Annotated in this window: 51 protein-coding genes and 1 riboswitch (2 of these 52 running past the window's edge); of the genes, 38 read left to right on the top strand and 13 right to left on the bottom strand. The window is 63.4% G+C overall.

Annotated features, from left to right (window positions below; all coding sequences use genetic code 11):
- The 9 genes from KI609_RS19870 to KI609_RS19830 all read left to right on the top strand — a co-directional run.
- Positions 1-851: the 3' portion of an isovaleryl-CoA dehydrogenase gene (locus KI609_RS19870; RefSeq protein WP_226445265.1), read on the top strand. The gene continues 340 nt to the left of window position 1, outside the view; only the last 851 of its 1191 coding nucleotides appear in the window; its start codon lies beyond the left edge, outside the window; the stop codon is at positions 849-851.
- A gap of 33 nt (positions 852-884) precedes the next feature.
- The gene (can, locus tag KI609_RS19865) at positions 885-1544 is read left to right on the top strand and encodes a carbonate dehydratase (protein ID WP_226445264.1); all 660 of its coding nucleotides are present in this window, start codon (positions 885-887) and stop codon (positions 1542-1544) included.
- A 26-nt stretch (positions 1545-1570) separates the two neighbouring features.
- Positions 1571-3376 (top strand): bifunctional isocitrate dehydrogenase kinase/phosphatase, encoded by a 1806-nt coding sequence (aceK, locus tag KI609_RS19860; protein ID WP_226445263.1) that lies wholly within the window; start codon positions 1571-1573, stop codon positions 3374-3376.
- 68 nt (positions 3377-3444) lie between these two features.
- Positions 3445-4638 (top strand): acetyl-CoA C-acyltransferase, encoded by a 1194-nt coding sequence (locus tag KI609_RS19855; protein WP_226445262.1) that lies wholly within the window; start codon positions 3445-3447, stop codon positions 4636-4638.
- A gap of 46 nt (positions 4639-4684) precedes the next feature.
- Positions 4685-5743 carry a DUF695 domain-containing protein gene (locus tag KI609_RS19850; protein WP_226445261.1) on the top strand — a complete coding sequence of 353 codons (1059 nt, stop codon included), beginning with the start codon at positions 4685-4687 and terminating at the stop codon, positions 5741-5743.
- A 13-nt stretch (positions 5744-5756) separates the two neighbouring features.
- Positions 5757-6389 carry a pyridoxamine 5'-phosphate oxidase family protein gene (locus KI609_RS19845; protein WP_226445260.1) on the top strand — a complete coding sequence of 211 codons (633 nt, stop codon included), beginning with the start codon at positions 5757-5759 and terminating at the stop codon, positions 6387-6389.
- Positions 6390-6483: 94 nt separating this feature from the next.
- Positions 6484-7152, top strand: coding sequence for an SDR family oxidoreductase (locus KI609_RS19840; protein ID WP_226445259.1), 669 nt, complete (start codon positions 6484-6486; stop codon positions 7150-7152).
- 40 nt (positions 7153-7192) lie between these two features.
- Positions 7193-8323, top strand: a complete 1131-nt coding sequence (locus KI609_RS19835; RefSeq protein ID WP_226445258.1) for an acyl-CoA dehydrogenase family protein — start codon at positions 7193-7195, stop codon at positions 8321-8323.
- 295 nt (positions 8324-8618) lie between these two features.
- Positions 8619-9410 carry an alpha/beta fold hydrolase gene (locus KI609_RS19830; protein ID WP_226445257.1) on the top strand — a complete coding sequence of 264 codons (792 nt, stop codon included), beginning with the start codon at positions 8619-8621 and terminating at the stop codon, positions 9408-9410.
- A 97-nt stretch (positions 9411-9507) separates the two neighbouring features.
- Here the strand turns inward: KI609_RS19830 and KI609_RS19825 are convergent, their stop codons facing one another.
- Entirely contained in the window at positions 9508-9996 is a 489-nt protein-coding gene (locus tag KI609_RS19825; protein ID WP_226445256.1) for a DUF421 domain-containing protein, read from the bottom strand.
- A 118-nt stretch (positions 9997-10114) separates the two neighbouring features.
- Here KI609_RS19825 and KI609_RS19820 point away from each other — a divergent pair, with 118 nt between their 5' ends.
- The 3 genes from KI609_RS19820 to KI609_RS19810 all read left to right on the top strand — a co-directional run bounded on the left by KI609_RS19820 (position 10115) and on the right by KI609_RS19810 (position 12010).
- The gene (locus KI609_RS19820) at positions 10115-10813 is read left to right on the top strand and encodes a DUF4197 domain-containing protein (RefSeq protein WP_226445255.1); all 699 of its coding nucleotides are present in this window, start codon (positions 10115-10117) and stop codon (positions 10811-10813) included.
- A gap of 12 nt (positions 10814-10825) precedes the next feature.
- Positions 10826-11272 (top strand): YchJ family protein, encoded by a 447-nt coding sequence (locus tag KI609_RS19815; protein WP_413463343.1) that lies wholly within the window; start codon positions 10826-10828, stop codon positions 11270-11272.
- A 75-nt stretch (positions 11273-11347) separates the two neighbouring features.
- Positions 11348-12010 carry an HAD family hydrolase gene (locus KI609_RS19810; RefSeq protein ID WP_226445254.1) on the top strand — a complete coding sequence of 221 codons (663 nt, stop codon included), beginning with the start codon at positions 11348-11350 and terminating at the stop codon, positions 12008-12010.
- A 24-nt stretch (positions 12011-12034) separates the two neighbouring features.
- Here the strand turns inward: KI609_RS19810 and KI609_RS19805 are convergent, their stop codons facing one another.
- The 4 genes from KI609_RS19805 to KI609_RS19790 all read right to left on the bottom strand — a co-directional run bounded on the left by KI609_RS19805 (position 12035) and on the right by KI609_RS19790 (position 15598).
- On the bottom strand, positions 12035-12823 hold the full coding sequence (locus KI609_RS19805; RefSeq protein ID WP_226445253.1) for an alpha/beta hydrolase: 789 nt from the start codon (positions 12821-12823) through the stop codon (positions 12035-12037).
- 42 nt (positions 12824-12865) lie between these two features.
- The gene (locus tag KI609_RS19800; RefSeq protein ID WP_226445252.1) at positions 12866-13552 is read right to left on the bottom strand and encodes a glutathione S-transferase family protein; all 687 of its coding nucleotides are present in this window, start codon (positions 13550-13552) and stop codon (positions 12866-12868) included.
- An 8-nt stretch (positions 13553-13560) separates the two neighbouring features.
- Positions 13561-14340 (bottom strand): hypothetical protein, encoded by a 780-nt coding sequence (locus KI609_RS19795; protein ID WP_226445251.1) that lies wholly within the window; start codon positions 14338-14340, stop codon positions 13561-13563.
- Between the two features lie 127 nt (positions 14341-14467).
- Positions 14468-15598, bottom strand: a complete 1131-nt coding sequence (locus KI609_RS19790) for an AraC family transcriptional regulator (RefSeq protein WP_226445250.1) — start codon at positions 15596-15598, stop codon at positions 14468-14470.
- Positions 15599-15693: 95 nt separating this feature from the next.
- On the opposite strand from KI609_RS19790, the gene KI609_RS19785 reads away from it, so the two are divergent.
- The 14 genes from KI609_RS19785 (at position 15694) to KI609_RS19720 (ending at position 30216) form a co-directional block, all read left to right on the top strand.
- Positions 15694-17424 (top strand): AMP-binding protein, encoded by a 1731-nt coding sequence (locus KI609_RS19785; protein WP_226445249.1) that lies wholly within the window; start codon positions 15694-15696, stop codon positions 17422-17424.
- Between the two features lie 14 nt (positions 17425-17438).
- Positions 17439-19046: a carboxyl transferase domain-containing protein gene (locus KI609_RS19780; protein ID WP_226445248.1), complete on the top strand. Its 1608-nt coding sequence runs from the start codon at positions 17439-17441 to the stop codon at positions 19044-19046.
- Between the two features lie 17 nt (positions 19047-19063).
- Positions 19064-19573 carry a DinB family protein gene (locus tag KI609_RS19775; RefSeq protein WP_226445247.1) on the top strand — a complete coding sequence of 170 codons (510 nt, stop codon included), beginning with the start codon at positions 19064-19066 and terminating at the stop codon, positions 19571-19573.
- Positions 19570-20352, top strand: a complete 783-nt coding sequence (locus tag KI609_RS19770; protein ID WP_226445246.1) for an enoyl-CoA hydratase/isomerase family protein — start codon at positions 19570-19572, stop codon at positions 20350-20352. Before KI609_RS19775 ends, KI609_RS19770 begins: the two co-directional genes overlap by 4 nt.
- A gap of 12 nt (positions 20353-20364) precedes the next feature.
- Positions 20365-21084 (top strand): DUF4126 domain-containing protein, encoded by a 720-nt coding sequence (locus KI609_RS19765; protein WP_226445245.1) that lies wholly within the window; start codon positions 20365-20367, stop codon positions 21082-21084.
- A complete protein-coding gene (locus tag KI609_RS19760; RefSeq protein ID WP_226445244.1) occupies positions 21085-23124 on the top strand; it encodes an acetyl/propionyl/methylcrotonyl-CoA carboxylase subunit alpha in 2040 nt (679 codons plus the stop codon). It abuts the gene before it with no gap.
- 37 nt (positions 23125-23161) lie between these two features.
- Complete coding sequence (locus KI609_RS19755; RefSeq protein ID WP_226445243.1) at positions 23162-24082, top strand: 2-hydroxyacid dehydrogenase; 921 nt, start codon at positions 23162-23164, stop codon at positions 24080-24082.
- A gap of 38 nt (positions 24083-24120) precedes the next feature.
- Positions 24121-25035 (top strand): hydroxymethylglutaryl-CoA lyase, encoded by a 915-nt coding sequence (locus KI609_RS19750; protein ID WP_226445242.1) that lies wholly within the window; start codon positions 24121-24123, stop codon positions 25033-25035.
- Between the two features lie 347 nt (positions 25036-25382).
- On the top strand, positions 25383-26342 hold the full coding sequence (locus KI609_RS19745; protein ID WP_226445241.1) for a porin: 960 nt from the start codon (positions 25383-25385) through the stop codon (positions 26340-26342).
- Between the two features lie 227 nt (positions 26343-26569).
- A complete protein-coding gene (locus tag KI609_RS19740; protein ID WP_226445240.1) occupies positions 26570-27073 on the top strand; it encodes a YbaK/EbsC family protein in 504 nt (167 codons plus the stop codon).
- Positions 27070-27339, top strand: coding sequence for a DUF1289 domain-containing protein (locus tag KI609_RS19735; RefSeq protein ID WP_226445239.1), 270 nt, complete (start codon positions 27070-27072; stop codon positions 27337-27339). The genes KI609_RS19740 and KI609_RS19735 overlap by 4 nt, the downstream gene beginning before the upstream one ends.
- 2 nt (positions 27340-27341) lie before the next feature.
- A complete protein-coding gene (locus tag KI609_RS19730; RefSeq protein ID WP_226445238.1) occupies positions 27342-28013 on the top strand; it encodes a 2-hydroxychromene-2-carboxylate isomerase in 672 nt (223 codons plus the stop codon).
- Between the two features lie 155 nt (positions 28014-28168).
- On the top strand, positions 28169-29830 hold the full coding sequence (locus tag KI609_RS19725) for an MFS transporter (RefSeq protein WP_226445237.1): 1662 nt from the start codon (positions 28169-28171) through the stop codon (positions 29828-29830).
- A 200-nt stretch (positions 29831-30030) separates the two neighbouring features.
- Entirely contained in the window at positions 30031-30216 is a 186-nt protein-coding gene (locus KI609_RS19720; protein ID WP_226445236.1) for a hypothetical protein, read from the top strand.
- Positions 30217-30443: 227 nt separating this feature from the next.
- On the opposite strand, the gene KI609_RS19715 is transcribed toward KI609_RS19720, so the two are convergent.
- The gene (locus KI609_RS19715; protein WP_226445235.1) at positions 30444-31559 is read right to left on the bottom strand and encodes an ABC transporter substrate-binding protein; all 1116 of its coding nucleotides are present in this window, start codon (positions 31557-31559) and stop codon (positions 30444-30446) included.
- Between the two features lie 212 nt (positions 31560-31771).
- On the opposite strand from KI609_RS19715, the gene uvrA reads away from it, so the two are divergent.
- From uvrA to KI609_RS19685, 6 genes are all read left to right on the top strand, one after another.
- On the top strand, positions 31772-37735 hold the full coding sequence (gene uvrA / locus KI609_RS19710) for an excinuclease ABC subunit UvrA (protein WP_226445234.1): 5964 nt from the start codon (positions 31772-31774) through the stop codon (positions 37733-37735).
- Positions 37736-38007: 272 nt separating this feature from the next.
- Complete coding sequence (locus KI609_RS19705) at positions 38008-38508, top strand: hypothetical protein (RefSeq protein ID WP_226445233.1); 501 nt, start codon at positions 38008-38010, stop codon at positions 38506-38508.
- A gap of 372 nt (positions 38509-38880) precedes the next feature.
- A complete protein-coding gene (locus tag KI609_RS19700) occupies positions 38881-39237 on the top strand; it encodes a hypothetical protein (protein WP_226445232.1) in 357 nt (118 codons plus the stop codon).
- Positions 39238-39418: 181 nt separating this feature from the next.
- Positions 39419-39850 (top strand): Lrp/AsnC family transcriptional regulator, encoded by a 432-nt coding sequence (locus KI609_RS19695; RefSeq protein WP_226445231.1) that lies wholly within the window; start codon positions 39419-39421, stop codon positions 39848-39850.
- A gap of 138 nt (positions 39851-39988) precedes the next feature.
- Positions 39989-40951, top strand: a complete 963-nt coding sequence (locus KI609_RS19690) for a Bug family tripartite tricarboxylate transporter substrate binding protein (RefSeq protein ID WP_226445230.1) — start codon at positions 39989-39991, stop codon at positions 40949-40951.
- A gap of 82 nt (positions 40952-41033) precedes the next feature.
- Positions 41034-42518, top strand: a complete 1485-nt coding sequence (locus KI609_RS19685) for an NYN domain-containing protein (protein WP_226445229.1) — start codon at positions 41034-41036, stop codon at positions 42516-42518.
- 24 nt (positions 42519-42542) lie between these two features.
- Here the strand turns inward: KI609_RS19685 and KI609_RS19680 are convergent, their stop codons facing one another.
- Positions 42543-43580, bottom strand: a complete 1038-nt coding sequence (locus KI609_RS19680) for a PfkB family carbohydrate kinase (RefSeq protein WP_226445228.1) — start codon at positions 43578-43580, stop codon at positions 42543-42545.
- 136 nt (positions 43581-43716) lie between these two features.
- On the opposite strand from KI609_RS19680, the gene KI609_RS19675 reads away from it, so the two are divergent.
- The 5 genes from KI609_RS19675 (at position 43717) to KI609_RS19655 (ending at position 48298) form a co-directional block, all read left to right on the top strand.
- Positions 43717-44730, top strand: a complete 1014-nt coding sequence (locus KI609_RS19675; protein WP_226445227.1) for a sugar ABC transporter substrate-binding protein — start codon at positions 43717-43719, stop codon at positions 44728-44730.
- 81 nt (positions 44731-44811) lie between these two features.
- Positions 44812-45771 (top strand): ABC transporter permease, encoded by a 960-nt coding sequence (locus KI609_RS19670; RefSeq protein WP_226445226.1) that lies wholly within the window; start codon positions 44812-44814, stop codon positions 45769-45771.
- Positions 45772-45773: 2 nt separating this feature from the next.
- Positions 45774-46580: an ATP-binding cassette domain-containing protein gene (locus KI609_RS19665; RefSeq protein ID WP_192429695.1), complete on the top strand. Its 807-nt coding sequence runs from the start codon at positions 45774-45776 to the stop codon at positions 46578-46580.
- A 10-nt stretch (positions 46581-46590) separates the two neighbouring features.
- Positions 46591-47043: an RbsD/FucU family protein gene (locus tag KI609_RS19660; protein ID WP_226445225.1), complete on the top strand. Its 453-nt coding sequence runs from the start codon at positions 46591-46593 to the stop codon at positions 47041-47043.
- A 13-nt stretch (positions 47044-47056) separates the two neighbouring features.
- Positions 47057-48298, top strand: a complete 1242-nt coding sequence (locus KI609_RS19655) for an ROK family transcriptional regulator (protein WP_226445224.1) — start codon at positions 47057-47059, stop codon at positions 48296-48298.
- A 214-nt stretch (positions 48299-48512) separates the two neighbouring features.
- Here KI609_RS19655 and KI609_RS19650 read toward each other — a convergent pair whose 3' ends face one another.
- The 6 genes from KI609_RS19650 to KI609_RS19625 are packed head-to-tail and all read right to left on the bottom strand — an operon-like array spanning position 48513 to position 56422.
- Entirely contained in the window at positions 48513-49301 is a 789-nt protein-coding gene (locus tag KI609_RS19650) for an HAD-IIB family hydrolase (protein WP_226445223.1), read from the bottom strand.
- Complete coding sequence (locus tag KI609_RS19645; RefSeq protein ID WP_226445222.1) at positions 49298-50356, bottom strand: acyltransferase family protein; 1059 nt, start codon at positions 50354-50356, stop codon at positions 49298-49300. Before KI609_RS19645 ends, KI609_RS19650 begins: the two co-directional genes overlap by 4 nt.
- 59 nt (positions 50357-50415) lie before the next feature.
- On the bottom strand, positions 50416-50811 hold the full coding sequence (locus tag KI609_RS19640; RefSeq protein WP_226445221.1) for a GtrA family protein: 396 nt from the start codon (positions 50809-50811) through the stop codon (positions 50416-50418).
- Positions 50808-51773, bottom strand: coding sequence for a glycosyltransferase family 2 protein (locus KI609_RS19635; protein WP_226445220.1), 966 nt, complete (start codon positions 51771-51773; stop codon positions 50808-50810). Before KI609_RS19635 ends, KI609_RS19640 begins: the two co-directional genes overlap by 4 nt.
- Complete coding sequence (locus KI609_RS19630; RefSeq protein ID WP_226445219.1) at positions 51770-54781, bottom strand: acyltransferase family protein; 3012 nt, start codon at positions 54779-54781, stop codon at positions 51770-51772. Before KI609_RS19630 ends, KI609_RS19635 begins: the two co-directional genes overlap by 4 nt.
- Positions 54782-54793: 12 nt before the next feature.
- A complete protein-coding gene (locus KI609_RS19625) occupies positions 54794-56422 on the bottom strand; it encodes a peptide chain release factor 3 (RefSeq protein ID WP_226445218.1) in 1629 nt (542 codons plus the stop codon).
- A 264-nt stretch (positions 56423-56686) separates the two neighbouring features.
- A riboswitch (S-adenosyl-L-homocysteine riboswitch) is annotated at positions 56687-56766 on the top strand.
- A gap of 66 nt (positions 56767-56832) precedes the next feature.
- Here KI609_RS19625 and ahcY point away from each other — a divergent pair.
- Positions 56833-57325 carry the start of an adenosylhomocysteinase gene (gene ahcY / locus KI609_RS19620; RefSeq protein WP_226445217.1) on the top strand. It continues 941 nt past the right edge of the window, so 493 of the gene's 1434 nt are visible here — the first part of the coding sequence; its start codon is at positions 56833-56835; the stop codon falls past the right edge of the window.

The raw sequence follows: 57325 nt of genomic DNA, 5'->3' as shown, positions 1-57325 counted from the left end.
CGCAAAAAACCAAGTACCTGCCCAAGCTCATCAGTGGCGAGCATGTGGGCGCGCTGGCCATGAGCGAACCCGGTGCGGGATCGGACGTGATCAGCATGAAGCTCAAGGCCGAGGACAAGGGTGGCTACTACTTGCTCAATGGCAGCAAGATGTGGATCACCAACGGCCCCGATGCCGACACGTTGGTGGTGTACGCCAAGACCGAACCCGAGCTGGGTGCGCGTGGCGTCACGGCGTTCCTGATCGAAAAAGGCATGGCGGGTTTCAGCGTTGCACAAAAGCTCGACAAATTGGGTATGCGTGGCAGCCACACGGGCGAGTTGGTGTTCAACAACGTCGAAGTATCTGAGGCCAACATATTGGGCGGCCTCAACCAAGGGGCCAAAGTGCTGATGAGCGGGCTGGACTATGAGCGTGCTGTGCTCACCGGCGGCCCGCTGGGCATCATGCAGTCCGTCATGGACAACGTGATCCCATACATTCACGACCGCAAACAGTTCGGCCAGAGTATTGGTGAGTTCCAGCTCATCCAGGGCAAGGTAGCCGATATGTACACCGTGCTGCAGGCCGGCCGCTCGTTTGCCTACACGGTGGCCAAGAACCTCGACATGCTCGGCACCGACCACGTGCGCCAAGTGCGCAAAGATTGCGCCAGCGTGATTCTGTGGTGCGCCGAGAAGGCCACATGGATGGCGGGCGAAGGCGTGCAGATCTTCGGTGGCAACGGGTACATCAACGAATACCCCCTCGGCCGCCTGTGGCGCGACGCAAAGCTCTATGAAATTGGGGCAGGCACCAGCGAGATCCGCCGCATGCTGATTGGCCGCGAGCTGTTCGCCGAGACCTGCTGACCCCATCCACCCAACCCTGATTTCGAGGACAACATGCCTTCATCCATCGACGACCTGTTTGTTCACAACCGCGCCTGGGCTGCCCGAATGGAGCAAGAGCGGCCCGGATTCTTCACGGCGTTGCTTGCGCAACAAAAGCCCAAATACATGTGGATCGGGTGTTCCGACAGCCGGGTGCCGGCCAACCAGATCACCGGCCTGGAGCCTGGCGAAGTTTTCGTACACCGCAACATCGCCAATGTCGTGGTGCCCACGGACCTGAACTGCCTCTCCACAGTCCAGTATGCGGTCGACCAGTTGCGCATCGAGCACTTGATGGTCGTGGGGCACTATGGTTGTGGCGGGGTGCTTGCGGCACTTGAGGGCATACGCGTGGGCCTTGCGGACAACTGGATTCGCCATGTGCAGGATGTGCGTGATCGCCACCGCGACCTATTGGCAACCATTGCCCCGCAGTGGCGCCACGACGTGCTGTGCGAGCTCAATGCGATTGAGCAGGTGGTCAATCTTGCACAGACCACCGTCATGCTGGACGCCTGGGGCCGCGGCCAGAAGGTCCGGCTGCATGGCTGGTGCTACGGCCTGAAGGATGGCCACATCAACAATCTGCACATGACCGTGGACAGCACCGATGGGCTGGATTCACTGTACAAGGCGGCCGTCGCGGGGGTCGCCGCCGTCAAGCGGGATTGAGCCCCCGGGCGCGTCCGCTCACCAGCATGTTTCCGCAGCGGCTTGACGCTCCCCAGGCTTACGGCATTGCCAAGGCCATGATGGACGGCTTCAACCGGCACTACCGGTTGTTCCGAACCGAGTCGTCGCGGGCAAAACACCGCTTTGAAACCGCTGACTGGCACGGCCAGCAGCGGGCGCAGCGCGAGCGCATCGAGTTCTACGACCTGCGCGTGAAAGAGTGTGTGCGCCGGCTCGAAAAGGAATTCAGCGCGGGCGCGCAGCCCATGGACGTGTGGCACCAGGTCAAGCTGCACTACATCGGCCTGCTGGTCAACCACCACCGGCCCGAACTGGCCGAAACCTTCTTCAATTCGGTCACCACCAAGATCCTGCACCGCACGCATTTCCACAACGATTTCATCTTCGTGCGGCCTGCGGTCAGCACGGAGTACATCGAGAACGACGAGCCCGCCGCGCGCCCCACCTACCGGGCCTACTACCCCTCGCGCGACAACCTGCACGAGACGTTCCAGACCATCATCGAGAACTTTCAGCTGCAGCGCGAGTTCACGGACCTGCCGCGCGACACCGCCTGCGTGGTGGCGGCCATGCGTGGCAGGCTCGACAAGGTGCGGCTGCGCGCCAACTTCCAGATCCAGGTGCTCACCAGCCTGTTCTTTCGCAACAAGGGCGCCTACGTGGTGGGCAAGATCATCAACGGCTTCCACGAGGTGCCGTTTGCGCTGCCCATCCTGCATGACGACAGCGGCAGGCTCTACATCGACGCCGCACTGTTCGGCGAAGACGACCTGCAGATGCTGTTCAGCTTTGCACGCGCCTACTTCATGGTGGACATGGAGGTGCCCAGCGCCTGCGTGCAGTTTTTGCGCAGCCTCATGCCGCGCAAGCCCCGGGCCGAGATCTACAACGCCCTGGGCCTGGCCAAGCAGGGCAAGACGCTGTTCTACCGCGACTTTCTCTACCACCTGAAGCACTCCAGCGACCGGTTTCGCATCGCGCCCGGCATCAAGGGCATGGTGATGCTGGTGTTTGACCTACCGAGCTTTCCTTTCGTCTTCAAGCTCATCAAGGACTACTTTCCGCACCAGAAGGAAACCACGCGCGAGCAGGTCAAGGCCAAGTACCAGCTCGTCAAACAGCACGACCGCGTGGGCCGCATGGCCGACACGCTGGAGTACAGCGAGGTCGCCTTCCCGCGCGACCGCTTTGACGATGCCCTCATTGCCGAGATCGAAAAATTCGCCCCCAGCCAGCTCGAAATCAGTGACCGCGATGGTGACGGCCAGACCGAGGTCATCATCAAGCACCTGTACATCGAGCGGCGCATGATCCCGCTCAACATCTATTTGCAGGAAGCCTTCGACACCGGCCTGTCAGACCCGCGCGCGCGCCAGCAGATGGAGCACAGCGTCATCGAATACGGCAACGCCATCAAGGACCTCGTGGCCGCCAACATCTTTCCCGGCGACATGCTCTGGAAGAACTTCGGCGTCACGCGCAACGGCAAGGTGGTGTTCTACGACTACGACGAGATCGAATACCTCACCGACTGCAACTTCCGCCGCGTGCCCACGCCGCGCAACGAAGAAGAAGAGATGAGCGGCGAGGTCTGGTACAGCGTGGGCCCGCGCGATGTGTTCCCCGAAACCTTTGGCCCCTTCCTGCTCGGCAACGATGCCGTGCGCGAGGTGTTCATGCAGCACCACGCCGATCTGCTCGACGCTGCGTTCTGGCAGTCGCACAAAGAGCGCATCCAGGCTGGCCAGATGCTCGATGTGTTCCCCTACGACGCGGAGCGGCGCTTTGCGCAGGGCACTGCGGCTGGCTGACCGCCCGCCAAGCCCCGGTTTTCCGCCCTCCCATTTTTCCTCTGACCATTACCCAGGAGACCTTCACCATGTCCACGACCATTCAAGACCCCATCGTCATCGTCGGCGCCGCGCGTACCCCCATGGGCTCGCTGCAGGGCGACTTTTCCAGCCTGGCCGCGCACGACCTGGGCGGTGCCGCCATCAAGGCCGCCATCGAGCGCGCCGGTGTGTCGCCTGACGCCGTGGGTGAAGTGCTGTTCGGCAACTGCCTGATGGCCGGCCAGGGCCAGGCGCCCGCGCGCCAGGCCGCGTTCAAGGGCGGCCTGCCCAAGGGCGCGGGCGCCGTCACGCTCAGCAAGATGTGCGGCTCGGGCATGAAGGCCGCCATGTTTGCGCACGACATGCTGCTGGCCGGCACACACGACGTGATGGTGGCAGGTGGCATGGAGAGCATGACCAACGCCCCCTACCTGCTGCAAAAGGGCCGTGGCGGCTACCGCCTGGGTCATGACCGCATCTTCGACCACATGATGCTCGACGGCCTGGAAGACGCCTACGAAGCGGGCCGCAGCATGGGCACCTTTGGTGAAGACTGCGCGGCCACGTACCAGTTCACCCGCGAGCAGCAGGACGCGTTTGCCACCGCCAGCGTGCAGCGCGCCAAGGCGGCCACCGAGTCCGGCGCTTTCGCAGCCGAGATCGTGCCCGTCACCGTCAAGACCCGCGCGGGCGAGGCGGTGGTGTCGGTGGACGAAGGCCCCGGCAAGGTCAAGCTCGAAAAGATCGCCAGCCTGAAACCCGCCTTCAAGAAGGACGGCACCATCACCGCCGCCTCCAGCTCCAGCATCAACGACGGTGCCGCCGCGCTGGTGATGATGCGCGAGTCCACCGCCAAAAAGCTGGGCTGCAAGCCCCTGGCCCGCATCGTGAGCCACGCCACGCACGCGCAAGAGCCCGAGTGGTTTGCCACCGCCCCACTGGGCGCTACGCAGAAAGCGCTGGCCAAGGCCGGATGGGCTGTGGGCGATGTGCAGTTGTGGGAGATCAACGAGGCCTTCGCCGTGGTGCCCATGGCGCTCATGAAAGAGCTGGATCTGCCGCACGACAAGGTCAATGTGAACGGCGGCGCCTGCGCACTGGGCCACCCCATCGGTGCCAGCGGTGCGCGCATCATGGTCACGCTGATGTATGCACTCAAGGCACGCGGCTTGACCAAGGGCCTGGCCACGTTGTGCATCGGCGGCGGCGAGGCCACGGCGGTGGCGCTGGAACTCGTTTGATGCGCTAGGGAGATGGGATGATTTGGCTCTTTTCACAAGGACAGTGATGACTGCACCATCTCCCGAGATCACCGCCTTCTGGCGCGACTTTTCTGATGCCCAGGCATCGCTGCAGGCCCAGCCGCTGCGCGAGCGGGTGGAGGCGGCCAACGCGCTCATCGAGCGCCACCTCAGCGGCCTGGCGCTGGAGATGTCCGGCGACGACGACGATGTGGTGGTGGACCTCATCGTCACCGCCCATGGCCTGACAGAGAACTTTCCGCTGCTGATGCAGGTGGTGGCGGCAGCGCCTGCGCTGCAGCACTACCGCGTGCGCGCGTTTCGCGAGCGCACCACGCAGCCCGACTTTCCCATCGGCATGGAAGGTTTCGAGCTGGCCACGTCCGAGGTGCTGGTCGCGCTGGAGCAGGATGGCGGGCAGGCCGCGCTGGAGATCCGCTTCGACCGCGACATACCCGGCGACTACGCGGACCACGCGCGCAACATGGCGTTCATCATGCTCGACCATGTGCTGGGCGAATACGACTTTGCCGTGAAGGTGGGGGCGGTCGATTTTCTGGACGAGCCTGGCGACCCGCAGGCGCAGTGGATAGGGCTGCATCAGTTGCCACCGGTGTTTGATCGCTACTGGATCGAGACCCTGGGTCGCACCAGCGACTTCCCCGGCAGCGAGCAAGACTGGGCGGTCATGACGCTGGCATTTGGCGGACAGGGCGACCAAGAAGGCGATGGGCATGATGGCGCTGGCGTGCCAGAGGACATCGCCATCGTCTCGATCAACCGCAGCGCCAATGCCGTGGCCATGCGCGCCGACTTGACCTATGCGCTGACGCTGGATCTGGCAATGGGTAACCGCGACGAAAGTGCAGCCGTGCAGGCCCTGCACGACCAGGCGGCCACGTTGCTGGAGCTGCCGCAGCTGGGCATCATGGCCTACACCATGACCCGCGCAGGCCGTCGCAAGGCGGTGTACTACGTGGGTGACGAGCAACTCGCCAAACAGGCGCTGGCGCCCTTGCTGCTGCGCGACGAGGCCGAGTCGCTGGCGTTGAGCATCACCTACGACCCGGCATGGTCCGGCTATTTCGAATTCGCAGCCCATTGACCTGAAAGCCACCATGATCGAAACCCTCGAACAATTGCGTGCCCTGTATGCCGCCCCCGGCGAGCGGGCCCTGCGCAAGCAGCAACCGCAGCTGGATGTGCACTGTCAGCGCTTCATTGCCCTGTCGCCGTTCTGTGTGGTGGCCAGTGGTGGAGCCGGTGGTGCGTTGCTCGATGCCTCGCCACGCGGCGGCGCGCCGGGGTTCGTGAAGTCGCCCGACCCGCACACCCTGCTGCTGCCCGATGCGGGCGGCAACAACCGGCTCGACACCCTGACCAATCTGCTCGACGACCCGCGCATCGGTTTGCTGTTCATGATTCCGGGTGTCGATGAAACCTTGCGGGTGAACGGCACGGCGCGCCTGCGCGACGAGGCGCTGTACACCGATTTCTTCACCGCCGAGCGCCAGCGCCCAAAAATAGTGATCGAAGTGCGCGTGGCCGAGGCGTATCTGCACTGCTCCAAGGCCTTCATGCGCTCGCGGCTGTGGTCGGCTGATGCGCAGGTGGACCGCGCTGCACTGCCCACCATGGGCCAGATGATTCACGACCAGATGGGCCTCGCCACCGAGCCGGAGTCGCAGGTCGCCATGCTGCAGCGCTATCGCGCCCAACTGGCGCAGGAGCAGCAGCTCGGTGACGCCTGACGGTGTTGATGTCGATGTTGGATACTTCTATTTTGATAGCTGCTTGCGCTTGATGGATAAGCGCTAGAGCCCTATTTCATCTAAATTTTTACCCATGAAATCCATACTTGTTATCGGCGCGTCGCGCGGCATCGGGCTGGAGCTGGTGCGCCAGTACACCGAGGCGGGCCACCGCGTGATTGCCACTGTGCGCGACGATTCGGGCCGCGAGCGGGTACAGGCCCTGGGGGCCGAGGCGCTGGCCGTGGACGTGGCCAACCCTGCCAGCGTCAGCGGGCTGGCCTGGCAGCTGGACGGCGAGAAGATCGAGACTGCCTGGTATGTGGCGGGTGTCATCCGCCGCCCCAACGCGCTCACGCCGCCCACACAGCAAGACTTTGATGCCGTCATGCACACCAACGTGCTGGGCGCCATGCAGACGCTGCCGCAGGTCGCGCCCATGGTGGCCGATGCGCAGGGCGTGTTCGCGTTCCTGTCCTCGTCCATGTCGCAGATCGGCAGCGTGCCGAACAGCGGCTCGTGGCTGTACCGCACCAGCAAAGCCGCGTTGAACATGGCGGTGGCTGCAGCCCAGCATGACTACCCCAACGCCACGCTCATCACCATCGACCCCGGCTGGGTGCAGACCGACATGGGCGGCGAAGGCGCTGCGCTGACCGTGCAAGACAGCGTGCGCGGCTTGCGCGCCACCGTGGCGGGGGTGACTGCCGCCGACAAGGGCCGTTTGCTGCACCACGACGGCCGCCGCGCGGCGCACTGGTGAATTTTTTGACGAACAACGAAGACAAGCCGGAGACAACACGATGCTGCTGACCCAAGACCAGGAAATGATCCGCGACGCGGTGCGCGACTTTGCGCAAGAGCAAATCGCGCCCCACGCCGCGCGGTGGGACAAGGAACACCACTTCCCCAAAGACGTGCACCAGGGCCTGGCGGCGCTCGGCGCCTACGGCATCTGCGTGCCCGAAGAATTTGGCGGTGCCAACCTCGACTACCTCACGCTTGCGCTGGTGCTCGAAGAAATCGCGGCCGGAGACGGCGGCACCAGCACCTCCATCAGCGTGACCAACTGCCCCGTCAACGCCATCCTCATGCGCTACGGCAACGCCCAGCAAAAGCGCGACTGGCTCACGCCGCTGGCCCAAGGTCAGATGCTGGGTGCTTTCTGTTTGACCGAGCCGCATGTGGGCTCGGACGCCTCGGCGCTGCGCACCACGGCGGTGAAGCAAGGCGATGAATACGTGATCAACGGCGTCAAGCAGTTCATCACCAGCGGCAAAAATGGCCACGTGGCCATCGTCATTGCCGTCACCGACAAAGGCGCAGGCAAGAAGGGCATGAGCGCCTTCCTGGTGCCCACCAGCAGCCCGGGCTATGTGGTGGCGCGGCTCGAAGACAAGCTGGGCCAGCACAGCAGCGACACGGCGCAGATCAACTTCGACAACTGCCGCATCCCGGCCGAGAACCTGATCGGCGCCGAGGGCGAGGGCTACAAAATCGCCCTGGGCGCGCTCGAAGGCGGGCGCATCGGCATCGCCGCGCAAAGCGTGGGCATGGCGCGCAGCGCGTTCGATGCGGCGCTGGCGTATTCCAAAGAGCGCGAAAGCTTCGGCACCGCCATCTTCAACCACCAGGCAGTGGGCTTTCGCCTGGCCGACTGCGCCACGCAGATCGAAGCCGCGCGCCAGCTCATCTGGCACGCCGCCGCGCTGCGCGATGCAGGGCGCCCGTGCCTGAAGGAAGCCGCCATGGCCAAGCTGTTTGCCAGCGAGATGGCCGAGCGCGTGTGCAGCGCCGCCATCCAGACGCTGGGCGGGTATGGCGTGGTGAGCGACTTCCCGGTGGAGCGCATCTACCGCGACGTGCGTGTGTGCCAGATTTACGAAGGCACCAGCGACGTGCAGAAGATCATCATTCAGCGCGCGTTGGCCTGATGTGCTCTTGTTTTGGTAGCTGCTGGCGCTTGTGGAATAAGCGCTAGGGGCCAAAAACGCTGAATTCGATACATCCCCCGGCAAAACCCTTCGCCGTGAGCCCCAGCCCCTGATCTGGCGAAGGTGTCGTTGATGGGATGCCTGGGGTGCCGCGCTGACGCATGGCAGGCACCGGTTGCCATGGCGCCGCTTGACGCCAAGGCGACTATCCGGCGGCACCGGTGCGGGTCGCGCCGGTTGCGTGGGGCGGCGGATGGCGTCCAAGATGGTGCCTTCATCTGAACAGGAGCACCGCATGCCTTTCGCGCAAGTCAATGGCCAGAAGCTGTATTACGAAGACACTGGTGGCAACGGCCGGGTGATCATCTTCTCGCACGGCCTCTTGATGGACAGCAGCATGTTTGCCCCGCAGGTGCAGGCCCTGCGCGGCACGTGGCGCTGCATCACCTGGGACGAGCGCGGCCACGGCCAGACGGCCGACCCCGCGCGCTGCGACCCGTTCAGCTATTACGACTCGGCCAATGACCTGGCCGCACTGCTGGCGCACCTGGGTGTGCAAAAGGCGGTGCTGGCGGGCATGTCGCAGGGCGGGTATCTGTCGCTGCGTTGCGCGCTGACGCACCCTGAGATCGTGCGCGCGTTGGTGCTGATGGACACGCAGGCCCTGCCCGAAGACCCCGCAAAGATGGTGGGCCATGAGGCACTCATCAAAGCCTGGCTGGAAGGGGGGCTGTCGGACGAGATCGCCGCCGTGGTGGCCCACATCATTCTGGGCGACAACTGGCCCGGCACAGCCGCCTGGCAGGCCAAGTGGCGCCAGTCCACGCCGCCCAATCTGCTGCAGTGCTTCACCACGCTCGGTAGCCGTGACGACATCAGCGACCAGTTGGGCGCCATCACCATGCCTGCGCTGGTGGTGCACGGCACGCTCGACCACGCCATTGATCTTGCGCGCGCCCAGGCCATGGCCGACGCCTTGCCCCATGCCCAGATGGTGCCGGTGCCCGGCGGCGGGCATGCCAGCAACCTCACCCACCCAGCGCCTGTCAATGCGGCATTGGCGGCGTTTTTGGGCACGCTGCCGTAGGGCCGGTGTCCGCCCTACGGTGTTGTTGAGCGGGCACTGCCGGGGTGACGGGCCGACAGGTCGATGGACTGCTGGACCGATAGGCCGGGTTGCTGGTTTATGTCTGATCGGAGGGAAGGCGGGTGGGCCGCAGCACCACCGTGATTTGCCCGTTGACCTCGATGGTGGCGCGCGCCACCTCGTGCGCGTGCAGGCAACCGCCCGCCCGCAGCGCGGCGGCCAGGTCGCTGGGTGATATCCGCTCGTTTTGCATCAGCATTTCGTCCACCTTGCCGTCCTGCACCAGCACACGGGGGCGCCCGTCGATCAGGCGCTCGAGCCGGCGAAAGCGGTAGGTGAGGTGCGACAGCGCCACGTGGCAACCGATCAGCGTGCTGGCCGAGATCAGCCCGCCAATGAGCGAGTTGTCGCCCGCATTCATCGAGTTCTGCACGGCGTTCGACAAGATCAGCAGCAGCACCAGATCAAACGGTGCGTACTGCCCCGTCTGCCGCTTGCCCGTCAGCCGCAGGAAGATCAGCAAAAACAGATATACCACCACGCCGCGCAGCACAAACTCCCACCACGGCACACTCATTTCCCACATTGAAGACTCCTGGGTTGGCTGGGGGACAATACACGCGAGAAGCCGCTGTAGCCCTCATCGACACGGGTCGCCCGTGCCAGGCGCGGCCCTTGTTCCATCAAAGAAAGACAGGTTTTCCATGCAACGCCGCCATTTTCACCAAGCCAGTGTAATGAGTGCCCTGCTATGCGCCACATGGCAGCAAGCCTGGGCGTTGTCGCTCGGCGATCTCTCCAATGCCGATGCCTCCAGCGGCCTCAAGGCCGCATTGACGCAGGGCGCGCAGGCGGCGGTGTCGCTGCTGGGCCGCAACGATGGCTTTCTGGGTAACCCCAAGGTGCGCATCGGCCTGCCGGGCTATCTGGACGACGCCGCCAAGGTGATGAAGTCGCTGGGGCAGGGCAAGCGCATCGACGAACTGGTGGTGTCCATCAACCGCGCTGCCGAGGCGGCCGTGCCCATGGGCAAGGACCTGCTGGTGGGCGCTGTGCAGAAGATGACCGTCACCGATGCCAAGAACATCTTGTCGGGCGGCAACACGTCAGTCACCACCTTTTTTGCCGAGAAGACCCGCGTGCCCCTGGGCGAGCGGTTTTTGCCCGTGGTGAACGAGGCCACCGAGAAGGTCGGCCTCACGCAAAAGTACAACAGCTTTGCATCCAAGGCGGCAGGCTTCGGGCTGCTCAAGAAGGAAGACGCGAACCTGGCCCAGTATGTGACGGGCAAAACGCTCGATGGCCTGTACCTCATGATTGGTGAAGAGGAGCAGAAGATTCGTCAAGACCCCGCCGCTGCGGGCAGCGCCATCGCCAAGAAGGTGTTTGGCGCGCTGCGTTGAGTGGTGGCCGCCATGATGCCACGGCCCACCGACCCGTGCCCCTGCGGGCGCCTGGCGCCTGCGGGCCCGGGCGGCAGCAAGGGCAAAGCCGCCCCCGTGCTGCCCTATGCCGACTGCTGCGGCCGTTTTATCGACCACTGGGACACCCAGCCCGCGCCCGATGCCGAATGCCTCATGCGTTCGCGCTACACCGCCTTTGTGCGCGAGCGGGCCGACTACCTGCTGGCCACCTGGCACCCCAGCCACCGCCCGCCTGCGCTGGACTTTGACGCCGCCGCCCAATGGCTGGGCCTGGAGGTGCGCGGCCACTGGGTGCAGGACGCCGACCACGCCGAGGTCGAATTCGTCGCCCGCCACCGCTTGGGCGGCCGCGCCGTGCGCCTGCACGAACGCAGCCGCTTCGTGCGCGAAGGCGGGCGCTGGTACTACGTCGATGGCGACATGCCTCCCGTGCGTTGACCGGCCCCATCCATCATTCCCTATCGGTTTTAATGAAATTGGCCTCCAGCGCTTGCTGGGTAAGCGCTACCAGCTATGAAATTTGAAGCAATCTTGTTCGACTGCGATGGTGTGCTGGTGGACAGCGAACCCATCACCAACGGCGTGCTGTGCACCATGCTCAACGAGGCGGGCTGGGCCATCAGCGCGCAAGAGTGCATGGAGATCTTCATCGGCAAAACCGTGCGCAGCGAGGCCGCCCGCATCGAGGCGCACACCGGCCAGCCGCTGACCGACGCCTGGATGGCCCAGTTCTACGCCCGCCGCAATGCCGAACTGCAAGCGCGCCTGCAGCCCATCGTCGGTGCGGTGGATGCCGTGCGCGCTGTGCACACGCTGCTGGGTGGCCGCATCGCCTGTGCCTCGGGCGCAGACCGGCAGAAGGTAGAGATGCAACTCGCCCAGGTGGGCCTGGCCCCTTACTTTGGCGACCGCGTTTTCAGCGGCCACGAAATGCCCCGCACCAAGCCCGCGCCCGACGTGTACTTGGCCGCCGCCGCGGCGCTGAAGGTAGACCCCTCGCGCTGCCTGGTGGTGGAAGACACGGTGACCGGCGTCACCGCCGGCGTGGCCGCCGGGGCCACGGTGGTCGGCTACAGCCCGTCATCGGTAGGCCACGGCGCGCCCGAAGCCCTGCGCGCCGCAGGGGCAGTGCAGGTGATTGCCGACATGGCCTTGCTGCCTGCGTTGCTGGCATAGCGGCCGATGATCTGAGAACAGCGCCTAGCGGGCCGGGGCCAGAATCCAGTCGGCAATTTGCCCGACCACGTCGGCCTCCAGGCCGTTGAAGCCGTGGTGGGCAAATGCCGCGCAGGCATCCCCCTGGTTCTTGCCGCCGGTGGTGGTGATGAGCTGACTGCGGCGTGCGTGGGTCAGCTTGCCCATCAAGCCCGGAACTTCGGTGTACGCGCAATGCGCGCACCCATCTTGCTGGTGGTGCACCACCAACACCGGCACCTGGATTTTTTCCAGTGCCATGGCCGTCACCGGGCGCTGCTTGTCATCCGTGAGGATGGTCGCCGTCAACACCACGCCATCGGGGGCGTCTGCGCCCTGCAGTACCGTGGCCGCATAAGCCGCCGACTGCGTGCCACGGCTGGTGCCCACCAGCCACACGGGCACTTTGGCCGTGGCTTTCGCCCAGGCAATGGTCGCTTTCAAATCAGCCGCATGCTCCTCCGTTTGGCGAAAGCCGTTGAGAAACGGGGGGCGTTGCCGATCTGATGGAGCGTCCACCACCACCGCCATCAAGCCCTTGTCGGCGAATAGCTGCCGCGACCTGACGAGGAAGTTACCTTCCCCCCACTTGAACGCTCCGTTCTGAAATATCTGCAGCCCCCCATGCCCGCCCGCCAGCAGGATGACGGCGGCTTTGGGCTCTGGCGGAGTGATCACCAGCATGCGCTGCGTGACGCCGGGGCGGGTGGGCAGGTCCACCACCGTGGGTTGCTGCTGGGCCATAGCCGTGAATGACAGGGCCAGTGCTGCGATACAGATGAGTTGCTTGAACATGATGCTGCGCACTCCATAGAAACGGGGAGATGGGGAGAAAGCTCAAGGCTGCGTATCTGGCGCGGGCGTGGTGGGCACGCCTTGTTCTTCGGCCGCCCGCAGTTGCGCCACCATGGCCCGCTGGTAACCGGGCCGGGCCTGCAAACGCTGCCAATAGGCCTGGGTGGCTGGGCCAAATTGCGGAGCCAGCCCCAGGTGCTGCGCCAGCAGCAAGGCATAGCCCACCGCCACATCCGCTGCCGTAAAGCGGCCTGCGCACAGATAGTCACTGGCGCTGTGGGCCAGTGCCGTCTCTACGGCGCGCAACCGGGCCAGAAACCAGCGGCTGTAGTCCTCCACCACCTGCGGCTGCTGGCGCTCTGCAGGCTCAAAGCGCCCGTAGCGCAGCACCAGCGTCTGCGGGAAGGTCAGCGTGGCATCGCTCATGTGCAGCCAGTTCAGGTACGCGCCATACGCCGGGTGCGTGGGCGCCACATCCAGCCCTGCATCGGGGTGCGTGGCCGCCAGGTATTGGCACATGGCGGCGGATTCGGTCATGCGCACCTCGTTCGGCGCCTCGCCCTGCACCAACAGCGGCACCGTGCCCAATGGGTTCTCGTCCAGAAACCACCGCGCCTTGGCGCGGGGTGGGAAGGGCAGCATGTGGAGCTGGTAGGGCAGTTGCAGCTCTTCGAGCATCCACAGGGGGCGGAAGGAGCGGGCGCTGATGCAGTGGTGGAGGTGGAGCATGGGATGAATTAGGCGGTTCTGTGCCAGTGTGCAAAAAAGAGCTTGGCACACTCAACTGCGGTAATGCTGTCTGTCAGCAACTGCGGGTGGAGAAGGATCGGGCGAGGGGCTTCGTCCTCCTGAAATGAATGCATGAATCCAAAACACGGTCGGCCGAGTGCCGCTTGTTCCTCGGATATTTCTTGCATGCGATCCCAGCGCATCTGTCGGATGCATTGAAGCTTTTCGTGCTCTAGTTCTTGAAACCTGTGACTCTCTTGTTCTGTGAATTCGGATGGGGGCACATATGGCGGAATTCGGTGGGCAAGAGCATCACGAAATGACTTGGCGTATTCACCGTGCCAACGCGTCATGGCCTCTGAAGTGAGGTGCTCGCGCAGTTCCGCAGGAAGAAATTTCTGCGTGCTTTGCAGGAACAACCCTACGCGACGGCGATCACCGAGTCTGGATAGCAAATCGTGACGTAAAACAAAAGCCCATGCCCAGTTGTCATACAGGCCATAGAGGTTCATTACGAACGCATGCAAGTTAGTCTGTACATCTGAGAGCGCGTCGTTCGCCAGAGGGAGAGCGCTGTCTAACGGGAACAACTCGAAGACGCGTTCAAGTGCACGCTTCACTGTCTGCAGGCGACGTGCAGCGCCATGAAGCAAATGTTCTCGGACCGGAGACGCTGGTTCGAGTGCTTTGCCTTCAATCACTGTGTTCAAGATTAATGTTTGTAGATCCTGCAGAACTGCGCGCAGGCTCACGTGCATCTTCTCAATATTGGCTGGGGAATAGGACATAGGGTGTTTAGTTTGTTCGCTTCATTGCAGCTTGCATTGAGCAAATTCAGACTGTTTTCCTTTGCGCTGAGCCTGTTGCGCAGATAAAGGTTGTAAACGCGGGCATATTTTTTTTGTGTATGGCCGTCTATACCCTAACCACCCTCCGAAACTCCGCCGGCGACTGCCCCGTCCACCCCCGGAACGCCCGGATAAAACTCTTCTCGTTCTCAAACCCCGCCGCCTCCGCCACCTGCTTGATCGGCCGCTGCGTGCGGTGCAGCAGCTCCACTGCGCGGGTGCGGCGCACCTCGTCTTTCAACCCCTGCAGCGTGGCGCCTTCTTCCTTCAACTGCCGGTGCAGCGTGCGTGGCGACACATGCAGCAGCGCGGCCAGGGATTCGGCGCTGTGCTGGGGCAGGGCGTGCGTAGGCTGACCGGGCAGGGGCGCGGCCAGCAGCTGGCGCACGCGCTGCACCAGCAGGCGGTCGCGGCGGTAGTGCAGCACGGTCAGGGGCAGGGCGTGTTGCAGCATCTGGCGCAGGGCCTGCTCGTCGCGGCGCAGGGGCAGGTGCAGGTAGCGGGCGTCAAAGTGCAGGGCGGTGCGCGGCGCATTGAAGGTGACGGGGCCGCGGAACAGCACGGCGTAGGCATCGGCATGCGGCGGGGCATCAAACGCAAACTCGGCGGCCATTAGCGGGATGCGCGAGTCCACCATCCAGCAGGCCAGTCCGTGGGCATTGCGCAGTACCGACACCAGGCAGAACTCGCGCAGCGGGCCCAGGTCGCGCGCCTCGGTGATGGCCAGGGTGGCGGTGTCGCCTGCGGTGGTGAGGTGCAGGGCAATGTCGTCCGCCAGCAGGCCATGGTGGCGGCACCAGCGGGCCAGGGCCACCTGCAGCGTGGGCGAGCTGATGGATGCGCGCGCCAGCATGCCGTAGCTACCCCAGGGCAGGCGGCGGCTGAACCAGCCCAGGGCTTCGTCGTCCAGCTCCTGCATGGCGGCGTCGGAGATCTGCTCCATCTGCCAGGCGGTGATGCGGGCGCTGTCGTCGGGCAGCAGCTGCGGCGCAATCTGTGCCTGGGCCAGGGCGCGTTCGGGGCTCAGGCCGCGCCGCTCGTACGCCAGAACAATGGCGCGCACGAATGCGATGGGCGTGGCCGCAGGTGCGATGGGCGTGGCGGCGGGGGCTGCGGCGGGCGGGGGTAAACGGTTGGCGGGTGGGGTGAGCGGCTTCACGCCGCAGAGTGTGCCAGCCGTGGCACGATTTGCAACCATTGTGTCAACCCGCAGGGGGCGCAGGCTTCTATGCTTGCGAATCGCCCGCCCGCGTGTTCTTGAGGCTTGGGCCGCATGACAGAGGAGACAAACCCATGACGATTGCCGCCGCAACGAACTCCGCACCGCTGGTGGACAGCTACGCCCGTGGCGCCACCGAGGTTCCCCTGATCGAGCAGACCATCGGCGCCTTCTTTGCCGACATGGTGGCCCGCCAGCCCGACCGCGAGGCGCTGGTGAGCGTGCACCAGGGCCGCCGCTACACCTATGCCCAGTTGCAGGCCGAGGCGCAACGCCTGGCCAGTGCGCTGCTGGGGATGGGGCTGGTGCCGGGCGACCGCGTGGGCATCTGGTCGCACAACAACGCCGAATGGGTGCTGATGCAGCTGGCCACCGCACAGGTGGGGCTGGTGCTGGTCAACATCAACCCGGCCTACCGCACGTCTGAGGTGGAATACGCGCTGAACAAAGTGGGCTGCAAGCTGCTGGTGACCATGGCGCGCTTCAAGACCAGCGACTACCTGGGCATGCTGCGCGAGCTGGCGCCCGAGTGGGCGCATGGCACACCCGGTGCGCTGGAGGCGCAGCAGTTGCCCCACCTGAACACGGTGGTGTGGATCGACGTGGCCGGGCAGGGTGCCGACGAACCGGGCCTGCTGCGCTTTTCCGACCTGCTGGCGCGCGGCAACGCGGCCGACCCGCGCCTGGCGCAGATCGCAGCCACGTTGAAGGCCACCGACCCCATCAACATCCAGTTCACCAGCGGCACCACCGGCTTCCCCAAGGGCGCCACGCTCACGCACCGCAACATCCTGAACAACGGTTTCTTCATTGGCGAGTGCATGAAGCTCACGCCCGACGACCGCCTGTGCATCCCCGTGCCGCTGTACCACTGCTTTGGCATGGTGCTGGGCAACCTGGCCTGCCTGACGCACGGTGCCACCATCGTGTACCCCAACGACGGGTTTGACCCGCTGACCGTGCTGCAGACGGTGCAGGACGAGTGCTGCACCGGCCTGCACGGCGTGCCCACCATGTTCATCGCGGAGCTGGACCACCCGCGTTTTGCCGAGTTCAACCTCTGCACCCTGCGCACCGGCATCATGGCGGGTTCGCCCTGCCCCACCGAGGTGATGAAGCGCGTGGTGGAGCAGATGAACCTGCGCGAGATCACCATTGCCTACGGCATGACCGAGACCAGCCCCGTGAGCTGCCAGAGCAGCACCGACACGCCGCTGGACAAGCGCGTCTCCACCGTGGGCCAGGTGCAGCCGCACCTGGAGGTGAAGATCGTGGACCCCTACACCGGGGCCGTGGTGCCCATCGGCCAGCGCGGCGAGTTCTGCACCAAGGGCTATTCCGTCATGCACGGCTACTGGGGCGACGAGGCCAAGACCCGCGAGGCGATTGACGAAGGCGGCTGGATGCACACCGGCGACCTGGCCACCATGGATGCCGAGGGCTATGTGAACATCGTCGGCCGCATCAAGGACATGGTGATCCGTGGCGGCGAGAACATCTACCCGCGCGAGATTGAAGAATTCTTGTACCGCCATCCGCAGGTGCAGGACGTGCAGGTGGTGGGTGTGCCCGACCAGAAATACGGCGAGGAACTCTGCGCCTGGATCATCGCCAAGCCCGGCACCCAGCCCACCGAGGACGACATCCGCGCCTTCTGCAAGGGCCAGATTGCGCACTACAAGGTGCCGCGCTACATCCGCTTTGTGACGAGCTTCCCGATGACGGTGACGGGCAAGATCCAGAAGTTCAAGATCCGCGATGAGATGAAGGATCAGCTGGGCCTGGAAGAACAGAAAACCGCTTGAAAGAGCAAGAACATATGACCATTCTCGACACCCAACTCAACGCCCGCTCGGCGGACTTTCTGGCCAACGCCGCGGCCATGCGCACGCTGGTGGATGACCTGCGCGCCCAGCTTGACAAGGTCGCCCAGGGCGGCGGCGAGGCGGCCCGCGCCAAGCACACCGCACGCGGCAAGCTGCTGCCGCGCGAGCGCGTGCAAATGCTGCTGGACCCGGGCACGCCGTTCCTCGAACTCGCACCGCTGGCCGCGCTGAACATGTACAACAACGATGCGCCTTGCTCGGGCCTCATCGCCGGCATCGGCCGCGTGAGCGGTGTGGACTGCATGATCGTGTGCAACGACGCCACGGTGAAGGGAGGCACCTATTACCCGCTCACCGTCAAGAAGCACCTGCGCGCGCAGGAAGTGGCGCAGCAGAACCACCTGCCTTGCATTTACCTGGTGGATTCGGGCGGCGCCAACCTGCCCAATCAGGACGAGGTCTTCCCCGACCGCGACCACTTTGGCCGCATCTTCTTCAACCAGGCCAACATGAGCGCCATGGGCATCTCGCAGATCGCCGTGGTCATGGGCAGTTGCACGGCGGGTGGCGCCTATGTGCCGGCCATGAGCGATGAATCCATCATCGTCAAGAACCAGGGCACCATCTTTTTGGGTGGCCCGCCGCTGGTCAAAGCCGCCACGGGCGAGGTCGTCACGGCCGAAGACCTGGGCGGCGGTGACGTGCACACGCGCCAGTCGGGCGTGGCCGACCACCTGGCGCAGAACGACCTGCATGCGCTGCAGCTGGCACGCAATGCGGTGCACAATTTGAATAAAAATAAGCCTCTAGCGCCCGCAGATCAAGCGCCAGTAGCTCCTAAATTTGCAGCAGAAGAACTCTACGGCGTGATCCCCGTGGACACGCGCAAGCCCTTTGACGTGCGCGAGATCATCGCCCGCATCGTCGATGGCAGCGAGTTCGACGAGTTCAAGGCACGCTACGGCACCACGCTGGTCTGCGGCTTTGCGCGCATTGAAGGGATGATGGTCGGCATCATCGCCAACAACGGCATCCTGTTCAGCGAGTCGGCCCTGAAGGGCGCGCACTTCATCGAGCTGTGCTGCCAGCGCAAGGTGCCGCTGGTGTTCCTGCAGAACATCACCGGCTTCATGGTGGGCCGCAAGTACGAGAACGAGGGCATCGCCCGCAACGGCGCCAAGATGGTCACGGCCGTGGCCACGGCCAGTGTTCCGAAGTTCACCATCATCATCGGCGGCAGCTTTGGCGCGGGCAACTACGGCATGTGCGGCCGGGCGTACTCGCCGCGCTTCCTGTGGATGTGGCCCAACGCGCGCATCAGCGTGATGGGCGGCGAGCAGGCGGCTGGCGTGCTGGCGACCGTGAAGCGCGATGGCATCGAGGGCAAAGGCGGGCAGTGGAGCATGGAGGAAGAAGAAGCCTTCAAGGCCCCCATCCGCCGCCAATACGAAGACCAGGGCCACCCCTACTACGCCACGGCCCGCCTGTGGGACGACGGCGTGATCGACCCCGCCGACACCCGCCGCGTGCTGGCCCTGGGCCTGGCCGCCACGCGCAACGCGCCGATCGAAGACACCAAGTTCGGCCTGTTCCGCATGTAACCGCGCCGGGAGCTGCCATGGACGCTGTTGCCCACTTCACCCAGCTTGCGCGCTACAACGTGTGGGCCACGGCGCGCGTGCTCGATGCCGTGCGGGCGCTGCCCGAGGATGACTACCGGCGCGATGCGGGCCTGTTCTTCCACAGCATTCACGGCACGCTAAACCACCTGCTGGTGGGTGAGCACCATCTGTGGTTTGTGCGCTTTGCCGAAGGCATCTCGCCCAAGGTGGCGCTGGATTCCGAGGTGGAGACCGACCGCGCGCAGCTCGATGCCCGGCTGCGTGAAGGCGCTGCCCGTTGGGCGCCGCTGATCGCCTCGTTCAAGCCCGACCGCTGGAGCGGCACGCTCGACTACACCACCATGCGCGGCACGGCGGCATCGCTGCCGTTTGCGGCCACGCTGGCGCATGTGTTCAACCACGGCACGCACCACCGGGGCCAGATCACTGCGGCATTGACCGCGCTGGGCCAGCCCTGCCCCGAGCTGGACTTCGTCTACTTCTTGCAAAACCCGTCCAAGCCATGAGCCAGAACCTGTCCATCACCCAAACCGGCGCGGTGGCGCGCATCACGCTCACGCAGCCCGAGATTCGCAACGCCTTCAGCGACGAAGTCATTGCCGAGATTACCGCGGCCTTCACCGACGTGGGCAGCCGCGCCGATGTGCGCGCCGTGGTGCTGGCGGCCGAGGGGCCCGCGTTCTGTGCAGGCGCCAACCTGAACTGGATGCGCCGCATGGCCGACTACACGCGTGACGAGAACATCGCCGACGCAGGCAAGCTGGCCGAGATGCTGCGTGTGATCTACGAATGCCCCAAGCCCACGGTGGCACGCGTGCAGGGCGATGTGTATGCGGGCGGCATGGGCCTGGTGGCCGCGTGCGATATGGCCGTGGCGGTGGACACGACGGGTTTTTGCCTCAGCGAAGTGAAGCTGGGCCTCATCCCCGCCACCATCAGCCCCTATGTGATCCGCGCCATGGGCGCACGCGCGGCGCACCGGTATTTCCTCACCGCCGAGCGCTTTGATGCCGCCGAGGCGCTGCGCATCGGCTTCGTGCATGAAGTGGTGGCCGCAGACCAGCTCGATGCCAAGGTCGATGAGCTGCTCAAAGCCCTGACCACCGCCAGCCCCAACGCCGTGCGCGTGTGCAAGAAGCTGGTGATGGATGTGGCAGAGCGCGAGATCAACGCAGGCCTGATCGCCGCCACCGTGCAGGGCATTGCCGACATCCGCGCCAGTGACGAGGGCAAGGAAGGCGTGCAGTCTTTCTTGAACAAGCGCAAGCCGAACTGGTTGGGCTGATCGGTACCGGCCATGGACACCCTCTGGTTCAACATCGTGCAGTGGCTCCACACGCTGGGGCTGCATGTGGATGGCGGCACTGCGCGCGCCGTGGGCGACGCGGCGGCCACAGCAACTGCAAAACTCGACATGCCCAGCCTGCTGGCGCTGGCCGCCGCACTGGGCTGGGCCAGCGGCTTTCGGCTGTACGCCGTGGTGTTCCTCGTCGGCATGATGGGCGTGCTGGGCTGGATGCCCCTGCCCCCCGGCCTGGCCATGCTGCAGCACCCGCTGGTGCTGCTGGTCAGCGGCTGCATGCTGATGGTGGAGTTTTTTGCCGACAAGGTGCCCTGGGTGGACAGCGCCTGGGACGCCATCCACGCCTTCATCCGCGTACCCGCTGGCGCTGCCTTGGCGTACGGCGTGTTCGGCGCCGACAACGCCACCATGGCCGTCGTCGCGGGGCTGCTGGGCGGCTCGCTGTCGGCCACGGCGCTGGCCACCAAGATGACCACGCGCGCGGCGATCAACACCTCGCCCGAGCCGTTTTCTAACTGGGGTATGTCGTTCTTTGAAGACGGCCTGGTGGTGGCCGTGTTGTGGCTGGCCACGCAGCACCCGGTGGCGTTTGGTATCGCGCTGGTCGTGATGGTGGTCGTGTCGGTGCTGCTGCTGGTGGTGCTGTTCAAGTTTTTGCGCGCCGTGGTGCGGCGCTTGTCCTCACTCTTTTCTGGTTCTGCCAAGGTGGCTTAAATGTTTACAAAAATTTTGATTGCAAACCGGGGTGAGATCGCTTGCCGTGTGGCCGCGACCGCCAAGCGCCTGGGCGTGAAAACCGTCGCCGTGTACTCCGATGCCGACGCCCAGGCCAAGCACGTGGCCGTCTGCGACGAAGCCGTGCACATCGGCGGCAGCGCGCCCAAGGACAGCTACCTGCGCTGGGAGCGCATCATTGCCGCTGCCAAAGCGACGGGCGCGCAAGCCATCCACCCGGGCTACGGCTTCCTGAGCGAGAACGAAGACTTCGCCAAGGCCTGTGCCGACGCAGGCCTGGTCTTCATCGGCCCCCCCGCCAGCGCCATCAATGCGATGGGCCTGAAGGCCGAGTCCAAGCGCCTTATGGAGCAGGCCCAGGTGCCCCTGGTGCCGGGCTACCACGGCGCTGACCAGGACCCGGCGCTGCTGCAACGCGAGGCCGACCGCATTGGCTACCCGGTGCTCATCAAGGCCAGCGCGGGCGGCGGTGGCAAGGGCATGCGCGCGGTGGACAAGGCCGAGGACTTTGCGGCGGCGCTCGAGTCGTGCAAGCGCGAGGCCATCAACAGCTTTGGTGACGACGCGGTGCTGGTGGAGAAATACGTGCAGCGCCCGCGCCACATTGAGATCCAGGTGTTTGGCGACACGCACGGCAACTGCGTGTACCTGTTCGAGCGCGACTGCTCCGTGCAGCGCCGCCACCAGAAGGTGCTGGAGGAAGCGCCTGCGCCAGGCATGACGGCCGAGCTGCGCGCCCGCATGGGCGAGGCTGCGGTGGCTGCCGCGCGGGCGGTGAACTACGTGGGCGCGGGCACGGTGGAGTTCATCGTCGAGCAGCCCGGCGGCTACGACGCGCCCGAGCAGATGAAGTTCTACTTCATGGAAATGAACACGCGCCTGCAAGTGGAGCACCCCGTGACCGAGGCTATCACCGGCCTGGACCTGGTGGAGTGGCAGTTGCGTGTGGCCTCTGGCGAACCGCTGCCACTGAAGCAGGAAGATCTGCGCATCCACGGCCACGCCATCGAGGCGCGCATTTGCGCCGAGAACCCCGACAACAACTTTCTGCCCGCCACCGGCGCGCTCAATGTGTATTCGCTGCCCGAGTGTGTGACCTTCGAACGCGCGAATGGGAGCGACACGGGTGTCGCGGTGCGCGTCGACTCCGGCGTGCGCCAGGGCGATGCGATCAGCCCGTTCTACGACTCCATGGTGGCCAAGCTCATCGTGCACGGCGACACGCGCGAGCAGGCGCTGGCGCGTCTGGATGAAGCGCTGGCGCAGACCCACATCGTGGGCCTGGCAACCAATGTGCAGTTTTTGCGCCGCGTGGCGCGCACCGATGCGTTTGCCAAGGCGCAACTGGACACCGCGCTCATCCCGCGCGAGCAGGCCGTGCTGTTCCACCAGGAGCCCGTGGGCCTGCCGCTGGCCGCTGCCGCTGCCGTGGCGCAGACCCTGCTGCACGAGCGCGCCAGCGAAGGCGTGGACCCGTTCAGCCGCCGCGACGGGTTCCACACGCATGGCGTGGTGCAGCGCCGCTTTGAATTCGAATTTGGTGGCGAGCACGCCAAGGCGCTGCTGACTTATGAGCGTGGCGGCAATCTGCACTTGGCCGTGGGCGAAGGCGATGCTGCCGCGGCCGGGCCGCTGGTGTTTTCTGCGCGGGCCGACGGCATTGAGCTGCAGTTTGCCGGCCAGCGCACCCGCGCTGCCGTGTATGCGCAGGGCGAGGTGGACCACATATTCACCCCGCTGGGCGCCACGCAGATCACCGCCATCGACCTGCTGGCCCATGCGGGCGAGGCAGCGGCCGAAGGCGGGCGCCTCACGGCCCCCATGCCCGGCAAGGTCGTGTCGTTTGCCGTGAAGGCGGGCGACGCCGTGACCAAGGGCCAACCGCTGGCGGTGATGGAAGCCATGAAGATGGAGCACACCATTGCCGCCCCGGCCGACGGTGTGGTGCAGGAGCTGCTGTACGCGCCCGGCGACCAGGTGACCGAAGGGGCAGAGCTGCTCAAGCTTTCCGCTGCGTGACAGCACGTAGCGGCAGGGCGCTGTACGCTCGGCAGCCATGAAGATCACTTTTTGCTGTACCGACACCAAGGCCGAGCCCTGGCTGCAAGGCCTGTCCGCCGCATTACCCGGCGCTGATATTTCCGTGTGGCAACCGGGCGCGCCGCAGGCCGACCACGCCGTGGTCTGGGCGCCGCCCCAGCAGTTCATGGACGAGCAAGCGGGCCTCAAGGCGCTGTTCAACATCGGCGCGGGTGTGGATGCGCTGCTCAAGCTGCGCCTACCGCCCCAAGCCCTGGTGGTGCGCCTGGACGATGCAGGCATGGCCGTGCAAATGGCCGAATATGTGTGCCACGCCGTGATCCGCCATTTCCGCGAGTTCGACGGTTACGAGGCCGACATGGCGGCCGGGCGTTGGGGCTACCGCAAGCCCCGCATGCGCAGCGATTACCCCATCGGCGTGATGGGCCTGGGCGTGCTGGGCGAGCGCGTGGCCAAGGCGCTGGCGCAGTTTGACTTCCCCATCAACGGCTGGAGCCGCAGCCCTAAGGCGATCGATGGCGTGCGCGCCTTCACGGGTGCGGACCAGTTCAACGACTTTCTTGCCGCCAGCCGCGTGCTGGTCAACCTGCTGCCCCTCACACCTGACACTGTCGACGTCATCAACAAGGACACACTGGGCCGCCTGTTGCCCGGCGCCTACGTGATCAACGTGGCGCGCGGTGCGCACCTGGTGGATGAAGACCTGCTTGCCGCCATAGCCAGCGGCCATGTGGCCGGCGCCACGCTCGACGTATTCCGCACCGAGCCGCTGCCCGCAGGCCACGCGTTCTGGAACCACCCCCGCATCACCATCACCCCGCACACCTCGGCGCGCACGCTGCGCGACGAGAGCATTGCGCAGATCGCACGCAAGATGGCGGCACTGCAGCGGGGCGAGGTGGTGGCGGGCATCGTCAACCCTGCACGCGGCTACTGAGACTGCTTTCGCGTGCTTTCAACCCTTTGAGGCTTTCCATGATTTCCTCCATTCCCTCTCGCGTGCGGCTCATTGATGTGGGCCCCCGCGACGGCCTGCAGAACGAGAAAACCCCCGTGCCCGCCGCCGTCAAGGTGGAGCTGGTGCACCGCCTGCAAGCGGCGGGGCTGCAGGAGATTGAGGTCACCAGCTACGTGTCGCCCAAATGGGTGCCGCAGATGGGCGACAACCACGAGGTGATGAGCGGCATCGCGCGCCAGCCGGGTGTGGCGTACTCGGTGCTCACGCCCAACCTCAAGGGTTTTGAGGCAGCCGTGCTTGATAAGCCCGACGAGATCGTGGTGTTCGGCTCGGCCAGCGAGGCCTTCAGCCAGCGCAACATCAACTGCAGCATTGCCGAGAGCATCGAGCGCTTTGCTCCCGTGGTGCAGGCCGCGCTGGCAGCAGGCATCCGTGTGCGCGGCGCCATGAGCTGCACCGTGGGCTGCCCGTACGAAGGCGATATTGCCCCTGAGCGCGTGGCGTACCTGGCGGGCCTGCTCAAGGGCATTGGCGTGCAGCGCGTGGACGTGGCCGACACCATCGGCGTGGGCACGCCGCGCAAGGTGCAGAAGGCGCTGGAGGCGACGCTGCAGCATTTCGGTATCGACGACGTGTCGGGCCACTTTCATGACACCTACGGGCAGGCGCTGTCCAACACGCTGGCCGCGCTGGAGCTGGGCGTGTGGAACTTCCAGTCGTCCGTGGCCGGGCTGGGCGGCTGCCCCTATGCCAAGGGAGCCACCGGCAATGTGGCCACCGAAGACGTGGTGTACATGCTGCAGGGCATGGGCATCGAGACGGGCATCGACCTCGACAAGCTCATCGACGTGGGCGCGTACATCAGCGATTTCCTGGGCCGCAAGCCCAACTCCCGCGCTGCCAATGCCTTGCTGACCAAACGCGCGGGCTGAACGTTCGGGTTGTTCAGTGCGTGATTTCAGCTGCTGCCGGCGATGCGGCCTGAGTGGATGAGCTACCGCTCGGTTAAGCAGGGCATGTCGTGCTTGCGGAGATTTGCGTAAAAGAAGACGCCTCGTTGTCGTTGGTTTCGCATTTCCATAAGAGCGGCGCTTCGGGTAGAAGGGCTGCTGATGGTGTTGCTTTTGTGCATAAATTGTAAAAGGTGGAGCGATTCAACTGGCGTGAGCCAGTCACGGTTACATAAAATTCAGGTAGGTTTGTATCGGCCGTGGCGGACACCCCGACCAAGCCGAGACATCACCACCCCTTGATAGATAAAAGCATAAAAGGAAATCTCATGCAAAAGACGAATCGTTTGGCACTGGCTGTGCTGGCTCTCCTGGGCAGCACTGCTGCTTTCGCTCAAAGCAGCGTCACGCTGTATGGCCGCGTGAACACCACGGTGGAACGCCAAGAAGTGGGCGACGTCAAGACCACCGGTCTGTACAACAACTCTTCGCGTTTCGGCTTCAAGGGCACGGAAGATTTGGGTGGTGGTCTGAAGGCTGGTTTCCAACTGGAAAGCGGTTTCAACTCTGACACCGGTGCTTCGGCAGCGACCTTCTTCGGTCGTCAAAGCGAAGTGAACCTGTCGGGCAATTTTGGTGCTGTGCGCCTGGGTCGTTTCACTGCCGAGTCCTACTACGCAACCGCTGACTACGTCAGCATGCACAACCATGATACCGGCTCGTCGTCCGATGCGTTCTACGCCTATGTGATGCCCGATGCCAACAAGATCGCTTACCGCACGCCCACGTTCGGTGGCCTGACGGTTGACGCTGCCGTGGCTCTGCACGAGCAAGCGGTGGGCGGCAAGAACGCGTTTGACCTGGCTGCCAACTACAACATGGGCCCTCTGGCTCTGGGCGCTGGCTACTCCAAGCAAGGCGACGTGAACCAGTTCGCAGTGCGCGCTCTGTACACCTTCGGCGCTTTTGCTGTGGGTGGTTACATCCAGCGTGACGAAGATGCTTACGTGCTGAATGGAGGCAAGCGCAACACGTTCCGTCTGGCTGGTGCCTATAACCTGGGCGCTTCGGAATTCCACGTGAACGTCGGCCGTGCTGGCGAGTACAAGAACGTGAACGACAGCGATGCAACGCAGTACACCTTGGGCTACAACTACAACCTGAGCAAGCGCACCAAGGTTTATGGTTACTATACCCACGTGAACAACAGCCGCAATGCGGCTTACATGTCCAACGTTGCTGGTGCTGATTTCAGCTCCGTGGCAGTGGGCATTCGCCACAACTTCTAATGGAAGTTTGATCTCAGCAACCTGGTGGGCTGAGAGTTAAGTTCAAAAGAAAAAGGCCTCGCATCCCCTCCAAGGGGAGCGAGGCTTTTTGCGTTTTTGCGCCCGTTTTTTTCGGCGTTTGGCCAGCCGTCGGAAAATCCGGTAAAAGGGGGCGACGAAAGCGGGTGGGTGCGCTCAGCGCTGCACCGTCCGCCAGCCTATAAACCCCTGTATCTCTTCCGCACCTCATGAAGCCCTTGCCAGACACCGTGCAGCGCGTTGCCGCACAATTGCAGGCCCTTGGCCATCCTCACCCACCGCAAATGCTCGACGATGCGGCACGCACAGCGCGCCAGGCGGCCGATGCGCTGGATATTGAGGTCGGTCAGGTGGCCAAGAGCATCATCTTTCGACGCAAAGGCGACGATGCGGCCGTGTTGGTCATTGCGTCAGGCGACCGCCGCGTGGATGAGCGAAAAGTGGAGGCCCTGGTGGGCAAGATCGGCCGGGCAGATGCCGAATTTGTGAAGGCACGCACCGGGTTCTCGATTGGCGGTGTGGCGCCGCTTGCCCATGCCATGCCCGGTGTGGTGTTGATTGACCGCGAGCTGCTGCGCTTTGAGGTACTGTGGGCCGCAGCGGGCCATCCGCACGCGGTGTTCCCGCTCTCGCCAGCAGATCTTGAGCGCCTCACAGGGGCTCCGCTGGCCGATGTCACCGAATCGGTGACCGAATCTCCCGCTGTGCCATGAGTGCTATGCAAACAATAGCTGCTCACGCAAACAGATTAAGCGCCGCAGGCTATTTTGATCTAAATTCTGACGAAGTCGTGCCTTCACCCTGTGTGTCGGTCTGCCGCATGGCGGAAGACGGCAGTGTGTGCGAGGGATGTTTTCGCACCCTGGACGAGATCCGACGTTGGTCGGGGCTCGATACCAAGGCGCGGCGCATAGTCTGGGCACGCCTGCTGCAGCGGGCGGGCGCGCCTGTGCCAGAGACCTTAGCGACTGCAAAGTAGCCATGAAGCACATCACGTTCTATCTGGATTTCGTTTCGCCCTATGCGTGGCTCGCGTTTGAGCGCTTGCCAGATGTGCTGGAGGGGCTGAACTACAGCGTCGTCTACAAGCCCGTATTGTTGGGGGCCCTGCTGCAGCAGCATGGCAATCCGGGGCCGGCGGGCATCGCCCCCAAGCGCGCGTGGACCTACCGCCACGTAACCTGGCTTGGACACGCGCAGGGCACACCGCTGCAGATGCCCGCGCGCCATCCGTTCAACCCCTTGCCTTTGCTGCGCCAGTCGCTCGCCTGCAGCGACGATGGCGGCATCAACCGTTTTGTGGCGGGCACTTTGTTGCGCCACGTGTGGCAAGGCGGGCAGGATGCGCTGGATGCGCAGCGGCTTACAGCGTTGGCCGCAGAGCTGTCTCAGCAGCAACGGCCAGGGCAAGACGCTACCAGCGATCTGCCCAAAGCGCTGCTGCGGGCCAACACCGAGGCTGCCCAGGCTGCTGGCGTGTTTGGCGTGCCTGCGTTCGAGGTGGATGGCAAGCTGTTCTGGGGGCTGGATGGCTTGCCCATGCTGCGCGCTTATCTCGACGGCGATGCCTGGTTTGATGGGCCCGACTGGGATGCCGTCAGTCAGCTTGCATCGGGCCTTCCGCCCCAAAACAAGGACACTCCCGCATCCTGAAAGTGTCCCCGAGGGTTTCACCCTAAGTTGTCAGAGACCGGTCAGTTTGGTGAAAGGTCTTGTTGGTTTCGCGTCAGAGCGCGGTCAGTGCTATCTCCAAGAATGCATGTAGCCCGCCGCTGTGCGGTCTGAATAACCAATAGGAGACAAATACCATGGCAACTGTTCATCCCGCGCCCCGGCCGATGACGGCGGAAGAGAGGAAGGTCATCTTCGCGTCGTCACTCGGAACCGTTTTCGAGTGGTACGACTTTTATCTTTACGGCTCGCTCGCGGCCATTATCGCCAAGCAGTTCTTCAGCGGGCTTGACGCTGGCTCGGCCTTCATCTTCGCGCTGCTGGCGTTTGCTGCGGGCTTTATTGTTCGTCCTTTCGGTGCCATCTTCTTTGGCCGCCTGGGTGACATGATCGGTCGCAAATACACGTTCCTGGTCACTATCCTGATCATGGGCCTGTCCACCTTCATCGTGGGTATCTTGCCCAACTATGCGTCGATTGGCGTGGCCGCTCCGGTCATTCTGATTGCCCTGCGCATGTTGCAGGGTCTGGCGCTGGGTGGCGAGTATGGTGGTGCAGCGACCTATGTGGCCGAGCACGCACCCCACGGCAAGCGCGGTGCTTACACGGCCTGGATTCAAACCACGGCCACGATGGGCCTGTTCCTGTCGCTGATGGTGATTCTGGGAACGCGGACCATCCTGGGTGAAGCCGCTTTTGGCGACTGGGGCTGGCGTGTTCCCTTCATCGTGTCGATCCTTTTGCTGGCGGTGTCGGTGTGGATCCGTCTGTCGATGAATGAATCGCCTGCGTTCCAGAAAATGAAGGCCGAGGGCAAGACTTCCAAGGCGCCCCTGACCGAGTCTTTCGGCCAGTGGAAGAACCTCAAGATCGTGATTCTGGCGTTGGTGGGTTTGACCGCCGGCCAGGCCGTTGTCTGGTACTCGGGCCAGTTCTATGCGCTGTTCTTCCTGACGCAGGCGCTCAAGGTCGATGGTGCTGCTGCCAACATCTTTGTGGCGGTGTCGCTGTTGATCGGTACGCCGTTCTTCCTCGTGTTCGGCGCGCTGTCCGACAAGATCGGCCGCAAGCCCATCATCTTGGCTGGCTGCCTGCTGGCTGCGCTGACATATTTCCCGGTTTTTGAAGCACTCACCAAGGCGGCCAACCCCGCACTGGCAGAAGCGCAAGCCAAGAACAAGGTCACGATCACGGCCGACCCTAACGAGTGTTCGTTCCAGTTCAACCCCACTGGCACGTCCAAGTTCACCAGCTCCTGCGATATCGCCAAACAAGTGTTGGCGGGCGCTTCGGTGAGCTACGACAACGTCGACGCACCTGCAGGCACTGTGGCTACGATCAAGATCGGTGAAGTCGCCATTCCCTCGTACGCCAGCAAGGGCCTGAGCGCTGATGACGCCAAGAAGAAGGACGCAGAGTTCAAGAAGCTCGTGGCCGAAGACCTGAAGACGGCGGGTTACCCCACCAAGGCAGACCCCGCCCGTATCGACAAGGTGATGGTCACCATCATCCTGACCTACCTGGTGCTTTTGGTGACCATGGTGTATGGCCCCATTGCCGCCATGCTGGTGGAAATGTTCCCGACCCGCATCCGCTACACATCGATGTCCTTGCCGTACCACATTGGTAACGGCTGGTTCGGCGGCTTGCTGCCCACGACGGCGTTTGCGATCGTGGCCCAGACCGGCAACATGTACAACGGCCTGTGGTACCCCATCATCATCGCCGCAGTGACGGTGGTGATTGGTGGACTGTTCATCAAGGAAACCAAGGACGTTGACATCTACGCCAACGACTGATCGGCGTTAACCAACCGATGTGCAGGGCCCGCCTCGCAAGGGGCGGGCCCTGTGTTCCATCAAGGGGCTTGAAGGCCGGTCGGCAGGGGTGTATTGCCCGTGCCGCCAGTGCGCAGAGTCGTTGCACTGCCTCTGATTCTGGCCGCGCCCTGTCAGGCTACAGGCCCCTTGATTGAACAAAACCATCGAAGGAGTTTGATATGTGGAAGATAGTGGTTGGCTTCGTCGTGTTTGCGGCGCTGTCCATGTACGTCATCATCAACGCGGGCGACAAGGCCGACATGGGGGGCGAGAAACACGGCGCCGATGCGGTGCATGCGCCAGACGCGCCAGCAAGCAATACGGCGCCTGCGGCGGCTCCAGCCCCGGCTGCCAGTGCGCAGTGATCAATCTGTGATGCGACGCGGTCCGGCCTACCAGGTCCAAAGCGTTTCAGTTGACAGCGTCGCTGTGTGCGACGGGCATTGAATACGTTTTGATCGTCAAGGGATACGCCCGAAAAGCCTGGTGCCGTGAAGGCTCCGGGCTTTTTTGTGTGGCATTGGTGCCTTGACCCGCAGAAAGACATAGGCCCGGACAAAACCGGGCCTATGGCATGTCAGAGCAGAAACGGTCAGCGGCGGAATCTGCCGTCCGTGCCAATGATGGAGAGGTCTGCAAAATCCAGCCCGGTATGGTCCTCGGGGCTGTAGTTCACCTCCAGGCCTCCGAGGTCAAACTTGCGAATGCTCTCAAGGGCGGCCTGGATCTTTTCGCGGCTGGGTTTGGGCCCCGCGCGCTTGAGACCCTCGACCAACACCTTGGCCGCTGCAAACCCTTCGAGCATGGCGGGCGAGATCTCCGCCATCCCCTTGGCCTTGGCCAGCTCTTGCGCTTCTTTCACCATGGGGTAGGTCACGGCCCGCTCATTGGGGTACACCTGCGTGACGATCACGCCACGGGCATTGGCTCCCAGGCTCTTAATGAATCCGCCAGACGCGTTGTTGGACAAGGTCACGATTTGCGCCGCAGACCCCGCCGCCCTTAGTGCCGCGCCCGCGTCCACCACCGCAGAGCCCGAGGCGATCATCAACACCGCTTGCGCGTCGGCTTTGGTCACCTTGTTGGCAATCGGTGCAAAGTCGGGTTTGGCACGGTTGAACTTTTCGAGCACCACAGGCGTGAGTTTGGCTGCCGTCAGGCCTTTTTCAGCGCCCATCACGCCATCGGCCCCAAAGCTGTCGTCGGCATACATCACGGCGATGCGGGTGATGCCCATCGACGCCAGGTGGGTCATGGCCTTTTCAGCTTCGCGCTGGTAAGTGGCGCGCACGTTGAACACGTTTTTGCGCACCGGCTGGTGCAGCACCATTGCCCCGGTCGAGGGGCCCACCAGTGCCACGCCGTGTTTTTCAAGCAGCGGGATGATGGCCTCGGTGTGCGGGGTGCCCCGGTTCAGGAACATCACGGACACGTTGTTTTCTTCGATCAGCTTGCGCGCATTTTCAGCAGCGAGCTTGGGGTCAAATTTGTCGTCTAGAGAAATCAACTCGATCTTCTGGCCGTTGACGCCCCCTTTGGCGTTGATGGCATCGATATATAGCAGTGCGCCATCGGTCGTTTCTTTCACCCCGGCCGCCACCTGGCCCGTAAACCCCGCCGTCTGGCCGACCAGAATCTGGGCCTGGCACGCGGTACCTAGCGAAAGCACCAGGGCCGCGCCGGCCCACAGTTGTTGCCATTGTTTCACGGGGGTCTCCTCCTATGTCTACACAAAGGGGGCAGTCTACGTGCATGCAGCGCAGGCGTCTCGAGGGTTTTTTCGGAGTGCACCCTTCCAAACCACGCTCTTTGCACCACATCAACATCACCACAATGCGTTTTGAGGGTAATCCGGCGTGCTCGGCGCACTGGGCCCATGCTCCCTAGAATCTTCTGCCTCACACCCGAAAGACCGTTTCCATGACCCAGGGACTGATCCGTATCCGCGGCGCACGCCAGCACAACCTCAAGAACCTGGATCTGGACATCCGCACCGGCGAACTCACGGTGGTCACGGGCCCCAGCGGCTCGGGCAAATCCAGCCTGGTGTTCGACACGCTCTATGCCGAGGGCCAGCGTCGTTACGTGGAAACCTTCAGCGCCTATGCGCGCCAGTTCCTCGACCGCATGGACAAGCCCGCCGTCGACAAGGTCGAGGGCGTGCCCCCGGCCATTGCCATCGACCAGACCAATCCCGTGCGCTCCAGCCGCTCCACGGTGGGCACAATGACGGAGTTGAACGACCACCTGAAGTTGTTGTTCGCCCGTGCAGGTCAGTTGTTTGACAAGCAGACGGCGCAGCCCGTGCGGCACGACACGCCCGAGACCATCTATACAGAACTGCAGCGACGCAGCACCGAAGCCGGAGACCCGCGCATCGTGCTGACTTTTCCGGTGGAACTGCCCGGTGGCACCAGCGCGGAGCAGGTTGAGCAATGGCTGTCGGCCAGCGGCTTCACCAAGGTGCAGGCCGAGCGCGAGGTGGCCACGCCCACCGGCCCGCGCAAGGTGCTGGATGTGGTGGCTGACCGGTTTCGACTGGGCAATGCCGAGAAGGCGCGGGTGATCGAGGCGATTGAGGTGGCACTCAAGCGCGGCACAGGTCGCTTGAATGTCTATGTCATCCCCCAACCCGTTCAGCCTGAGCCTGTCGAAGGCCGGGACAGTGTTTCGACTAGCTCAACCCGAACGGAGGCAGGAGCACTAACGCCGGAACTCTGGCGCTTCTCCACCGGCCTGCACTGCCCCGACAGCGACCTGCGCTACAGCGATCCCATTCCCTCCGCCTTCTCGTTCAACTCCGCCGTGGGCGCGTGCGACAGCTGCCGGGGTTTTGGCCGCGTGATCGGGGTGGACTATGGCCTGGTCATCCCCAACGACAAGCTCACGCTGCGCGCGGGTGCCATCAAGACCATCCAGACCCCTGCCTGGAAAGAGGCGCAGGACGACCTCATGCGCCACGCCGAGACGGCCGGCATCCCGCGCGACACGCCCTGGTACAAGCTCACCGACGACCAGAAGAAATGGGTCATCGGTGGCGCGCCCGGCTACAAGGACGGGCAGTGGAGCAAGCAGTGGTATGGCATCAAGCGCTTCTTTGAGTACCTGGAAAGCAAGGCCTACAAGATGCACATCCGCGTGCTCTTGTCCAAGTACCGCAGCTACACGCCATGCCCCACCTGCGCGGGTGCGCGGCTCAAAACCGAAAGCCTGCTCTGGCGCATCGGCCGCAAGGAAGATGACGATGCGGTGCTGGAGCCCGGCAAGCGCTTCATGCCCGAGGGCGTTTTGTGGTCGCGCAAACAGCTAGAAGCGCTGCCTGGCCTGTGCCTGCACGACCTGATGCTGCTGCCCATCGACCGCCTGCGCCAGTTCTTTGCGCGCATGCAATTGCCGGTGGGTGACGATGCCAAGGGCGGTGACGCACAGGCACTGAAGCTGCTGCATGAAGAGATCACCACGCGCCTCAAGTACCTGTGCGATGTGGGTATTGGTTACCTCACGCTCGACCGCCAAAGCCGCACGCTCAGTGGCGGCGAGGTGCAGCGCATCAACCTCACAACGGCGCTAGGCACCTCGCTCGTCAACACGCTGTTTGTTCTCGACGAGCCCAGCATCGGCCTGCACCCGCGCGACATGCACCGCATCACCGAGGCCATGCTGCGCCTGCGCGATGCGGGCAACACCCTGGTGGTGGTGGAGCACGACCCCGCCGTGATGCTGGCGGCCGACCGCATGATCGACATGGGCCCCGGCCCGGGCCGCCTGGGCGGGCAGATCGTGTTCGACGGCACCACGGCCGATTTGCGCAACGCAGACACGCTCACCGGCGCCTACCTGGGTGGGCGCAAACATGTGGGCTTTGGCTTCAAGCGCATGGTGACCGAAGCCACCCCTCGCCTCATCCTCGAAGGCGCGCGCGAGCACAACCTGCAGAACGTGTCGGTCGAGTTCCCGCTGCAGCGCCTCGTCACCGTGACCGGCGTGAGCGGCTCCGGCAAGTCCAGCCTGATCCAGGACGTGCTGGCCCCCGCACTGCTGCGCCACTTTGGCAAGGCCACCGACACGCCCGGCGCGCACGACCGCATGCTGGGCGCCGACCATCTGTCGGATGTCGTGTTTGTCGATCAATCCCCCATCGGAAAAACCGCTCGATCCAACCCCGTGAGCTACGTGGGCGCGTGGGACAGCATCCGCGAACTGTTTGCCGTGGCGCCGCTGTCCAAGCAGCGCAGCTACACCGCCGCCAAGTTCAGCTTCAACAGCGGCGACGGGCGCTGCCCCACCTGCGGGGGCTCGGGCTTTGAGCATGTGGAGATGCAGTTTCTGAGCGACGTGTACCTGCGCTGCCCCGATTGCGACGGCAAGCGCTACCGTCCCGAGATTCTGGAGATCACCATCGAGCGGGGTACCGAAGGGCCCTCCGGTAGCCGCCGCAGCCTCAACGTGGCGGACGTGCTCGCCCTCACGGTGGCCGAGGCGGCGGACTTTTTTGCCAATGACCGCGATGTGATCCGTGCGCTGCAGCCCATTGTGGATGTGGGGCTCGAATATGTGGCGCTGGGCCAGCCCGTGCCCACGCTGTCCGGCGGCGAGGCGCAGCGCCTCAAACTCGCGGGCTTCCTGGCCGAGGCCGCACGCAGCGCATCCAAATCACGCCAGACCGTGGCGCGCAAGGGCACGCTGTTCCTGTTCGACGAGCCCACCACCGGCCTGCACTTTGACGACATCGCCAAGCTCATGCGCGCGCTGCGCAAGCTCATCGACGCGGGGCACTCACTCATCGTCATCGAACACAACCTGGACGTGATCCGCGCGAGCGACTGGCTCATCGACCTCGGCCCCGAGGGCGGTTATGCCGGTGGGCTCATCGTGGCCGAAGGCACACCCGAGGACGTGCGCCAACACGCCACCTCGCACACCGGCCTGGCGCTGCGCGAGTACGAGTTGACGCTGGGCGTGGGCGGACACTCGGTGCACGAGAAAGCGGCGGTGCTACGAAAATCAGAGCGGCTGGCGCTTATGGATAAAGCGCCAGAGGCCAAAAATGCCATACAAATCGTCAACGCCAAGGAGCACAACCTCAAGAACCTGAGCGTGGACATCCCACGCGGCAAGTTCAACGTGGTGACGGGCGTGAGCGGCTCGGGCAAGTCCACGCTCGCGTTCGACATCCTGTTCAACGAAGGTCAGCGGCGTTACCTCGAATCGCTCAACGCCTACGCCCGCAGCATCGTGCAGCCCGCAGGGCGGCCCGAGGTGGATGCCGTGTACGGCATTCCGCCCACCGTCGCCATCGAGCAGCGCCTGTCGCGCGGCGGGCGCAAGTCCACCGTGGGCACGACCACTGAGGTGTGGCACTTCCTGCGCCTGCTGTACGTCAAGCTCGGCACGCAGCACTGCACCAAAGACGGCGCCGCCGTGCAGCCGCAAACCCCCGAGAGCATCGCGGCCCAGCTGCTCACGCATTTCCGCGGGCAGCACATCGGCCTGCTCGCGCCGCTGGTGATGAACCGCAAAGGTGTGTACACCGAGCTGGCCGACTGGGCGCGCCCGCGTGGCTACACCCACCTGCGCGTGGATGGCAATTTTTTGCCAACCACCAACTTTCCGCGCATCGATCGCTTCAAGGAGCACACCATTGAGCTGCCTGTTGCCAGCCTTGATGTGTCGCCCGAGAACGAAGCCCAGCTCCGCAAGGCACTGGCCGACGCGCTCACCCACGGCAAGGGCGTGGTGCATGTGCTCAGCAGCATTGGCACGCTGGCCGCCGCCATGGAAAACGGTGCGCCCACAGCGGGCATCGGCCATTTGCATGCGTTCTCTACCAAGCGCGCCTGCCCCGTGTGCGCCACCAGCTATGCCGAGCTGGACCCGCGCCTCTTTTCCTACAACAGCAAACACGGTTGGTGCCCCGACTGCGTGGGCACGGGCGTCAAGCTCACCAAGGACCAGCGCAAGGTGTTTGACGACTCGGTGCAAGACGACAAGGAAAAAGGCCGCGAGCAGACCTTTGCCGAGCCCGAGGTGGAAGACCTGGCCGACACCGCCTGCCCCAGCTGCAGCGGTACACGCCTGAACGCCACGGCAAGGGCGGTTCGATTTGCAGGTGTAGGAATTACCGACATCGCCGCGCTGTCGGTGACGGATGTGCGCCGCTGGATCGAAACCCTGCGCATCGAAGGGGGCATGACCCAGCGCGAGGGCGACATTGCCCGCGACCTGGTGCCCGAGATCCAGAGCCGGCTTGAATTCCTCGAAGAGGTCGGCCTGGGCTACCTCACGCTGGACCGGGGCGCGCCCACGCTGAGCGGTGGCGAGGCGCAGCGCATTCGCCTGGCTGCGCAGCTGGGCAGCAACCTGCAGGGCGTGTGCTACGTGCTCGACGAGCCCACCATCGGCCTGCACGCGCGCGACAACCAGATTTTGCTCAACGCCCTGCACAAGCTGGGCGACAAGGGCAACACGCTGGTGGTGGTGGAGCACGACGAAGACACCATCCGTCGCGCCGACCACATCATCGACATTGGCCCGAGCGCCGGCAAACGCGGCGGGCGCCTGGTGGCGCAGGGCAGCGTGGCCGACATCACGGGCGCCCCCGATTCGCAAACCGGCCGCTACCTGCTGCACGCCATGAAGCACCCGCTGCAGCTGCGCCGCAGCATGGCGGCCAGCGAGGTGAGCGCCGAAGCCACCGCCGCCTTTGCCCGGGCCGAAGCCGCAGCGCCCACCGGCCGGCAAAGCGCCGCCGTCAAGAAGCGAGCAGCCCAGGCTGCATCGCTGGCGGCGGATGCGTTGACCGAAGCCAAGGAACGCGCCGCCATGCGCTGGCTGACCGTGCATGGCGCGCAGTTGCACAACCTGCAGAACGTGACGGCCACCGTGCCGCTGCACCGCCTGGTGGCGGTGACGGGCGTGAGTGGCTCGGGCAAGTCCACCCTGGCGCGTGATGTGTTGCTGGCCAACGTGCAGGCCTGGGTGCAACAGCGCAGTACCAAGGCCGGGCGCGATGCCATGGATGCAGGCAAGGCGCCGCCGCTGGTGGGTTGCACAGGGCTGTCGGGCTTCGAGAGCATCGACCGCGTGCTCGAAGTGGACCAGACGCCGATTGGCAAAACGCCGCGCAGCTGCCCCGCCACCTACATCGGCTTTTGGGACACCATCCGCAAGCTGTTTGCCGAAACGCTGGAGGCCAAGGCGCGTGGCTATGCCGCCGGGCGATTCAGCTTCAACACCGGCGAAGGCCGCTGCCCCAGCTGCGAAGGCGCGGGCGTGCGCACCATCGAGATGAGCTTCTTGCCCGATGTGAAGGTGCCCTGCGAGACCTGCCACGGCGCGCGCTTCAACCCCGAAACGCTGGCCGTGACCTGGCGCGGCAAAAGCATTGGCGACGTGCTGCAGATGGAGGTGGACGAGGCCGTGGGCTTCTTCGCCACCATGCCCAGCATTGCGCACCCGCTGCAACTGCTCAAGGACGTGGGGCTGGGCTACCTCACGCTGGGCCAGCCCTCGCCCACGCTGAGCGGTGGCGAGGCGCAGCGCATCAAGCTCGTCACCGAGCTGACCAAGGTGCGTGACGAAGTGGGCCGCCGGGGCCAGAAAGCGCCGCACACGCTGTATGTGCTGGACGAGCCCACCGTGGGTCTGCACATGGCCGACGTGGACAAGCTCATCCGCGTGCTGCACCGCCTGGTCGATGGCGGCCACAGCGTGATCGTGATCGAGCACGACCTGGATGTGATCGCCGAGGCCGACTGGATCCTGGACCTGGGGCCGGAGGGCGGCAACGCAGGGGGGCGGATCGTGGCCGCTGCGACGCCCGAGGATGTGGTGGCGGCGGGCACGCACACGGGCAAGGCGCTGGCGCACGTGTTGGCGCGCTGAGCACCAGCCAGCACACGGCCCACCGGCTGCCGTCTGGCCGGTGGTGCTATGCCGCCATGGTGTGGATGGGCCGTGGTGGGCGGTGGACCTGGACCAGCGCTGCGCTTGGCAAGCCGGTGCGCGCACAGCCCTGTCGGTCCATGTCCTACGCGCAGCGCAGCACATGGCGCACGCGCTGCGCGCAGAGCGCTTCCTACGATGAAGTCCAGGGATCAGCGCCAGGAGCGCAACCCTTCCTGGCAACCCATCAACACCTACGGACGCTCATCACCATGAACTCATTTTTCAAAACCTGTACTGCGTTGGCGGCTACTTCTGTTTTGCTGGTCGCCTGCGGCGGTGGCAACGATGACGACCCCACGCCCAGCAATGAGCCAGGCGTGCTGACCGTGACAAGCGCAACCGTTGGCGCCCTCAATGGCGTGTATGGCAATGGCGCCCTGAACCTCACCGATGTGGATAAGAAAAACCCGGTGGGTTCCGTGCCCGAGTTGTGCACTTTCCGTTTTGACGGCGCCAACAAGGTGGGATCGCCTGCGACGGCGTTTGGTGATATTCGCTATCGCCCAGACGCAACGGGGCTTTACCAGGCTTTCCTGACCTTTGATGGCAAGGAATACGGCAGCGATGACGCCACCGACACGGTGGTGGCGCGCGATAAAGAGCAGATTCGTTTGACAAGCAAAACGCTGACCGCCACCGATGGCTCCAACGCTACGCTGCGCGTCACCGGCATCGTGCCGATGCGCACCAACCGGCCTTCTGGCTGTTAAGCCGGCGTCGGTTTTACCCCCATTTTTTTGTCTCCCTCCCCCGGTCTCTTCGACCGGTTCGCCCCCACAGCCTCGGCCGTGCGGGGTTTTTTTGCGCCCAAGCTGCCTGGAGCGGCGTAGCCAAATGCAGGCCAGTAAATCAGCATCCCGTGCCAGCAGGCGAGGGGCATCGGTGTGCGCCCGGCGGGTGCGGCGGGGCAGGGCGCGGCCTCTGGGAGATGGTGAACACGTTATGAAGGGTTGGGCGTGCGTTCCTTCGAAGAGCATGCGGCACGGACAGTCGCAACCCCTGCCGCGCAGCGGCACAATGCGGGTGGGCGATGGGACTCTGAATGGCGTCGCGCTGCTCTCCTTACAACCCTCCCCCCTTTTATGCCTGCACCACCTAGCGGCCAGCACATCGTGGCATGGCTGCACCCCCATGCCCCTGCCAAGCCGGCGGAGGGCGCCCCCTGCAATGGTTGCGGGCTGTGCTGTCTGGCCGAGCCCTGCCCGCTGGGCGTGCTGGTGTCGCGGCGCAGGTCTGGCGCTTGTGTTGCCTTGCGCTGGAGCGACGGTGACCGGCGTTACCGTTGTGGCATGGTGACTGACCCAGCCAGTGTGACCGGCATCACCAAGCCCTGGGTTTTGCGTGGCCTGTCATTGCTGGCGAAGCGCTGGATTGCGTCAGGGGTGGGCTGCGATGCGCGCCTGGATGCACAAGGGCTGCCGCCATCGACCGGCTTGTGAAGCGGTTGCTTCTGTTTTGATAGCTGATTGGGCTTATCTGCATTGCGCTGGCGGCCATTTTTCTTGATTTTATTGGGCGCGACGGTGGCACGTCATCTCTGTTCAGATCCCGCGAATCCATGGGCTTGGATATGCCCAAAAGGGATCGAAAATTGGCGACGCGCCATTCAAAGAGACCACTATGAGCAAGCTTGACGATACCGACCGAGAAATCATCAGCATCCTGCGCGCCGATGCACGCACCCCTGTGGCCACTCTTGCGCAAAAACTGCGCGTGTCCCGTGGCACGGTGCAAAACCGTCTGCACAAAATGGAAGAGAGCGGTGTGATCCAGGGCTATACCGTGCGCCTGCGGCCGGACTCGGAACCCCAGCGCATTCGTGCCTGGATGAGCATTGCGGTGGAGGGCAACGCGGCCCCCGAGGTCATCCGTGCGCTGCGTGGAGAGCCCATGGTGGGCACACTGCACACCACCAACGGGCGCTGGGACATCGTGGCCGAGGTGCGTGCCGAAAGCCTCGAAGCCTTCGATGCAGCGCTGGGCCGCATCCGCCTCACGCCGGGCATTGGCAACACCGAAACCAGCATCCTGCTGTCGACCTATAAAGCCTGACGAGACGCCCCTGCACCACGAAATCGTCCGTCACGAACTGGCGCATTGGCGACATTCCCTAGGGGGTTTCCTGCATGTTGCGGCGCACCAGTGTGCAGTTCAATGGGCGGTTCTTTTTTTTGTTTTCAGGAGCCCGCCATGCAACGCCGCCAGATCATCCAATGGGGAGCCGCCAGCCTGGCTGCCCCCGCATTCCTGGCACAGGCCCAGAGCTTTCCCGTCAAGCCCATCAAGCTGATCATTGCCTTCCCGGCCGGTGGCCCCACCGACATCACCATGCGGTCGCTGGCCGACGGTGCCAGCAAGATATTGGGCCAGCCCGTGATCGTGGAGAACAAGCCCGGTGCGGGGGGGACTTTGCCCGCCCAGGCCCTGCAGTCTGCCCCGGCGGATGGTTACACCGTGGCCCAGATCCCGCTGGGCGTGTTCCGCCTTCCCTACACCACCAAGATCAACTGGGACCCGGTCAAGGACATCAGCTACGTGCTCAACGTCACGGGCTACGCGTTCGGCCTGGTGGTGCCCGCCGACTCACCCCTCAAGACCTGGACGCACTTCGTCGCCTGGGCCAAGGCCAACCCCGGCAAGCTCAGCTACGGCTCCACCGGCACCATGACCAGCCCGCACCTGACGATGGAGCTGATCGCCCAGCAGCTGGGCGTTGAACTGCTGCACGTGCCCTACAAGGGCAGCGCCGATCTGATGCAGTCCATCCTGGGCGGCAACATCATGGCGGCAGCCGATTCCACGGGGTTTGCCCCGCAGGTAGAGGCTGGCAAGCTGCGCGTGCTCAACACCTGGGGGGCCGAGCGCCTGGCCAAGTTCCCCGATGCGCCCACGCTCAAGGAGCTGGGCCTGAACCTGGTGCAGAACTCGCCCTTTGGCATTGGCGCGCCCAAGGGCACGCCCGATGCGGTGGTCAAGCGCTTGCACGATGCCTTCAAGCAGGCCATGGAGCAGGACAGCTACCGCACGGCCCTGGCGCGCTACGACATGGTGCCCATGTACATGAGCACGTCGGCGTACAAGAAGTTTGCGCAGGACACCTTCACGCGCGAGAAGGCGCTGGTGGAGAAGCTGGGGCTGGCAAAGCCGACTTGAGTGTTGGCCTCTGGGAGGGGGGGCGAAGCGTTCCGTGTGATGATTCGTCCCAACATTGAACGGAACACCGCGAGCATCTTTTATGGCATCCCCCTCCGACAGCATCAGCATGGCCCTGTTTTGCGACTTTGAAAACGTCGCCCTGGGCGTGCGCGATGCGCAGTACGAAAAGTTCGACATCAAGCCCATCCTGGAGCGCCTGCTGCTCAAGGGCTCCATCGTGGTCAAGAAGGCCTATTGCGACTGGGAGCGCTACAAGGGCTTCAAGGCCACCATGCATGAGGCGAATTTCGAGCTGATCGAGATCCCCCATGTGCGCCAGTCGGGCAAAAACTCGGCGGACATCCGCCTGGTGGTGGACGCGCTGGACCTCTGCTACACCAAGTCGCACGTCAACACCTTCGTCATCATCAGCGGCGATTCGGACTTTTCGCCCCTGGTCTCCAAGCTGCGCGAGAACAACAAGCAGGTGATCGGCGTGGGCGTGAAGCAATCCACCTCCGACCTGCTGATTGCCAACTGCGACGAATTCATCTTTTATGACGACCTGGTGCGTGAGAACCAGCGCGCCCAGGCCCGCCGTCAGAACCCTGGCACCAACAGTCCACCCGCCCCACGCCGCAGCCCCGAAGAAGAGCGCAGCCGCAAGGAAAGCCAGGACGCGCGCCGCACCCAGGGCGTGGAGCTGGCCGTGGAGACCTTCGAGGCCCTGCTGTCCGAGCGGGGCGACACCGGCAAGATCTGGGCCTCGGTGCTCAAGGAAGCCATCAAGCGCCGCAAGCCCGATTTCAGCGAAGGCCGCTATGGCTTCCGCACCTTTGGCAACCTGCTGGAGGAAGCGCAGGCGCGCGGGCTGCTGGAGTTTGGGCGCGATGAAAAATCGGGCGCATATGTGTTCCGCAGCCATGGTGGGCCGAGTGCCGCAGCCGCGCCCGCGCGGCCTGAAGGGGCGGGTGAGCGCGCCAACCAAGGCGGTGCCACGCGGCATGACTTTCATGCCGTGGCGACGGTGCCTGATCTGCATTCGGATGGAGGCGAAGGCCATGGCGCTTCGGGCCGTAGCCGAGGGCGTCGCGGTGAGGGCGCGGACCGCGCAGACCGCGTAGACACTCGCCCCACGCAGCGCAGCGAATACCCTGAGTCTGAGCAGGCCGATACTCCCGCTGAGCGCCCCGCCAGCCGCTACTTCAGCCAGCCCGTGGCCCCAGAGGCGGTGATTGACACCCCCCCGCAACCAGAGCTGCGCTCCGAAGTGGAAGAAGGTGAGGACACGCCGGAAGGCGGTGCATCCATCGAGGCCGATGGCCCCGAAGCTGCGCCCCCTCGTCGCAGCCGCGCGCGCAGTGGCGACGGCACCAAGTCCGGCGCCAGCCCCCGCAAGGCCGCCGCGTCCCGTGCCCGCAGCGCGCGTGCTGGAGGGGATGCGGGCGATGCGACCCATGCCGAATCTCCCGCTGCCGCTCCCGAGGCCTCCGCCGCCGAGTCAGAAGGCGCCACACCCGCCAAGGCACCCGCTGCCCGTCCTCGCAGCCGAGCCCGTAAACCGGCAGCCAAGCCGGCTGAGTAAGGGCTACCGGCCCGCTGCGGTCGCTCAGCGCCGCAACGCCAGCCTTTCGCGCACTTCCTCGTAACGCGGCGGCGTGCAGCCCGCGCGCTCCACGCAGTGGCCGGCACTGGCCAGCGCGTGGAGCAGCATGGCGCGCAACCGGGCTTCGGTGACCGGAGCCATCAAGCCCTCCGCACGACGGGCCCCCGCTTCCTCCCCACGCTCGGGCCCTGACAGCCAGGCGGTGATCAACCCCGCCAGAAAACAGTCACCCGCACCCACGGTGTCCACCACCGTGATCGGTGCCTGCTCGCGCGCATGCACAGCCAGCCCATCACGCTGCAGCAGCCAGGCACCGCCAGGCCCCAGGGTCAGTGCCAGCCATTGGGCCTGCGTCTGTTGCTGCAGGTAGTGGGCGCGCTCCAGCGCATTGGCGCCTGGAATGGCCAGCGCCTCCAGGTCGTCGTCGCTCACCTTGATGAGGTGGGCGTGGCGCAGGGCGGCCATCACGTTGGCGCGGTAGGCGTTGGCATCGTCCACGGCCGACAGGCGCAGGTTGGCATCCACCACCACCATGCGGCCCGCTGCGCGCTGCGCTGCCAGCCAGGGTTGGTAGATGGCAGCGTCCTGCGCCACCAGCGCCAGGCAGCCCGTGGCCACCACTTGCAGGCTGGGCTGGGCCGCACAGGCGGCAATCAGCGCCGCAGCCGTCACCTGGCGGTCGGCCACCCCATCGCGGTAAAAGCTGTAGCTGGCCTTGCCCTCGGCATCCAGCGCAGCCAGCGCCAGCGCACTGGGCGCACGCACCGGGGCGCTGGAGGCCAGGGCCACGCCTGCATCGTGCAGGCCGTGCGCCAGCTGCCGCCCCAGCAGGTCGCCCGACAGCGGGTTGAGGTACAGCGTGCCCACCCCTTGCAAACCCAGCGCCCGCGTGAGGTTGTAGACCGCGCCGCCTGCGCAGGGCTGGAGGCGGCCATCGGGCTCTTCGATCAGGTCAAACAAGGCTTCGCCCGCTGTGGCTACCCGCAGCGGCAGCGCTGTGCAGGCTGGGGTGGAGTCGGTGGAATAAATAGGGAAAACCATAAGTAAATCCACTTGATTTATTAACTTTGAGGCCACTATAGTTCGATCCCATCCACCCGACAAGAGTGGTTCACCTGCCAGCCGCGCAGCACAGGGCCGACAGGAATCTGCCATCCCAAAAACCGGAGACAACGCCATGCAACGCACCCCCGCCTTCGCGCTTTCTGCCCTTGCCCTCACTGGAGCCCTGGCCTGTGGCCTGGCCCAGGCACAGGCGTCCGAGCCCGTGATCGGCCTCATCACCAAGACCGAGACCAACCCCTTCTTCGTGAAGATGAAAGAGGGCGCCACGGCCGAGGCCAAGAAGCTGGGCGCCAAGGTGGTGTCGGCGGCGGGCAAGACCGACGGCGACAACGCGGGCCAGGTCACGGCCATGGAGAACCTGATCGCCGCAGGCGCCAAGACCATCCTCATCACCTCCAGCGACGCCAAGGCCATCGTGCCCGCCATCAAGAAGGCGCAGGCGCGCGGCGTGATGGTGATTGCGCTGGACAGCCCCACGGAGCCTGCGGACGCCACCGACGCGCTGTTTGCCACCGACAACTACAAGGCGGGCGAACTGATCGGCCAGTACGCCAAGGCCGCGCTGGCGGGCAAGAAGCCCGTGATTGCGATGCTGGACCTGCACCCCGGCCACCCGGTGGGCGCGCAGCGGCACAACGGCTTTTTGAAGGGCTTTGGCCTGCAGGCCAACGATGCCAAGAGCAACGAGCTGTCGCGCCCCGCCGAGGTGGTGTGCATGGCCGACAGCTTTGGCGACCGCGCCAAGGGCCAGACGGGCATGGAAAACTGCCTGCAGAAGAACCCCGACATCAACCTCGTCTACACCATCAACGAGCCCGCAGCGGCCGGTGCCTACAACGCCCTCAAGGCCGCAGGCAAAGACAAAAACGCCATCATTGTCTCGGTGGACGGCGGCTGCGCAGGCATTGCCGACGTGGGCAAGGGCGTGATTGCCGCCACCAGCCAGCAGTACCCGCTGCGCATGGCGGCGATGGGCGTGGCGGCCGGCGTGGAATATGCCAAGACCGGCAAAAAGGTCAGCGGCTACACCGACACGGGCGTGACGCTGATCGCTGCCAAGCCCATGGCGGGCGTGGATGGCAAGGATGTGAAGACCGGCACCGACCTGTGCTGGGGAGCCAAGTAAGCCGCCTCTGCTGAATAGGCGTCAGGCAAGCCGCAACGGGCCTGCCTGAGCGCCACCTTTGTCCACCCGCACGGAGCCGCCATGTCCTCGACCGCTTCCAAACTACCGCCACTGGCCACGCTGGGGCCGTTCATTGCGCTGATTCTGGCGTGCGTCTTTTTTGCCACGCAGAGTGAGCGCTTTCTGTCGGCGCAGAACTTCGCGCTCATCCTGCAGCAGGTCATGGTGGTGGCGGTCATTGCCATCGGCCAGACGCTGGTCATCCTCACGGCAGGTATCGACCTGTCGTGTGGCATGGTCATGGCGCTGGGCGGCATCGTGATGACCAAGATGGCGGCGGACTACGGCCTGTCGGCGCCCGTGGCGATTGCCTGCGGCATGGCGGTGACCATGCTGTTCGGGTTGATCAACGGCCTGCTCGTCACCAAGATCAAGCTGCCGCCCTTCATCGTGACGCTGGGCACGCTCAACATCGCGTTTGCCGCCACGCAGCTGTACTCGGGCGCGCAGACCATCACCGACATCCCCGCTGGCATGACCGCACTGGGCAACACCTTCCAGCTGGGGCAGACCGCCATCGTCTGGGGCGCGGTGCTCATGCTGGTGCTGTACCTCGTCACCTGGTTTGCGCTGCGCGAGACCGCGCCCGGCCGCCATGTCTACGCCGTGGGCAACAGCCCCGAGGCCACGCGCCTCACCGGCATTGCCACCGACAAGGTGCTGCTGGGCGTGTATGTGCTGGCGGGCCTGTTCTACGGCATCGCGTCGGTGCTGTCGGTGGCCCGCACCGGCGCGGGTGACCCGAACGCGGGCCAGACCGAAAACCTCGACGCCATCAGCGCCGTGGTGCTGGGCGGCACCAGCCTATTTGGCGGGCGCGGCATGATTTTGGGCACGCTGGTGGGGGCGCTGATTGTGGGCGTGTTCCGCAATGGGCTCACGCTCATGGGTGTGTCGTCGGTGTACCAGATCCTGGTGACCGGCATACTCGTGATCCTGGCCGTGGCCACCGACCAACTCTCGCGCAAAGGAGTGCGTTGATCATGACCAACTCCACCTACACAACGAACGCCCCGCTGGTCATGCAGGCCAAAGGGCTGGTCAAGCGCTACGGCCAAGTTACTGCACTCGACGGCGCCGACTTTGAGCTGCGCGCCGGTGAAATCCTGGCTGTGATCGGCGACAACGGCGCGGGAAAATCGAGCCTTATCAAGGCGCTGTCGGGCGCCACCGTGCCCGACGAAGGCGAGATCCTGCTCGACGGCCAGCGCATCCAGTTCAAGAGCCCCATCGACGCGCGCCGCGCGGGCATCGAAACCGTGTACCAGGACCTGGCCGTGGCCCCGGCCATGACCATTGCCGAGAACCTGTTTCTGGGCCGCGAACTGCGCCGACCCGGACTGCTGGGCAGTGCGCTGCGCATGCTCGACAAGAAAAAGATGCTCGAAGAAAGCGTGGCCCGCATGGCCGAGCTCAAGGTCGGCATCCGCTCCATGACGCAGGCGGTGGAGACACTCTCTGGCGGCCAGCGCCAGTGCGTGGCCGTGGCGCGGGCGGCAGCGTTTGCGCGCCATGTTGTCATCATGGATGAACCCACCGCCGCCCTCGGCGTGAAGGAAGGCAACATGGTGCTGGAGCTGATCCGCCGAGTGCGCGACAAGGGCCTGCCCGTCATCCTCATCAGCCACAACATGCCCCATGTGTTCGAGATTGCCGACCGCATCCACATCGCCCGCCTGGGCAAGCGTGCGGCGGTGGTCAACCCCAAGAAGATCAGCATGAGTGACACCGTGGCCGTGATGACCGGGGCCATGGCGGCGTCCGACCTGCCCGCCGAATGCCTTGCCTGAAGACGCAGCCATGCTGAAAAACATTGACCCCCTGCTGACCCCCGACCTGCTCAAGGTGCTGGCCGAGATGGGCCATGACGACGCCATCGTGCTGGCCGACGCCAACTTCACCGCCATGAGCCTGGGCATCGGCAAGCCTGTGCTGCGCCTGCCCGGCATTGGCATGGCGCGTGCCGTGCAAGCGGTGGCCAGCGTGTTGCCCCTGGCGCAGGATGTGCCGCACCCCGTGGCTTACATGCAGGTGGGTGGCACCGAGGTGCCCTACCGCTCAGCCCTGCAGCGCGAAACCATGGACATATTGGCGCGCGAGGGCGTGGCCAGCGCGCAGGCTGAGGGTGTGGAGCGTTTTGCGTTCTACGAGCGCGTCAAAAAGGCCTATGCGATCGTTGTGACGGGAGAGCTGCAGCCCTGGGGCAACTTCCTGCTGCGCAAGGGTGTCATCGGCGACACTCTGAACGCCTGATCGTTTCATCACCATGCTGGACACCGACGCATCTCCACCCGCCGTTGACAACACTGCCGCCGGCCCAGCCCTGCTGCGCCAGCGCGGCTCCAACCACGTGGGGCTGCGCCAGTTCAACGAGCGCGTGGTGCTGCAAGCCCTGCGCACCCACGGCAGCCTGGCCAAAGCCGAGATGGCGCGCGTCACGGGCCTCACGGCGCAGACCATCGGCCTCATCACCGCGCGGCTCGACGAAGACCAGCTGCTGCGCCGCGAGGCCCCCGTGCGCGGCCGGGTGGGCCAGCCCTCGGTGCCCATTGGCCTGAACCCTGACGGCGCATTCGCCATCGGCATCAAGATCGGCCGCCGCAGCGCCGACTGGCTGCTGGTGGACTTCACCGGCCATGTGCGCGAGCGCGTGGTGCTCGACTACGCCTTTCCTGACATCGACGTGCTACTGCCCGCCATCCGCACGCACCTCAACCAGCTGCTCGACGGCCTGGGCCCGCTGCGCTCGCGCGTGGTGGGGGTGGGCGTGGCCGCACCGTTCCAGCTGGGCGGCTGGCACCGCATGCTGGGGCTCACCGAGGCGCAATCCGAAGCCTGGAACAACATCGACCTGGCAGAGCAGGTGCAGCAGATGACCGAGCTGCCCGTGAGCTTTGCCAAGGACACCTCGGCCGCCTGCGTGGCCGAACTGCTGCAGGGCCGTGGGCGCGACATCCCCAGCTTTCTGTACCTGTTCATGGACACCTTTGTGGGCGGCGGGCTGGTCATCAACTCGCACCTGCACCGCGGCCTGCACGGTAACGCTGGCGCCGTGGCCTCGCTGCCGTTGTCACCCGCCCAGCCGGGCCAGGCCCCCGCGCAGCTCATCAGCCAGGCCTCGCTGTGGGAGCTGGAGCAGCGCTTTCGCGAACACGGCCTCGACCCCATGGCTGCCTACGACAAGCGCGTTCTGCAAGCCCCGTGGCTGGAACACAGCCGGGGCTGGATTGCCCGAGCCGCAGCAGGCCTGGCTCACTGCATCGTCTCTGCCACCGCGTTTTTGGATCTGGACGCCGTAGTGGTCGATGGCGCCGCCGCCCCAGAGCTGCTACAGGCCCTGTGCGAAAGCGCCCGCCACGCGCTGGCCGACTACAACTGGGAAGGCCTGCACCAGCCACCCCGGCTGGAGCTGGGCACCATGGGCTCGGACGCCCGGGCGCTGGGCGGGGCGCTGCTGCCTTTACATACCTGCTTTGCGCCGGATACAGACATTTTTCTCAAAGCTTGAGAAGGGCGTCTGGTTGGAATGGTTTGCTATAAAAAATATAGCTATTGGCGCTTATCCATCGGGCGCTATGCCCTGTTTTTATCAAAAATGAATGGTGTAGCACAGGGCTCTGGCAAGCGGCTCTCCCCAATGCGAGGCGGCTGTTGCCCCTCGATTGAGGTAAGTCTTACCAAAGTTTCCCGGTCGAGGTGCTGCAGAGGCAGTGCCCGCTGCGTTACCGGCCCGCCAGAATGGCCCGCGCCACCTCGGCAAACCCGGCGCCGCGCTCGCCCTGCGTCACATAGCGCGGCAGGTGTTGCAGTTGCGGCACAAAGCGGGCAATGTTGGCCACGCCCACGCTGTGGGGGAAGTGCTGGAACATGAGCTGGTCGTTGGTCGAGTCGCCCACATAGACCCAGCGGTCGATCTCGGCATCGAGGTCACGCCCGAGCAGCTCGCGCACGATCCAGCGGGCGCCCTCGAGTTTGTTGTGCGCGCCGAACCATCCGTTGATGTGGATGCTGCTCACGGTGGCGTTCATGCCTGCAGCGCGCATGATGCGCACCGCGTGGTCGATGGCGTCCTGCGGCAGGTGGGTGAATTCGCTGTGGTCGATGGCGATGTCCGTTTCACGGCCCGCCGAATCGGTGGCTCTGAACGCTCCAGGTACAGTCGCTTCAATATTGGTCAACACTTCTTGCATGCGGGAGAAGTTTCGCGCGCGCGTAGATGCATCCTGTTGATAAAACTTGTCGATACCGCCCGTTAAATTGCGCTTCAACGCAACTGCTCCATTTTCGACCACGATCATATCAACGGGCCATGCCAGTGCGAAGGGCTCGCTCCATCCGACCGGGCGACCCGTGATGGGAATAAGGTGTAGTCCCACCGCCTTTAATCGGGCCAACGCGTCCATCGCGTCGCCGGTGATAGATCCTTCGGTGGTTAATGTGTCGTCGATATCAGTCAGTAGGCCACGGATGTAGTGTGTGGCATCGATCGGCCAACTTGCAAGAGGGCTCATAGGGCGGTTTTCATGATGGGTTTCTCTATCAAGCGGTACCACAGTAGGCTGATCAGCACAATTATGAGAGGGAGGCAAAGAAGAAATGTCAGCAGCGCTGCTGGACTCGTTATTCCATTTTCAACGCGAATCCTACCGCTGGCGTCCAGCAGAAAGGTGTGGAGCAGGTAGATGCTATAGGAGGCATTACCCACGGCAACCAGCCAGGTCGGCGGAGTGAGTTTGGTTTGCTCTAGGGTTAATACTAAGACTAGGGCAGACATGCCGATCATTCCGAAACTGGCAACTCGCATCACTTCTACGCGATCGAAATAGGGCGAGGTCATTCCCAAAGAGAAACCCGCGCAAATCAATGCGATACATAAAGGCAGTGTGAGGCGCGGCCGCTCAAATATGAGTGCCTGCTTATCGTAGACGTGCGCAATAAGTGCTCCGCCCAAAAACTCAATTCCCAAACCCGTGAATACGTATCGCAGGGGTTGCAAACCGTTGTAAACACCCTCTTGGTTTGTGGCTAACCAGCCAATACCCCAGATGACCAAAAATACAATAATGCAAACTGCGGCTTTAATTTGGTAGCGCAGGGGTAACAGAACAATGAGTCCGATCCACAAATAGAAATAGATTTCCATGGACAGCGACCATGCAGGCGGGAGCCAGTTGTCCCAGATATTGGGATATAGCAGCAGCGTGCTCAGTAGCATTTTCTTGATTGGTGGCAGGCGCTCCTGATAGACGAACATCGTTACCAGCGCAATGAGCAAAAGTACAGGCCAATAGCCCAGATAGATGCGAAGCAGGCGCTTCTTAATGAACGGACGAAAACCGCGTGCAGGTATGGTACGACGGGCGGAGCGAAACACCACAAAGCCACTGAGGACAAAGAAAATGTCCACGCCCGAAAATCCCCAACGGGTCACGGCAGTGGTCATTGATAGGGTTGGAATCAAATCCCAATGGGGATGCATGTGAAAGAACAACACCATCAATGCGGCAATTCCGCGCAGTGCTTGGATCCATTGCAGATCGGGGTTTATTATTTTTTTCTCAAACATCAAGTGATTCGATAAGCCTGAAGCGAATCGGCCTTTTTTGTGGCTTGCAAGTATTGAAATCACGCCTTATGGCGATACAGCCAGTAGCTCGCGCTCAAATAATTGACAACCATGCCAGCTAGGCTGCCCACACATACATACAGGCTTAGCCATAACGGCGTTTGTTCGAACTTCCAAACCAAAACCGAATACGTGGTGAAGTTCACCAAGCCACCTCCCAGCATAAGTCCCATATAGCGCAGATACTCATTCCACACGCTTACGCCTGACGACCGCCCTGCAAAGGTAAGGATGCGATTAAGTAACCAGGTTGCGGTCGCAGCAAACACGAATGACGCGACACGGGCGCTGTAAATTCCGAGCGGTTCTCGCAAAGCTGTTAGGACGGCGATATCCACGACCAGTCCCACCAGCCCTGCCACGACAAACCACCCTAGTTTGCGGTTGAACGTCACGATTTTGCGTTACCGTTACCGAGGTCTCTAATGCCTAAGTAGGTGAACCGTTTGAGCTCACGGCGCATCTGTGTGATTCCATGAAGTATCAAACCACTGACAACTGCCACTGCACCGCATAACATCAGACCGGTGACCAGTCCGAGTGTCGGAAAACGGCGAACTTGGCCGGTTTGCTCGAACTCCAGAATGATTGGGGCCACAAGGGCCACAGACACCAGCATCAAAACGAGGCCAAGCCAGCCAAAGAACTGCAACGGTTTTTCGCTGAGTACCAGCCGTCCTATCGTTTTCAGAATGCGCCAGCCGTCCCGGTAGGTGGAGAGTTTGCTGCTGGAGCCTTCAGGGCGCGCCCCGTACGGGGTATCGATTTCCGCACAGGGCATGCGCAACTCAAGCGCATGCACATTCAATTCTGTTTCGATTTCGAATCCGTGCGACTGCGCGGGAAATGATTTGACATAGCGGCGTGAGAACACGCGATAGCCGGAGAGCATGTCCCTGAAACTACCGCCAAAAATCATCTGCACGCATCCCGTCAAAAGTTTGTTACCCAAACGGTGTCCTGGTCGATATGAAAGCGCTGGCTCGGAATCCGGCTCCACGCGCGCGCCGACCACCATATCAAGACGTCGTTCAATAAGTGCATCAATCAACTTGCGCGCTGATGGTGCATGGTACGTCGCGTCACCATCCACCATTACATACACATCAGCCTCCACATCCGCGAACATGCGTCTTACAACGTTGCCCTTGCCGCGCAGCGGAACATGAATCACTGTTGCTCCATTTGCACTCGCAGTTTCGGCAGTGCCGTCGGTGGAGTTGTTGTCGAAGACGTAAAGGTGGGCGTGGGGCAGTGATGCTCTGAATGCAAGAAGGACCTGTTTGATTGCGAGTTCTTCGTTATAGCAAGGAATGATGACGGCGATGGTTGGTGTAGGTTGAGTTGTGGTGCTCATTCTTTGGAGACTGGGGTGAGGGGTTGGTGTGAAACATGGGCAGCAGCATCCCATGCATGACGGCTTTCCAGTAATCGTGTACCACGCCACTCTACGAGAGTCCCGATTGGGCAGTTAAGTACAAGTCGCAAGCTTCCCGATTCGTGGGGGCGCAGTTCTCGGTTGGCGTGCGTCACTAGCTTATGAAACTCGCCGTCAGCTACCATTGGCAAAAGCAAGGATAGTCTCTCTGCGGGCTGGAGGATACGGGTATCGGTAGTCTGGTAAGCGGTCTCTGCGATTCCGCAGCGCCTGCCTGGTGCACGCACTGCCATCTCTGTTTCCCAGAGAGCGTTGAATAGATTGGCCTGGGCCAATAGATCGACATCACGTTGATCTATGACGATATTCAGCGTTGCGGATGATCTCGTCGTGATCCACGCTCGGTCACCTTGAACGTCCATGCCATTTGGCTTGATTCGATTGCTGTCTGAAATTTCCAAACGTGCGATTGTTTGGCCCATGTGCATAGGGTCGATTGCGATGTGCTCTCGTTTCCGGGCAAGGTTGTATCCGCCAAATGTCAAGATCAGGATTATTACGAACGCTACGAGGGGGGGGGCTCTGAATGCCGTGCGACGTAGTGCCGATCCGATGGACCACGGCCTATTTTGGGAAAGGCCTGTCTGAAAAATTGGCTGTAGAAGAAAGGTGACTCCAAATGCTGCCAGAGGGATAAGCCACGGATCCAGCAACGTTGAGCTATAGCGACTGTTATGAAGAATAGGTAATAGCTGAGCCAACATGATGAGGAACATGGCTAGTAAGAATGCAGCAAAGGACCATTGCGCCGGAGCAATCGCGATGCGGGCAGACCGAATTGAACCGGTTTTCCGAAGCCCTCCATAGACGAGCCAAACAATAGATAGCCCTACTGTTGCCAACTCGAAGAAGCGGAGCTTGCGAAGAGAACTACCAAAAGCCTCGATTTGCGCAGGATGATGTGCTAGCCACCACCATAACTTGCGCGCAAAAAACGCCATTGAGTCAGCGATGGACATTGACTGCAGCTGCCAGATTGCCGCTTGGCGCGTTGCCCAGTCCGCCGCGAGCGAATGTGAGTGCCCCGCTTGGTTGGCCAACGCAGCCATCAGATTGACATCGAAATCAAAACCTAAAAATCCCGGTTCCGCCCCCTGGAACAGTGGATGTGTGCCTAAATAAAGCCCAATACCTGAGCCTGTTCCTAAACCCCACAGACCAAAAACTACACCGTTTTTAATAATCAGTGCGAGCGGAATAACTAAGCCAAACCCCAGGCTCATTGCGACGGTCGGTATTCGATGTTTCCACCCTGTAGCAGAAATTACTTTTTTAGATAATGCCCAGTATGCCAAGCAGCACAGGCAACCTAACAATGCGGCAGGCGCAATGAATTGAAAGACGGGTCGCGCTAACAAAGTAATTGTCAACATGCAAGCACCCTGTGCTACCGCAGACATGGATCGTTCTTTTCCCAACATGATGCGGGCCGCAGCATGCATCCAACCAAAAACTCCAAATAAATAAAGCGGCTCCGTCATCTCTGTCGGGAAATAGCGCACTAGCTCGGGCGATAGAAGGAGGAGCATTGCAACGACTCCCGCGCGATAGCCCCCCAGTAGAAGGCAGGTGCGCCACAAGAACCACACGCAGCCGATCCATAAGCCCATGTTGGCGATACGGATCCACGTGGTGTCGACACCCCAAAGTGCAGGCCACAGATAGGCTAGCGGCGTTACTCGGTAGCTCTCTGGTTGCAGTAGAAAGGTCCACCCTTGGTTTAGCAGCGCCCGGGCTGCAGGTAGATAGGAATAAGCTGGATCTACTAAAACAGGAGCATCCAGACGCTTGAGGCAAAAACGCAGCCCAACGATACATGCGACAAGCGGCCACAGTCCAGCCCATGGCAATTCTCTCAGTCCGGTTTGGGCGCGTCGTAGCAAAGAAATATGAAACGCGGATTGCTGGCGGCTAGGCTTGAATTTCAGCGCTTGCTTCTCGATCATGTGCCAACTCATATAGGCCAGCGCCACGGTGGCTAGCAGTACCAAGGTAAGCGTGCCCGCAAATCCGAAATCTGGCCACATATGTTGGATAACAGCCTGCTGAACCGGAAAGGCGAACAGGTAAATGCCATAGGACGGATCTCCCCAGCGTCCTGCGCGGCGAAGGAAAGGCGTGGATCGTGTGGCTGCATAAATGATCAAAAGCGGCAGGCCGACCAACAATGCACTATGACGCCAACCCATGGCCCACGTGAAAGCGAAGATGGCGCCGATGGCGGCAGCCCAAAGGGCAGGCCTTCGACTCCAATAAGGCTCTAGCGCTTGCAATGCGGCGCCAGCGAGGAAAAATGCGCTGAGTTCTTTCCCGTAGTTAACGGTGCCGATCAAATCTGCATTACTGCGGATTAGGAACCAGGATATGAGAAGTGCAACACATGAAAGGAAAACGAGGCGATATTTGAGCAGCCCGATCAACCCCGCCAACCCGAGGAATACGTAGCAGCGTACTTCAATGGGAATTGTCCAAAGTGAGCCGTTCACACTGAGTGGGTAGGGATTGTTCTCAAAAACCCCCGGCAATACGAAGTGGACCTTCATCCAAACGCCATACAGGTAGTTCGCTGTGGCTCTGTGCGTCAGGTATTCAGTTAGTGGCAATTCCGTGACCCAAGCACCGAGTACGTAGGCGGTGGTGACGATGCAGAACGTCAACGCGGGCCAGATACGTAGAAAGCGCCGCAAAGCAAATCGCCATATGTTCGGGTCCCGTTGCCAACTGGCGGCGACCAAATAACCGCTGATAACAAAGAAGATGGTGACCGCGAGTCCGCCAACGCTATGGATGCCAAAAAAAGAGGGCTCCGTCTGACCAGTCAGGGCGTATTGATGACTGATCAGCACCATGCAAGCCGCAAAAATGCGGATGGCGTCGAAATTGTTTCCGGTATGTGGGGCTTGCGCGGACGATTGTGCTGTGCTCATGGTAGGGAACGGTCAAGCATTGGCCTGCAGCGCCAACCCCGCATGCTCCCGCAGCGGATGAAAATGAATCTTCGGAAACCGCTCCTGTGCCAGCCGAACGTCATACGGCGAGGTGCACAGATACGCCAGCGTGTCCGCTGCATCGTGCGCCAGGCGCAGGGGGTAGGCGTCGGTGAAGGCGCGCAGGTCGACCGCGTTATCGGCCGTGATCCAGCGCGCACCGGTGTACTGACAGCCTTCCAGGCGCACGTCGGCGTCGTATTCGGCCTTGAGGCGGTGTTGCACCACTTCAAACTGCAGTTGCCCCACGGCGCCCAGCAGCATGTTGCCGCCGGCGTCGGGCTTGAAGACCTGGATGGCGCCTTCCTCGCCCAGCTGGGCGAGGCCCTGCTGTAGCTGCTTGGTGCGCAACGGGTTCTTGAGCACCACGGTCATGAACATTTCGGGCGCGAAGAAGGGCAGGCCGGTGAACTGCAGGTTGGCGCCGTCGGTAATGGTGTCTCCCAACTGCACGCCGCCGTGGGTGGTGAAGCCGATGATGTCGCCTGCAAAGGCTTCTTCGACGGCTTCGCGGCGCTGGCTCATGAAAGTCACCACCGAGGTGGGACGCAGTTCTTTGCCGGTGCGTTGCACCTTGAGTTTCATGCCGGGCATGTATTTGCCCGAGGCCACGCGCACAAATGCGATGCGGTCGCGGTGGTTGGCGTCCATGTTGGCCTGCACCTTGAAGACCACGCCGGCAAAGCCTTCGTCCTCGGGCTGGATGGTCTTGACCACCGGCTGCTTGTTGACTTGCAGCGTGCTGATGCGCGGGCCGGGCGGGGGCGACATGTCCACCACGGCGTCCAACACCTCCATGACACCGAAGTTGTTCACGCCAGAGCCGAAAAACACGGGCGTGAGTTTGCCCGCCAGGAAGTCTTCGTGGTTCCAGGCGGCAGACGCCCCGACGGCCAGTTCCATGCTCTCGAGTGCATCGTCAAACGACGGTCCAAAGCGCTTGCGCAGTCGATCGGCCTCGGTCAGTGGCACCACTTCGAAGTCTTTGGGGCCGCGATCGCTGCCCGGCGTGAACACGGTCATGGTCTGCGTGCGCAGATTGATGATGCCGCCAAAACTCTTGCCCTGGCCTACGGGCCAGGTGATGGGGCAGCAGGGCATGCCGAGTTCGCGCTCGACCTCGTCGAGGATGTCGAGCGGGTCGCGCACCTCGCGGTCCATTTTGTTGACGAAGGTGATGATGGGGGTATCGCGCTGGCGGCAGACCTCGATCAGGCGGCGCGTTTGCGCTTCCACGCCGTTGGCGGCGTCGATCACCATCAGGGCCGAGTCCACGGCCGTGAGCACGCGGTAGGTGTCTTCCGAGAAGTCCTTGTGGCCGGGCGTGTCGAGCAGGTTGATCACATGGTCGCGGTAGAGCATCTGCATGACCGACGAGGCCACTGAGATGCCGCGCTGCTTTTCGATCTCCATCCAGTCGGAGGTTGCGTGGCGGCTTGCTTTGCGGCCCTTGACGGCGCCGGCGATCTGGATCGCGCCCGAGAACAGCAGCAGCTTTTCCGTCAGCGTCGTTTTACCGGCGTCGGGGTGGGAAATGATGGCAAAGGTGCGGCGGCGCCGGGTTTCGGAGGCGTAAGACACAGGGGGATTTCCAGAAGAAGGTCGGGGCGTGCACTGCGGCAGGTGGCGCGGTAGGCGCACAGGCGCCCGGATGCGCGGATTTTACCGGGCACCCGCGCCCCGTTCTCCGCGATCCGCGCTAAACCGTTGCAGCATGGGCCTGCGCAAGGTTCGCACGCGGCAAATGGGGGTGGGCACGCAGATGCACCGCGCAGGAAATGGTGTGAATGGGGAGTGAGTGTGCGTGCCGATGGCCTGCGGTGCGCCGGTGCTTTTATAATGCGCCGATCCGAGGAGCGTTGCAGCGCCCCCAGCAAAGGCGGGGCGTGAGGCTCGGAGTCATTCAGCAACGACGCTCATCCACTTCTCGTGTGGTGAGCTTTTCACACCCCGATCAGTGGTTTTTCAAACACGCTTTGGAGCACACCATCATGAACGCACGCGTCAACGCCCCGGTCAACACCGACTGCAGCATCACCGACATCGGCCTGGCCGCTTGGGGCCACAAGGAAATCCGCATCGCCGAAACCGAAATGCCGGGCCTGATGGCTATCCGTGAAGAATTTGCTGCCAGCCAGCCCCTGAAGGGCGCCCGTATCACCGGCAGCCTGCACATGACCATCCAGACCGCTGTGCTGATCGAGACGCTGCAAGCGCTCGGCGCCAAGGTGCGCTGGGCGTCATGCAACATTTTCAGCACCCAGGACCACGCCGCCGCTGCCATTGCTGCCAATGGCACGCCGGTGTTCGCCGTCAAGGGTGAGTCGCTGGCCGATTACTGGGATTACACGCACCGTATTTTCGAGTTCGGTGCCAAGGGCGCTGAAGGCGAAGGCCCGAACATGATCCTGGACGACGGCGGCGATGCCACCATGCTGATGCATCTGGGACAGAAGGCCGAGAAGGACCTGTCGGTGCTGGACA

This window comes from Acidovorax radicis, assembly GCF_020510705.1.
Classification (GTDB): Bacteria; Pseudomonadota; Gammaproteobacteria; order Burkholderiales; family Burkholderiaceae_C; genus Acidovorax; species Acidovorax radicis_A.
This window is presented reverse-complemented; position numbering and strand designations above follow the sequence as displayed.

Excerpts from the sequence above, each read along its gene's own strand:
- can (WP_226445264.1), top strand. The coding sequence starts at position 885 with ATGCCTTCATCCATCGACGACCTGTTTGTTCACAACCGCGCCTGGGCT.
- aceK (WP_226445263.1), top strand. The coding sequence starts at position 1,571 with ATGTTTCCGCAGCGGCTTGACGCTCCCCAGGCTTACGGCATTGCCAAG.
- KI609_RS19855 (WP_226445262.1), top strand. The coding sequence starts at position 3,445 with ATGTCCACGACCATTCAAGACCCCATCGTCATCGTCGGCGCCGCGCGT.
- KI609_RS19850 (WP_226445261.1), top strand. The coding sequence starts at position 4,685 with ATGACTGCACCATCTCCCGAGATCACCGCCTTCTGGCGCGACTTTTCT.
- KI609_RS19845 (WP_226445260.1), top strand. The coding sequence starts at position 5,757 with ATGATCGAAACCCTCGAACAATTGCGTGCCCTGTATGCCGCCCCCGGC.
- KI609_RS19840 (WP_226445259.1), top strand. The coding sequence starts at position 6,484 with ATGAAATCCATACTTGTTATCGGCGCGTCGCGCGGCATCGGGCTGGAG.
- KI609_RS19835 (WP_226445258.1), top strand. The coding sequence starts at position 7,193 with ATGCTGCTGACCCAAGACCAGGAAATGATCCGCGACGCGGTGCGCGAC.
- KI609_RS19830 (WP_226445257.1), top strand. The coding sequence starts at position 8,619 with ATGCCTTTCGCGCAAGTCAATGGCCAGAAGCTGTATTACGAAGACACT.
- KI609_RS19825 (WP_226445256.1), bottom strand. The coding sequence starts at position 9,996 with ATGTGGGAAATGAGTGTGCCGTGGTGGGAGTTTGTGCTGCGCGGCGTG.
- KI609_RS19820 (WP_226445255.1), top strand. The coding sequence starts at position 10,115 with ATGCAACGCCGCCATTTTCACCAAGCCAGTGTAATGAGTGCCCTGCTA.
- KI609_RS19815 (WP_413463343.1), top strand. The coding sequence starts at position 10,826 with ATGATGCCACGGCCCACCGACCCGTGCCCCTGCGGGCGCCTGGCGCCT.
- KI609_RS19810 (WP_226445254.1), top strand. The coding sequence starts at position 11,348 with ATGAAATTTGAAGCAATCTTGTTCGACTGCGATGGTGTGCTGGTGGAC.
- KI609_RS19805 (WP_226445253.1), bottom strand. The coding sequence starts at position 12,823 with ATGTTCAAGCAACTCATCTGTATCGCAGCACTGGCCCTGTCATTCACG.
- KI609_RS19800 (WP_226445252.1), bottom strand. The coding sequence starts at position 13,552 with ATGCTCCACCTCCACCACTGCATCAGCGCCCGCTCCTTCCGCCCCCTG.
- KI609_RS19795 (WP_226445251.1), bottom strand. The coding sequence starts at position 14,340 with ATGTCCTATTCCCCAGCCAATATTGAGAAGATGCACGTGAGCCTGCGC.
- KI609_RS19790 (WP_226445250.1), bottom strand. The coding sequence starts at position 15,598 with ATGGTTGCAAATCGTGCCACGGCTGGCACACTCTGCGGCGTGAAGCCG.
- KI609_RS19785 (WP_226445249.1), top strand. The coding sequence starts at position 15,694 with ATGACGATTGCCGCCGCAACGAACTCCGCACCGCTGGTGGACAGCTAC.
- KI609_RS19780 (WP_226445248.1), top strand. The coding sequence starts at position 17,439 with ATGACCATTCTCGACACCCAACTCAACGCCCGCTCGGCGGACTTTCTG.
- KI609_RS19775 (WP_226445247.1), top strand. The coding sequence starts at position 19,064 with ATGGACGCTGTTGCCCACTTCACCCAGCTTGCGCGCTACAACGTGTGG.
- KI609_RS19770 (WP_226445246.1), top strand. The coding sequence starts at position 19,570 with ATGAGCCAGAACCTGTCCATCACCCAAACCGGCGCGGTGGCGCGCATC.
- KI609_RS19765 (WP_226445245.1), top strand. The coding sequence starts at position 20,365 with ATGGACACCCTCTGGTTCAACATCGTGCAGTGGCTCCACACGCTGGGG.
- KI609_RS19760 (WP_226445244.1), top strand. The coding sequence starts at position 21,085 with ATGTTTACAAAAATTTTGATTGCAAACCGGGGTGAGATCGCTTGCCGT.
- KI609_RS19755 (WP_226445243.1), top strand. The coding sequence starts at position 23,162 with ATGAAGATCACTTTTTGCTGTACCGACACCAAGGCCGAGCCCTGGCTG.
- KI609_RS19750 (WP_226445242.1), top strand. The coding sequence starts at position 24,121 with ATGATTTCCTCCATTCCCTCTCGCGTGCGGCTCATTGATGTGGGCCCC.
- KI609_RS19745 (WP_226445241.1), top strand. The coding sequence starts at position 25,383 with ATGCAAAAGACGAATCGTTTGGCACTGGCTGTGCTGGCTCTCCTGGGC.
- KI609_RS19740 (WP_226445240.1), top strand. The coding sequence starts at position 26,570 with ATGAAGCCCTTGCCAGACACCGTGCAGCGCGTTGCCGCACAATTGCAG.
- KI609_RS19735 (WP_226445239.1), top strand. The coding sequence starts at position 27,070 with ATGAGTGCTATGCAAACAATAGCTGCTCACGCAAACAGATTAAGCGCC.
- KI609_RS19730 (WP_226445238.1), top strand. The coding sequence starts at position 27,342 with ATGAAGCACATCACGTTCTATCTGGATTTCGTTTCGCCCTATGCGTGG.
- KI609_RS19725 (WP_226445237.1), top strand. The coding sequence starts at position 28,169 with ATGGCAACTGTTCATCCCGCGCCCCGGCCGATGACGGCGGAAGAGAGG.
- KI609_RS19720 (WP_226445236.1), top strand. The coding sequence starts at position 30,031 with ATGTGGAAGATAGTGGTTGGCTTCGTCGTGTTTGCGGCGCTGTCCATG.
- uvrA (WP_226445234.1), top strand. The coding sequence starts at position 31,772 with ATGACCCAGGGACTGATCCGTATCCGCGGCGCACGCCAGCACAACCTC.
- KI609_RS19705 (WP_226445233.1), top strand. The coding sequence starts at position 38,008 with ATGAACTCATTTTTCAAAACCTGTACTGCGTTGGCGGCTACTTCTGTT.
- KI609_RS19700 (WP_226445232.1), top strand. The coding sequence starts at position 38,881 with ATGCCTGCACCACCTAGCGGCCAGCACATCGTGGCATGGCTGCACCCC.
- KI609_RS19695 (WP_226445231.1), top strand. The coding sequence starts at position 39,419 with ATGAGCAAGCTTGACGATACCGACCGAGAAATCATCAGCATCCTGCGC.
- KI609_RS19690 (WP_226445230.1), top strand. The coding sequence starts at position 39,989 with ATGCAACGCCGCCAGATCATCCAATGGGGAGCCGCCAGCCTGGCTGCC.
- KI609_RS19685 (WP_226445229.1), top strand. The coding sequence starts at position 41,034 with ATGGCATCCCCCTCCGACAGCATCAGCATGGCCCTGTTTTGCGACTTT.
- KI609_RS19680 (WP_226445228.1), bottom strand. The coding sequence starts at position 43,580 with ATGGTTTTCCCTATTTATTCCACCGACTCCACCCCAGCCTGCACAGCG.
- KI609_RS19675 (WP_226445227.1), top strand. The coding sequence starts at position 43,717 with ATGCAACGCACCCCCGCCTTCGCGCTTTCTGCCCTTGCCCTCACTGGA.
- KI609_RS19670 (WP_226445226.1), top strand. The coding sequence starts at position 44,812 with ATGTCCTCGACCGCTTCCAAACTACCGCCACTGGCCACGCTGGGGCCG.
- KI609_RS19665 (WP_192429695.1), top strand. The coding sequence starts at position 45,774 with ATGACCAACTCCACCTACACAACGAACGCCCCGCTGGTCATGCAGGCC.
- KI609_RS19660 (WP_226445225.1), top strand. The coding sequence starts at position 46,591 with ATGCTGAAAAACATTGACCCCCTGCTGACCCCCGACCTGCTCAAGGTG.
- KI609_RS19655 (WP_226445224.1), top strand. The coding sequence starts at position 47,057 with ATGCTGGACACCGACGCATCTCCACCCGCCGTTGACAACACTGCCGCC.
- KI609_RS19650 (WP_226445223.1), bottom strand. The coding sequence starts at position 49,301 with ATGAGCCCTCTTGCAAGTTGGCCGATCGATGCCACACACTACATCCGT.
- KI609_RS19645 (WP_226445222.1), bottom strand. The coding sequence starts at position 50,356 with ATGTTTGAGAAAAAAATAATAAACCCCGATCTGCAATGGATCCAAGCA.
- KI609_RS19635 (WP_226445220.1), bottom strand. The coding sequence starts at position 51,773 with ATGAGCACCACAACTCAACCTACACCAACCATCGCCGTCATCATTCCT.
- KI609_RS19630 (WP_226445219.1), bottom strand. The coding sequence starts at position 54,781 with ATGAGCACAGCACAATCGTCCGCGCAAGCCCCACATACCGGAAACAAT.